Here is a 55,335-nt window from a genome sequence, read left to right as displayed (position 1 = left end):
CTGGGGCCAGCAACCCTACCTCGCCATGGCGGCGAGCGTCCTGTTGCTGGTGCCGGGGTTTCCCCTCATCAATGCGGTCTCCGACATGGTCAAGGGCTACTTCAATATGGGGCTGGCCCGCTGGGGGACCGCGACCCTGCTCACCATCAGTGCCGCTGTCGGCATAGTGCTTGCCATGTCGGTTACCGGGATCTGGGGGTGGAAAGTATGATGCCATTACAGCTGGTGGTTGTTTCGAGGGGCTCGGATAGAAGTCTCAGTCTCGTTACCCGACTGGTCACATCGTCAGACCGCGGGATCTGGGGGGGGCGGCCATGATGGAGCTGTTCTGGCTGCTGGCCAGGGATGGCTTCTGGTCGGCTATCCCGGCGGTGGGCTTTGCCATGCTGTTCAATGTGCCGCCCCGCATGCTTAAGTATTGCGCCATGGGCGGCGCCCTGGCCCATAGCCTGCGAACCTTGTTGATGCATGAGGGGATGCCCATCGAGTGGGCAACTCTGGCGGCGGCGACCACGGTCGGCTTTGTCTGTGTCCATTGGTCGCGGCGGCTGCTGGCCCCGCGTCCCGTGTTCAGCGTGGCCTCCATCATCCCCATGATCCCCGGCAGCTATGCCTTCAAGACGATGATTGCCATTGTCGAACTCAATATTCACGGGGTGACCCTGGAGCTTATCCAGAGCGCCCTGGAGAATGGGTTGAAGGCTATCTTTATCGTCGGCGCCCTGAGCTTCGGGCTGGCGATACCCTCGCTGGTCGTGTACCGTAACCGGCCCATTGTGTGAGAGATGCTGTGAGAGTGACGCCATGAAGATTTCCATGATTGCCGCCATGGCCCGTGATCGCGTGATTGGCAAGGACAACCAGATGCCCTGGCATCTGCCCGCCGATCTGGCCCATTTCAAGCGGGTGACCTTGGGTAAACCTATCCTGATGGGGCGTCGCACGTTCGAGTCCATCGGTCGTCCCCTTCCGGGAAGGCGTAATCTGGTGATCAGCCGCAATGCGGACTATGCCCCCGAGGGTGTCGAGGTGTTCTCTTCCCTGGAGGCCGTGCTGAGCAGCCTTGATGAGGGAGGAGAGGTGGAGGAGCTGATGGTGATTGGCGGCGGCAATCTTTATCGTCAGTTGCTGAACCAGGCCGACACCCTCTATCTCACCCAGATTGACCTGAATGTGGAGGGTGACACCCGCTTCCCGGCCTATGAGGCGCAGGAGTGGCATTGTGTGGCGAGCGAGGCTCATCAGCCGGATGAGAAGAACCCCCACGCTTATCGCTTCGAGACCCTGGTGCGCCACGGCCCATCGGCGGTGTCGCCCTAGGGGTAGGGTGTTGACAATAAAAAGGCCCCGTGAGGGGCCTTTTTATTGGTCTGTGCTTCTGCGGATCGCCGCTGGGCCCATATCTCAGCGAGCATGCGCGGGGCAGGGGGTGCTGATCAGGGCATCATCTTCCAGGCGCCACAGGGTGAGGCTGTTGCCCCAGACGCAGCCGGTATCGAGGGCCTTGATATGGCTGCGGCCAGTGCTGCCCATCAAGGCCGCCCAGTGACCGAATACCAGGGTGGGATCGTCGCTATGACGTTCCCGCAGTTCGAACCAGGGGTGCAGTCCGGGCGTCGACTCATCAGGCCCCAGCTTGCACTTGAAGTCGAGCCGACCATCGGCGTGGCAAAAGCGCATCCGGGTGAAGCTGTTGATGATGTAGCGATAGCGATCTATGCCGAGCAGGCCTTCATCCCAGCTGTCGGGATGATCGCCATACATGTGATGCAGCAGCCATTGATACTGGTCGCTTCGCAGCAGGCTCTCCACCTCCCTGGCACAGCGGCGGGCGGTATCGGCATCCCACGCCGGAGAGAGACCTGCATGGACCATCATCACAGGGTTGGTCGGGTGGCTGCACTCGGCCAGCAGTGGTCGATGACGCAGCCATTCCAGCAGGGTATCCCTGTCCGGCGCCTCCATCAGGGTCTGCAGTCTGTCTTTTTTCTTGAGGGGCGCCACCCCTTCGGCGACCGCCAGCAGATGCAGATCATGATTGCCGAGTATGCAGACGGCGCTATCCCCAAGAGACTTGGCAAAGCGCAGCACAGAGAGAGAGTCCGGTCCCCGTGCCACCAGATCCCCCGCCAGCCAGAGTCTGTCCTTTACGGGATCAAAATCAGCCAGCTCGAGCAGGCGGCGCAGGTCGTCATAGCAACCCTGTATATCACCGACAAAACAGTTTGCCATGAAACCTCAATTGATAATGTGGGGAACGGCCAGGGTGAAGGGGGCTATGGGGGCATCGAACTCATTGCCCGCGTCATCCCGCATCCGATAACTCCCCTCCATGACCCCGAGGGGGGTATCGAGGGGAACACCACTCTGGTAACGGAAGGTCTCACCGGGGGGGATGACGGGTTGTTCACCGACCACGCCAGGCCCCTCGACCTCCACTATCTTGCCGTTGGCATCGGTGATGATCCAGCGCCGGGCGAGCAGTTGTGCCGAGCCAGGTCCCAGATTCTGGATCTCGATGAGATAGAGAAACTGGTAGGGATCCTGGCTGTCCTCGATATAGCTGGGATGAGGGCGGATATGAATGGTCGGTGTCGCCATGATGTCAGGCCTGTTGCTGGTCAGCCAACCAGTTGGCGATGGTCACAAACTGTTCCAGGGAGAGATTCTCCGGGCGCAGGGTGCTGTCTATGCCAAGCTCGGTGAGCTGGTCCACGGTGATGAAGTTCGCAAAACTGTTGCGAATGGTCTTGCGGCGCTGGCCGAAGCCCTCGGTACAGACCCGGCTCAGGCAGCGCAGATCCTTGGCGACTATGGTCGGATTTTTGTGAGGCACCAGGCGCACCACGGCAGAGTCCACTTTCGGAGCTGGCTTGAAGGCGCCGGGACCCACTTCCAGTACCGGGATCACCTGACAGTAGTATTGAACCATGACGCTCAGGCGGCCATAAGCCTTGCTGCCGGGGCCGGCACACATCCGCAATACCACTTCTTTTTGCAACATGAAGTGCATGTCTGCTACCCGGTCGGCAAACTCGCACAGGTGGAAGATAAGCGGGGTAGAGATGTTGTAGGGCAGGTTGCCGAAGATGCGCAGCGGCCCCTTGCCTTCGCCCATCAGGGTCCCAAAGTCGAAACGCATGGCATCGGCTTCGATCACGGTCAGCTTCTCTTTCAGGGTGGGGTGCTCGCGCAGACGCGCGGCCAAGTCCCTGTCCAGCTCGACCACTGTCATCTTGTCCATCTGGGAGGCGACCGGTTCGGTCAGTGCTGCCAGACCCGGGCCTATCTCCACCAGGTTCTGACCCGGCTGTGGATTGATGGCGGCCACTATCTGATCGATCACATAGCTGTCGTGCAAGAAGTTCTGACCGAAACGCTTACGGGCCGTGTGGCCCATGTGCATCTTACTGCTCATATTTTTTTCTCTACCATCAGAATGGCGTGGTTAAGCGCGGTGATCAGGCTGCCAGAATCTGCCAGGCCCTTGCCTGCCAAGTCCAGCGCAGTGCCGTGATCCACCGAGGTACGGATAAAGGGGAGTCCGAGGGTGATATTGACCGAGCGCCCGAAGCCCTTGTACTTGAGCACGGGCAACCCCTGGTCGTGGTACATGGTCAGTACCGCGTCCGCATCCTTGAGGTACTTCTCCTGGAACAGGGTATCGGCTGGCAGGGGGCCAACCAGATCGATCCCTTCCTGGCGCAGGGCGTTCAGAGCGGGTTCGATCACGTCTATTTCTTCCCGGCCCAGGTGACCCCCTTCCCCGGCGTGGGGATTGAGGCCGCAGACGTAAATCCTGGGACTCGCAATGCCAAACTTGCTTTTCAGATCCGCATTGAGAATGCGGATCACCTTGCCCAGACGCTCCGCCGTGATGGCTCGAGCGACATTGGCGAGGGGAATGTGGGTGGTGGCCAGCGCCACCCTCAGGCCGTCGGTGGCGAGCAGCATGACCACATCGCCGACCCCGGCCTGCTGGGCAAAGAACTCGGTGTGGCCGCTGAACGAGACCCCAGCCTGGTTGATGATGCCCTTGTGCACCGGGCCTGTGACCACAGCGGCAAACTCGCCGCTCAGGTTGCCATCACAGGCGCGCTGCAAGGTAGCCAGCACATAGGCACCATTGGCCTCGTCGAGCTCGCCCGCCACCTCGGTTGTCCCCAGGGTGACCGGACAGAGGGTCAGGCTACCTGCCCGCTGGGGGGTGGCGGGCAGGGCGGGATCGTAGGGGACGAGTTCGATATCGAGTCCCAGAATGGCGGCTCGGCGGCGCATCAGCGCAGGATCGGCCACCACCACTAGCTGATGAGGCCAATCGCGCTGGGCGATCTCGAGCACCAGATCCGGCCCAATGCCTGCTGGCTCACCTGGCGTTATTGCGAGACGTTGGCAAATCATCAACTACTGGCGCCTTCGATGCGGATATAGGCTTCATCGCGCAGCTCATCCAGCCAGGCCTGGGACTCTTCCACGAAGCGGCGATTGTAGATCAGCTGGTAAGCGCGCTGTTCCTGAGCCTTGTCGGTGGCATCCTGGCTGCGTCTCTCTTCCAGCTGAACCAGGTGCCAGCCGTGGCTGGTACGGAACGGTTCGCTGTACTGACCGGGTTGCAGGCGATTGACCATGTCGCGGAACTCAGGGACATAGACGTTGGGATCGGACCAGCCGAGCTCGCCGCCTTGTACCGCAGAACCCGGATCTTCGGAGTACTTCTCTGCCAGGGCGGCGAAGTCAGCTTTGCCGCTCTTGATATCGTGGAGGAAGCCATCGAGCATGCCCTTGGCCTTCTCTTCGCTCAGGATGATCGAGGGTTTGATCAGGATGTGGCGGGCTTTGACCTCGGTCTGCACCACTTGTTGTATCCCCTTGGCATCGAACACCTTGACGATGTGCAGGCCAGCACCGGAACGCAGCGGGCCAACGATGTCACCCTTCTTGGCACCCTGTACCGCATCGGCCATCAGGGTTGGCATCTCTTGTGGGCTCATCCAGCCCCAGTCGCCGCCTTCCAGGGCCTTGGGGCCATTGCTCTCGGCGATGGCCAGCTCGCGGAAGTCTGCGCCGTTACGCAGGCGCTTGAGCAGGCTGTCGATCTTGGCTTTGGCTGCATTGAGCTGCTCGGCACTCGGGTTGTCCGGCAGGGCTATCTGGATGTGACCGACATGAAACTCCTGCTGTTGCTGGCCCTGTTTCTGCAACGCCTGCACCACCTGCTTGACCTCTTGATCCGAGATGTTGATGCGGCGGCGGATCTGGTTGCGGCGCACCTCGTTCATCAGGATCTCGCGACGCACTTCTTCCCGGTACTGGGCATAACTGATGCCCTCCCGATCAAGCTGGGCACGCAATTGTTCCAGGTTCATCTTGTTGTCGGCAGCGATGCTGTTGATGGCCTGTTCGAGCTGGGTGTCGCTTATCTTCAGACCTTGCCGGTCCGCCAGCTGCAATTGCAGACTCTCCTGGATCAGGCGATCCAGCGCCTGTTTGCGCAGGGTGACGTCATCGGGCAGCGCCTGGCCGCTCTCCTTGGCAGAGAACTTGATCTTGTTGACCAGGGCCTCTTGCTGGCTGGCGAGTACCACGTCTTTGTTGACCACCGCCAGCACCTTGTCGATGAGCTCGGGGGAGGCAAGGGCACTCTGGCTCATGACACCTAACAGGCCTGCGGTCAGCAGGGAAATCCACGTCTTCTTCATATCCATCTCTCAAGGCGTTTTGCGATGACTCACTTGTCCCGCAGGTTAAACGGACGAATGTAAGGCAGGGCATCTGTATCCAGACTGGTGCCCTTGGCCCCTGTACCCACACTACCCAATCCTTTCATTTCAAACTGGATGCCGAAACTACGCTCCGAAGTGGGCTGGTAGGTGACGTTATCCGGGCTGTTGACCCACTCCAGGTTGAAGTTGATGCTCCAGCAACAGGAGTCATATTTGACGCCTATTTTGCGGTCGACTTTGACGTTCTGATCCAGGTCGTAGTAATAGCCGCCATACATGTGCCACTGGTCATTGATGGGCGAGCCCACCACCATGCCGACCTGATTGATGTTGGCCGTCTCACCGCTGCGGGTGAGGTCATAGTTGGCATCACGCACGAAGCGGTAGTTGACCTGGCTGACCAGCTTCTCATGGCGGTATTCCAGGGCACTGTTGGCGGAGCTGAACTCTTTTTCCTGCACGTCATACTGGGCGCCGGCATGGGCGAACCACTGTTCGCTTATCTTGGCATCCCCCTCGAACGACAGGGGAGAGCGGGTGTTGGTGCTCGCCTCATCGCTGGGATAGAGGGTGACCCTGGGGGCGACAAAATCGAATGCCTGGGCCACTGCCAGACGGAGGCGCTCATCCCCTACGGCATCATAGACCCGGCTGGTCAGGCCTACCGAGACCCGGTTGGAGTCACTTATTCTGTCCAGACCGGCGAAACGGCGATCGCTGAACAGGCTGTAGTAGTCCTGGCGCATGCTGGTCGAGTCATAGATGCCTATGTTGTCCTGATCCTTGTAGGGGACATAAAGGTACTGAAACTCGGGTTCTAGGGTCTGGTTGGCATTTTCACCAAACCAATCCTGCTGGCGATCGAAGGTCATGCCACCTTTGAGGCGGAACGAGGGCAACACCCGGGTGACGTTGTCATCAAGATTGGTCAACCCCTTGTTACGGTAATAGGCCGTGAGCTTGCTGCTGTCAGGGACATCCTGATTGTACTGGGTGTACATCAGCTTGTACTGGCTATCCATATAGTAGCCAGCAGCGTCGATGAGCGGCACCGTCAGGGTCGGCGCACTATAGAGGCGGGTACCGGTGTAGGCTTCCCCTATGGTGGACTGATCGTTGTCATAGCCGAACTTGGTCAGTTCGGTATTCCAGGCAAGATCGAACCAATTGCCCTGACGGTAATAGTTGTGATTGATGCGCGGCAGCATGGAGTGGGGCTGCTGGGCACCGGCCAGCAATATCTGGTAGGTCCGAGCCTCTGTGGTCAGGTTCCAGTCCTGCTGGTAATAACCGGCCTTGAAGGATTGCTGCAACTGGTTGTCGACCTGAGTGCCGACCGGCGGCGAGAAGTCGTTGAAATAGTTGTAATCCTTATCACGCACCTTGGTGTAATCGAGGGACATCACCAGGGCGTTGTCGAGGAAACGTGATGTATGGCGGGCACTGAGCAGATAGCGGTGACCATCGGCGAGATAGTCATTGAGGCTATCCGTCTCGTCATACTGCTTGTCGTCGGCCAGGTTCTCGAAATAGAGGCTGCCGGTATGGGACGGGTTCGGCATATAGCGGAACTCGAGCTGTTCCATCAGACCGCGCCTGTCCATGAAGCGGGAGCTGATCGTCGCGTCGTAGTTGGGAGCTATGTTCCAGTAGAAGGGCTGGTTGATGTCCATGCCGTTCTTGGAGCTCTGCTCATAACTGGGGTAGAGCAGACCCGTCTTGCGCTGATCCTTGATCGGGAAATTGATATAGGGGAAATAGAACACCGGGTAGTCATAAAGCCAGAGGCTGGCGTTCCAGGCTTCGCCGAACACCTCGTTCTGATCGATGTCGATGCTTCCCGCCTTCAGGGTCCAGGCTTCCTGGCCTGGTGGGCAAGTGGTGTACTGCGCCCCCTCCAGAGTGATGTTCTGGTTGTTATTGGTCATGATGACCCGCTCGGCCGAGCCGCGCACCGGCGAGCCATGAACCTGATAGACACCCTCTTCCAGCTCGGAATCTTTGGTGTTTAGGTTGGACTTCAGGGTCTTGTCACTGGTCACAGTGATTTGGCCATCGTTGTAGTAGATGTTGCCGATGGCGATCACATCCCGGCTCTTCTGATCAACCTGGGCATAGTCAGAATCAAACTTGCGGACACCCTGGCGAACTTTTACGTCGCCCTGATAGACGGCAGTACCGCCTTGCTTGGCCTCGAGACGATCAGCATCCACCTCCACCGGCAGGGCGTTGGCATCCTGATTGGCGGGGGCTTTTTCTATCTTGGGAACATAGTCATAGCAGAGACCGTCCAGCAGACCAGTGGCGGCGGGTACGCCCAATGGCGCAGCCTGGATATATGCCGGGCTGGCAAGGCCAATGGTCAGGGCGATGGGACAGGCACGCCCCAGTGTCCATTTTGTCATTTAGAAGACTCGCGCAATCCGTATCGAAACGGCTGATTCAAGAGCATGCATAATACGCCAGGACTCATCGAGTTGACATTGCATCTCATTGCTTTATGTTAGCCAGCAATGATAAAGCATTATTGCGGCCAGGGCTAACAGCCTAGCGCTGCTTTCCTCCTTCAGCGGTCCTTCACTCATGTCCAATCGTTTCGATGCCCTGCTCCAGTTCGCTCGTCAGTACACCGGCGACCCCCAGCTGACGCTGACCCTTATCTCTGGTGATGCCAGTTTCCGTCGTTACTATCGGGGGGCAGATCTTGTCTGGGTGGATGCCAATCCCCACACCGAAAAGAATCACGAATTCGTCCGCAATGCGGCCGCCTTGCATGCCTGTGGTCTGCTGGCACCCGAGGTGCGAGCGGTCGATTACCGTCTTGGTCTGCTGGCGGTGACGGATCTTGGCGACATCCAGCTGATTAACTGCCTGGACGAGACCAGCGTGCTGGCCTGGTATGAGAAAGCCATCGCCCTGCTGCCTCAGCTTGGGGATGTGGCGTTGGCTCTGGAGCCTTTCGATGAGTTCTTCATGGCCCGGGAGAATGCCATCTTCCCGGAATGGCTGCTCGGCAAGCATCTGCAGCTGCTGCTCAGCGACGCAGAGCAGCGTCTGCTCGATGACACCTTCGCCTGCCTGACCGCCAACAACCTTGCCCAGCCACAAGGGGTGATGCACCGGGATTTTCATAGTCGCAATCTGATGGTGTGCAGTGTGACGGAAGGGGCCCCCGTTCCTGCCCTGAGCGAGTTGGCCATCATCGATTTTCAAGACATGGTCATGGGCCCCCTCAGTTATGATCTCGTCTCCCTGTTGAAAGACTGCTACGTGCGCTGGCCGGACGCGGTGATCGAGCAGGGCATGCAGCTTGGCTTTGAACAGCTGAGTCAAACTGGGCTGCTTGGTGAGCTTGATTATGCCAGCTTCCGTCGTCATGCCGACCTGACCGGTATGCAGCGTCATCTGAAGGCGGCGGGTCTATTCACCCGTCTCTACCACAGAGATGGCAAATCAGGTTATCTCAAGGACATTCCTCGCACTCTGGGTTATGTGGTGGATAGCTGCCAGTTACATGGCGCCACCTATCCTGTACTGGCCGAGTTTGGTGACTGGCTGGTGCGCCGGGTCCTGCCCGGTTTTGCTGGCGCGGCAGTTGAGGGCAAGGGCCAATGAAAGCCATGATTCTGGCGGCCGGTCGCGGTGAGCGGATGCGCCCGCTCACCGACAGCCTGCCCAAGCCGCTGCTGATGGTCGGGGGCAAGCCGCTTATCGTCCATCATATCGAGAAGCTAAAAGCTGCCGGAGTACGCGAGCTGGTCATCAACCATGCCTGGCTCGGTGATAAACTGGTGGCGGCCCTTGGCGATGGCAGCCAGTTCGGGGTGCAGATAGCCTGGTCTGCGGAGGCGACGGCCCTCGAGACGGCGGGAGGCATAGTACAGGCGCTGCCTCTGCTGGGGGATGCCCCTTTTTTGGTGATCAACGGTGATACCTGGCTGGGGCTGGATTACACGCCTCTGGTATCTCAGGAGCTGGGGGGGGATCTCGCCCATCTCTGGTTGGTCACCAATCCTCCCCAGCATCCGGACGGGGATTTTTCCCTTGAGGGGGATAGAGTCTGGGATCGCCCCGGCCTGACGTTTAGCGGCGTTGGTCTCTATCAAGCCGAGGCCTTCAGTGCCCTCACTCCGGGCAGTCGTAAACTTGCCCCGCTGCTGCGGGACTGGATGGCGCAAGGACGGGTGGGCGGTTCGCTTCTTACTGGAGACTGGCGCGATATCGGCACTGTGGCACGGCTGCGTGCCCTGGACGATGAGCTGGTAAGCTCCACTAATTAATATGAGGTTTTGAGTCATGCGTATTTGGGGCAAGGTGCTTGGCGCCTTCTTCGGTTTTCTGCTCGGCAATATTTTTGGATTGCTGATAGGCCTCTGGCTCGGTCACAGATTCGACCGTGGTATCGGCATCCAGGGGGCCTTTCGTCGCACCCCGACCGCCGAGCAACAGGCTATTTTCTTCCATGCCACCTTCGCGGTCATGGGCCACATTGCCAAGGCGGGGGGGCAGGTCACCGAGCAGGAGATCCGGGTCGCTGCGGCACTGATGGAGCGGATGCGCCTCTCCCCCGAGCAGCGCAGCAACGCCCAGCGCTCGTTTCGCGAGGGTAAAGAGGCTGATTTTCCCCTGCGCCAGACCTTGGCGGGGTTTCGCAGTGCGAGCCAGGGCCAGCGCGACATCTTGCGCTTCTTCCTTGAGGTGCAACTGCAGGCGGCATTTGCCGATGGTCAGGTCGAGGCGGCCGAGCGCGCCATCTTGCAGACCATTGCCGAGGAGCTGGGCTTCAGCCAGATAGAACTGGCGCGGATCCTTGCCATGGCCGAAGCGCAGATGAACTTCTTCCGCCATGGCGGCCAGGGTCAGTATCAAGGGGGTCATCACTCTGCGGGTCAGCAACCGCCTAGCCAGGACAGGCTCAAGGATGCCTACCAGTTGTTGGGGGTGAGCGAAGAGATGTCGGATGCCGAGGTGAAGAAAGCCTATCGCAAGGAGATGAGCAAGCATCACCCGGACAAGCTTGCCGCCAAGGGCTTGCCGCCTGAGATGATGGAGATGGCCAAGGAGAAGGCCCAGGAGATCCAGCAAGCCTGGGAGTGGATCCGCGAGGCCCGCGGCATCCGCTAGCCCCACGTCACCGACACCAACAAAAATGCCAGTCGAGAGACTGGCATTTTTGTTGGTGTCGGTGGCGCTTAGTGGGCGTCGACCCAGACGAACTTGATCACGAACAGCAGGGCGACGACCAGCACGCAGGGGTTGATCTCGCGCCAGCGGCCGGTACCTGCCTTCATCACGCAGTAGGAGATGAAGCCGACGGCTATCCCCTCGGTGATGGAGAAGCTGAACGGCATCATGACGGCCGTCATGAAGGCCGGTACCGCTTCGGTCAAATCTTCCCATTTTACTTTGGTCAGCTCGGAGCACATCAGCACGCCCACGTAGATGAGGGCGCCGGCGGCGGCATAGGCGGGCACCATGGCGGCGATGGGGGAGAAGAAGATGGCCAGCAGGAACAGGAGGCCAACCACGATGGCGGTCAGGCCGGTACGACCACCGACGGCAACCCCTGAGCTGCTCTCGATATAGGCGGTCACCGAGGATGTGCCCATGAAGGCACCGCCCACTGAACTTACGCTGTCGACCATCAACGCCTGTTTCATGCGCGGGAAACGGCCCTTGTCATCCGCCAGCTTGGCACGGCTGGTTACTCCGATCAGGGTGCCTGAGGAGTCGAACAGGTTGACCAGCATGAAGGAGAAGATGATGCCTGCCAGGCTGATGTCGAGTGACCCCATCAGATCCAGCTGGCCGAATACCGGCGCTATGCTGGGCGGCATGGAGACGAAGCCCTTGAAGGTCACATCGCCAAACAACCAGCCCAGGGTGGTGGTGACCACGATGGCAATCAATACGGCGGAGTGCACGCCACGAGCGGAGAAGATACAGATCAGGAAGAACCCTAGCAGCCCCAGCAGGCAGGGCAGAGAGGTGAGATTGCCCACAGTCACCATAGTTGCGGGGCTGGCCACGACGATACCGGCGTTGTGCAGGCCAAGCAGAGCGATGAGCAGGCCGATACCGGCGGTGATGCCGACTCGCAAGGTGAGCGGTATGTTGGCGATGAGCCAGTAGCGCACCCGCAGCAGGGTGAGGATGAGCAGACCCAGGGCGCCCCAGAAGATGGTGCCCATGCCGACCTGCCAGGAGTAGCCCATGCCGGCGACGACCACGAAGGCGAAGAAGGCGTTGAGCCCCATGGCAGGGGCCAGCGCGATAGGCAGGTTGGCCAAGAGTCCCATCAAGATGCTGCCGATACCGGCGATGAGGCAGGTGGTGACGAACACCGCCTGGGTGTCCATACCTGCATTGGAGAGGATCTGCGGGTTGACGAAGACGATATAGACCATGGTCAGGAAGGTGGTGATCCCGGCGATGACCTCGGTGCGGGCCGTGGTGCCATGGCCTTGCAGGGCAAACAGGCGTTCGAGCAATCCTTGCCCGGCAGCCTGGTTGGCGGCCTTGTGGTCGGCTTGATGTGGTTGATTCATGTTGTATTCCAATAGGTGACGTGAAATAGGCGGCAGGCTCGCAGCCAGACCCATCCATGAGGGGCCGTGACTGGCGTCGTTGGCTAACGAATAGCCGGACTCGTCCTGATACCGTGACAGCGCGCACATTTTCACACAGGCGGCGTCGTTTACAAACCCCGGATCTGCGAAGCGGATCAATGAATAGAGTAAAAATTCAAACGTTTGTCATCTATCGGATAAAGAGGGGGGCGTGCGAGGCTCAGTTGTCGTCCTGGGGAGGTTCAGAGGGTCTTGAAGTAGCGTTCGACCAGCAGTGCCAGCATGGCATCGCTGCGTTCCTGCAAGGTGGCAAGGACCAGCCCCATGCGCGCAATCAGTTGCGTGGCTTGCTCCTCGCTCAACTTGCGATCGTCGATGAAGAACTCCTGCTCCGGCAACTGCTTGTCATGGCGTGGCAGCAGGACCCAGTGCAGCCGTTCGGGCTCGATGGCCGCAAAAATCCGGGTGGCGGCGGCACAGAAGGTATCTATGTGCGCCTTGCCATCGGGGCCCAGGCAACCGGGTTCGAGCCGGATCTGGATGGTGAGTCTCTTGGCGGTGACAGTCATCTGAGTCATCGGTGGGCATCTGTAGGGAAGACGGGGAGATTGTAAGTCAAAAGGCAGTAAAAAGGGGAGCCTGAGCTCCCCTTGTCATGCCATCACCCTTATTTGGTGATGCGTTTGTACTTGGCTCTGTGTGGCTGGACCGACTCGGCGCCGTAGGTTTTCTTCTTCCACTCTTCATATTCGGTGAAGTTACCCTCGAAGAAGGCGATGTTGCCCTCGTCCTGGTAATCCAGAATGTGGGTGGCGATGCGGTCGAGGAACCAGCGATCGTGAGAGATGACCATGGCACAGCCCGGGAACTCCAGCAGGGCGTTCTCCAGGGCACGCAGGGTTTCGATGTCCAGATCGTTGGTCGGTTCATCGAGGAGCAAGACGTTGCCGCCGGTTTGCAACAGTTTGGCCAGGTGCAGACGGCCACGTTCACCCCCGGAGAGCTCGCCGACCCGCTTCTGCTGATCCGCCCCCTTGAAGTTGAAGCGGCCGATATAGGCGCGGCTCGGGAACTCATGGTTGCCGATGCGCAGTATATCCTGGCCATCCGCCACTTCCTGGAACACCGTCTTCTTGTCGTCCATGCTGTCGCGGAATTGATCCACCGAGGCCAGCACCACTGTGTCGCCCAAGCTGATGGTGCCGGAATCCGGTTGCTCCTGGCCCGACATCATGCGGAACAGAGTTGATTTACCTGCACCGTTCGGGCCAATGATACCGACGATGGCCCCCTTCGGAATGGCGAAGGAGAGATCGTCGATCAACACGCGGTCCCCATAGGATTTACGCAGGTTGCTCACTTCCAGCACCTTGTCGCCGAGGCGGGGTCCGGGCGGAATGAACAGCTCGTTGGTCTCGTTGCGCTTCTGGTAGTCGTTGTTGTTGAGCTCCTCGAAGCGCGCCATCCGGGCCTTGGACTTGGCCTGACGGCCTTTGGGATTCTGACGAACCCACTCGAGCTCTTTCTCGATGGACTTGCGACGAGCCGCCTCGGAGCTGGCCTCTTGCGCAAGACGGGCATCTTTTTGCTCCAGCCAGGAGGAGTAGTTGCCTTCCCACGGAATGCCTTCGCCGCGGTCCAGCTCCAGGATCCAGCCAGCCACGTTGTCGAGGAAGTAGCGATCGTGGGTGATGGCGACCACAGTGCCCTCGTAGTCGTGCAGGAAGCGCTCCAGCCAGGCTACGGATTCCGCATCCAGGTGGTTGGTCGGTTCATCCAGCAGCAGCATGTCCGGCTTTTCCAGCAGCAGGCGGCAAAGGGCCACACGGCGGCGCTCACCACCGGAGAGGTGCTGGATCTTGGCATCCCAGGCGGGCAGACGCAGGGCATCGGCGGCGCGCTCCAGCTGGTTTTCCATGTTGTGGCCACCTTGGGATTCGATGATGGCCTCCAGCTCACCCTGTTCGCGGGCCAGCTTGTCAAAATCGGCATCCGGATCGGCATAGGCGGCATAGACCTCGTCCAGACGAGCCATGGCACGTTTGACTTCGCCTACCGCCTCTTCCACGGCTTCGCGAACGGTCTGTTCCGGATCCAGCTTCGGCTCCTGGGGCAGGTAGCCAATCTTGATGCCGGGCTGCGGGCGGGCTTCCCCTTCGATCTCGGTGTCCAGCCCTGCCATGATGCGCAGCAGGGTGGATTTACCGGCGCCATTCAGACCCAGCACGCCGATCTTGGCGCCGGGGAAGAAGGAGAGGGAGATATTCTTGAGAATATGACGCTTGGGCGGTACGACTTTACCGACCCGGTTCATGGTGTAAATAAATTGAGCCATTGGCTAATTCTCTTTCCTTTTCATCAGGTTAACTTTCTTGTGTCAACAGGCTGATGTCGTGGTGGGGCCAACTGGCGACAGGGGCCAGCCGGTTCCGAATAACGGTGCGATTGTAAACCAATGGCCGACGGGGGGAAAGTCGATGCCGGTGTGGAAATATCGGCCGATAATGGCAGGCGATGGGGGGGAGGAGTGAGGTGCCGCACAAGGTTCTGTGCGGACTCAGCGGTGGGCTGGCGGCCTGATGGTTCGGCTGCTGACCTGATTGGGGGCGGGATCCTTGCCCGCGAAGTAGAGCACCTTGCGCACATACTGCTGGGTCTCGGCATAGGGGGGGATGCCGCCGTATTGATCCACTGATTTTTCCCCGGCGTTGTAGGCCGCCGACATCAATACCCAGTCACCGTCGAAGCGGCGATGCAGCCACTTGAGATAGGCCATGGCGCCACGGATGTTCTGCTCGGGATCGAAAGGGCGAGTAACACCAAAGCGGACCTGGGTGGCGGGGATGAGTTGCATCACGCCCTGGGCATTCTTGGGGGAGATGGCGCCAGCTTCTAGATTGGATTCGGCGATGGCGATGGCCAACACCAGGCGTGGGTCTATGTCGTGGCGATTGGCTGCCTGGCGCAACTGGTTGGCGAGCTTGCGCTTGGCGGGGGATTGTCGTGCCAGATAGGCGTCGAGGTTGAAAGGGGTTGTGGGAACGGCGAAGTAGCCGCCGCCGCCACTGACTCCGGCGCCGCAGTTGTCCCCCATGGGGACATTGCCGACCCGGCTGTTGTAGTAGCGGGCGGCTTGCTGGTTGCCCAGGCGCATCGCCATTGAGAGATAGCCGTTGGCCAGTTTAGGGTTGCGGGGGGCAAGCAGACGGCCAATACGATAATAACCTTCAGGATTGCCCGTGCTGGCGGCGACGCAATAGAGCCGTATCGCCTGGCTGATGTTGCCCCGACTTTGAGCCGCCTGGCCCTGCTGGAGGGCGTTGATGGCTCGGGGTGCCTGACGAAAGGGTTCCTTGGTGGCTGCCTCTGCTATCCCTGTACTGATCAACAGCAGGGGCAATAGCATAAACAACAGCGTATTGGGCCAGTTCACCATGATATCTCTCCCATCAATGACCAGTACCTATAGGGGAAACGGGGAGTAAGTGCCAGCCAGAGGGTGGACTCTGTGGTTATGGTATGGCGAGGTTCAAGAACGAAATGGTCTGGAACTTATCCTCAGGCGCCATGACGCCGAAGTAAACCGCAGCAATGGCCATCTATTGATGAATTAAGGTGATGTCAAATACAGTGTTAATAACTATTTTATTATTAATATTCTGTGGCTTCCTCGGGACGAGGAGCGAGGATGGCTAAGGATTGTCTATGACCTTTGATGAGATCGATCTGGTACAGCGGGCCTGGAGTCGTATTTCTCTGTTTAGCAATACATTCGTTTGAGAGATTTATCAGGAGTTGTTTCGCCTCGATGAGCGGCTGGAGCCGATGTTTTCCCTGACGGATGACCGTTTGATCGACAAGATGGCCCAGACCCTCAACACCGTCCTGACCAGCCTGGAGCAACTTGACTCCCTGCGCTTCATCATTCGCCACCTTGGCGAGCGGCATCGGCAGTATGGCGTGCTGCCCGTCCATTTCGATCTGGTCAAGGAGGCCATGACCCGGGTGATGGCATGCCGACTGGGGGAACACTTCACGCCAGCCCTGGCACTTGCCTGGTCAGGTGCTTATGACGAGATTGCTGCCATCATGATTGAAGGGTTGCAGGCCGAGGAGCCTTGCACTGAAGGGGCTGACATGGATATTTCCCAATAAGGCCCGCTGTAGCCGGGTGTCCAGCTTGTTCTTGTTTCCTGTCACTGAAGAGCCAGCCCCTGGTGGATGGTTCCCCGCGTTCTTTGCCTGAGTTGGACATCAATTGGCTCATGGTATCAATAAAGCTGCGGATCACTGGTGCAGGCCCGGGTTGGCATATAACGGGCCAAGATCCGCGCCCCAGCCGCACACGGGGCTGAGCTTCTTCCTGTTCCTGAGAGGGGGGCGCTGCAATCCAAACAGGTGTCGGCCCATACCTTTCTCATTCCCATTCGGGTTCTGCTGAGCCGTGCCCTGATGGGACAGTAACCGGCGGCTTTCCAGTGAATGGCGTGTTGTTGATCATGAGCGTTGCGTCTATGCCCGCTTGGTGAATATCTGCTACTGGCTGAGTTCTGCCTGTTGAAAACAGAGGTATCGATTGGCGATCCCGGACCCGGGTGTCAGGTAGCATCGCTTTATATTGGTGCAACCGCTGTCAAGGTGAGGTGACAGAAGCCAAGTTGGTGCATGCCGGTACGCTATTGTGATCTTGTTCACAGAAAATAGACTGGTGTGAATCAAGAAGGCCCTGGACAGAGGGCCCGCACTCGCCTCGCTCAATGAAGGCGCACCCCTTCGCAAACGGATATGACTTATGGACAAGACCCCCCATCCCCGTACGCATCCTCTCTATGAGGATGTGCTGGCTTTGCTGATCGCCGCAGGCTTCGTCTCTCTTGGTATTTTTCTGTTTCATCAGGTGGGACTGCTCACCGGCGGGACCGCTGGCCTGGCGTTGCTGCTGCAACAGTTGACGGGGCTCAGTTTTGGCCTGCTGTTCTTCGGCATCAACCTGCCGTTTTATGCATTGGCCTGGCTCAGGATGGGGCCCCGTTTTACCCTCAACACCTTCGTTTCGGTCGCCGCGGTATCTTTCATGACGGATCACCTCAATGGCGTCTTGCAGATAGGCAAGATTGAGCCCATTTATGCGGCGCTGATTGGCGGTACCTTGATTGGCATGGGACTGCTCATCATGTTTCGCCATAAATCGAGTCTGGGGGGCTTCAATATCCTGGCGCTATTTATCCAGGACAGATTCGGCATCCGGGCTGGCAAGCTACAGATGGGGCTTGATTGCGCCATCGTCATCACCTCTTTCTTCGTGGTATCCCCTTGGCTGCTGGCTCTTTCCGTGGTGGCGGCCATCATCTGTAACCTGATGTTGACACTCAACCACAAGCCGGGCCGTTATCAGATAGCCTGAATCCAGAACGACGACCCCATTGAAAAGAGCGCCTCAGGGCGCTCTTTTCGCTGTTTCACTCTGCCTAGCTGACGATGGGAAGGCCGCTCTGGGGGTGAAGCATGACCTCGGCAGGGTAATCATAGAGAGACTGGATAAGGGCCGGAGTCAGCACCTCGGCGGGCGAGCCGTCGGCCATCAGCTTGCCATCGGCCAGCATCAGCAGGCGATCGGCGTAACGGGCGGCGAGATTGAGATCGTGCAACACCACCAGTACCGCGGTATCACGGGCCGCCAAGGCACGTGCCAGGGTGAGCAGCTGATGCTGGTATTTGAGATCCAGTGCCGAGGTGGGCTCATCGAGCAGCAGCAGCCTGGGGCAGCTCAATGCATTGGGCGCCTGCCAGATTTGTGCCAGTACCCGGGCGAACTGCACCCGCTGACGCTCACCTCCCGATAGCCCGGGGTAGAGACGATTGGCCAGATGTTCGACCCCGCAATGCGCCATGGCGGCTCTGACTATCTCGCCCTGGCGCGCCGTCGGCTCGCTATGAGGCAAGCGGCCCATGGTCACCACCTCTTTACACAGAAACGGAAAGTTCAAGGATGAGCTTTGGGGCAGCACTCCCAGTCGATGGGCCAGGATATTGGCCTGCCATTGCGCGCGGGGCTGGCCGAATAGCCGTATCTCTCCTCCATAATCGAGCTCGCCGGTGAGGCACTTGAGCAGGCTGCTCTTGCCCGCGCCATTGGGGCCGAGCAGAGCGGTGAGAGTGCCGCCACTCAGGGTCAGGTTCAGATCGCGCAGTATATGTTTGTCACCGCGGCGCAGGTTGACGGCCTGGCAACTGAGCAGTGGCTGGGCCGGATTGTGTTGGGGGGCGAGGGACATGGATGCCTAGAGTGTGCGGCGGCCGCGCAGCAGCAGCCAGAGGAAGAAAGGGGCACCGAGCAGGGCCGTGATGATACCGACGGGCAATTCGGCTGGCGCCAGCAGCGTTCGGGCCAGCATGTCGGCCCCCAGCAGCAAGGCCGCGCCGATCAGGGCTGACAGTGGTAACAGCCGGACATGGTTGGGCCCGCACAGCAGCCGCACCAGGTGCGGCACGACCAGGCCGACGAAACCTATCATGCCCGCGATCGCCACGGCGACACCGACTCCGGCAGCGGTGAGCAGGATCAGCCGCCGCTTCAGGGACTGCACATTGACACCGAGATGACGGGCTTCGGGCTCCCCCAGCAGCAGGGCATTGAGCGGACCGGCATCCCGGACAAATAGCAGCAGGAGTATAGCCAGGGTCGCGAGGGCAAGCAGCATGTCGGCGGGCTTCCCTGCCGCGAGTGTCCCCATCTGCCACAGGCTGAGATCCCTCAGCATCTGATCGTCAGCCAGATAACTGAGCAGCCCCATCGCGGCGCCCGATAACGCGGTGATGGCCACCCCGGCCAGCAGCATGACGGTGACGGACGTGCCCCCCTGGCGGCTGCCGAGCAGATAGACCAGGGTCGTGGTGAGAGCGCCGCCGAGAAAGGCAAGCAGGGGCAGCAGGCCGAGGCCAAGCTTGGCTTGCAGCTGCTGATCCAGAGGCGCCAGCAGCACTATGGCCAGGGCGGCTCCCAAGGCTGCGCCCCCGGAGACCCCTATGATGCCGGGATCGGCAAGGGGGTTGCGAAACAGCCCCTGCATCACGGCGCCGCACAGGCCGAGTATGCCGCCCACTGCCAGACAGAGCAGGGTACGTGGTAAACGGATCTCCTGTACTACCAGCAACTTGTGAGGTGCAAGCTGACTGGTCTCGCCAGCCAGCAGCGCCTGCAGACTCTCAGTCAAAGAGAGAGGCAGCGGCCCTGTCGCCAGGGAGCCGAGCAAGAGCCCGGTTAGCAGCAGACTGAGGCCAAGCAGTAGCCAGGAAAGCGGCAGTCGCATCATGAACCCTGTTTGATCCAGCCAGCGACCTTGCTGGCCTGTGCCAGGGTCATCAGGCTAAGCCCGCCCTGCAGGGCGTGACCATCAATGGCATGAATGGCGAGGCGCTTGCCAGCCGGTGTCGCACGAAGGGAGGAGACTTGCTGCAACACGGCTTGGGGATGTTGATATTGCTGCCAGTCTCGGCCACTGACCAGTACCAGATCGGGCTGCATCTCGATCAATGACTCGGTCGAGACGGGTTTGTAACCGCGCAAAGTGGCGACTGGATTGACACCGCCAGCGAGGGTGATCAGGGCGCTGGCCGTGGTATCGCCACCGGCAATGCTGGTGGGTTGTCCCTTGTGCAGCAGCAGGAAGACCACTGTGAGCGGCTTGTTCTGTTTCGCGTCAGTGGCGAGGCGGGCTGCCTCTTGAGTGACGCGCTCGTTCAATCTCTCACCGGCTTGCTTATCGCCGAGCAGCTTGGCAAGTGTGGTTATGCGCAGTTGCAGGTTGGCCAGGGTAGGTGCGGTGGCTTGCACCTCCACTTTGACGCCAGCACGGCCGAGCTGCTCCAGTGTGGCTTTGGGCCCCATCTCATCGCTGCCAACCACCAGGGTAGGGGAGAGGCTCAATATCCCCTCCGCCGCCAGGGCCCGGTGATAACCAACCCGGGGTAACCCCTTGGGATCCTGACTGCTGATGTCGGTCGCAACGAGTTGTTTTTCGCCACCCAGCGCCAGGATCAGCTCAGTGGTGGCGGGGCCTACGCTGATGATGCGTTCTGCCGCCATGATGGAGCCGGACAGGGGGATGCAACTCAGCCAAAGGGCGAGGGCAAGGCGTGGGGCCATGCTAATCTCCAGAAGATAGATAGGGGTGAGCAGGATTGGTTGCTAGAATTTAATTATGAACATAAATGCAAATAATTATCAATTGTGTTTTTGGGCTTCTTTTATTAGAGTGCCACCACGATTTGCAGAGGGGATGTGAGTCCCGAGGGAGAAAACAGATGAGCATTGCACTGCGCATTCATGAACTGCTGGAACAGGATCCCGGCGCTCACCCATCGAGCATAGCGAGCCAGCTGGCAGTCAGTGAATGGGAAGTGGTTCGCCATCTGCCAGCCGAGCTCGTGACGCTAGTGGCGGGGGAGCAGGCCGAGGGGCTGCTGGCGGATCTGGCCGATTGGGGGCAGGTGACCACCATTGTGGAATCTGAGGGATCCATCTTCGAAGTGAAGGCGCCTTTCCCCAAGGGTAAGAATGCCCGGGGTTATTACAACCTGATGGGGCGTGATGGCGAGATGCACGGCCATCTCAAACTCGACAACGTCATGCACGTGGTCCTGGTCAGCAAGCTGTTCATGGGCAAGGAGGGTCACTCCTTCCAGTTCTTTGGCCACACTGGCCGCTGCATCTTCAAGGTCTATCTGGGGCGGGATGAGAAGCGCCAGCTGCTCCCCGCCCAAGTCGAGCGTTTCATGGCCCTGCGCCATCAGCATCAAGAGGAAGTCAAAGCATGAGTGAACGTCAGGAGCGTCTTCAGAATCGGTTGCAGCCGGAAATCCGTGAGTTTCGTGACGCTTGCCGCACCCTGCAGTTGGCAACGGTCGACAGCGAGGGCCGACCCAATGCCAGCTATGCCCCCTTTGTACTGCAATCCGATGGTTACTACGTGCTTATCTCCGAGATAGCGCGTCATGCCCGTAACTTGCAACAGGTGCCTCAGGTCTCACTGATGTTGATCGAAGATGAAAGCGGTGCTCGTGAGCTGTTTGCTCGCAAACGCCTCACCTTCGATGCCAGTGCCGAGGTGGTGGCGCGGGACGATGGCCGTTGGCAAGTCGCGGTGACTGCCCTGCAGGAGCGTTTCGGCGATATCATTGCCGGTCTGTCCAGATTGGAAGACTTCAAGCTGTTTTGCCTCAAGCCTCAGCAAGGTCTGTTCGTCAAAGGGTTCGGCCAGGCATTCCAGGTCTCGAGTGATGAGCTGATAGATGTGGTTCATCTGGTCGAGGGCCACAAGCGCCTCGATAGCAGCGAAGAGATCGCCAGTACCGATCAGGTACTTTAAGCGCCGCTTCGATATAAAAACGGACAGCCTTGGCTGTCCGTTTTTATATCGGGTATTTCAACCTTCATCAACCCTGCCAGTCAACCCGGTTGGGGAAGGCCTGGCGATCCCTGTCATTGGCAGTCTCATTGCATTCGCCCCTGATGCGCCAGGAGGTCTGGCTCAGCACTATGAAACCCTGATGGCAGTAGCCCCGCTCCTCCAGCGTTTGTTGGAGCTGGGTATCCTGCAGGGCGGTGCGCCGTTCGAGCAGGCTCTGCTGGCGCTGCAACTTGCTACCATCGTCATCCTGCAGCCGGGTGGGCAATGTCTCCAGCGGTGCCGCTTCGAACAGGAAGCGTTTGCTGCCCTCCTCATTGATATGAGTGCTGAACAGAGGGGGAGGCTGATCCGATGGCTGAGTAAAGCCACAGGCAACCAGGCCCGGCAGCATGACGATTAGCAGAGCTGGGTAGGGGCGCACGGAAAATTTCATCAAATAATCTGTTCGGTGGGTTGAACCAGGACGAGACGGTCTCCCGGCAGGGCCAGGTTTTCCCACATCCAGTTATGGTGCTTGATGATGGCATCGGCCTTCAGGTGAGCCCGGTCGGCTGTGGTATGGGCATCTTGGGCCACGGTGACGTCGAAGCCGTGGGAGGCGGCGCTGCGCACTGTGGTATCGACACAGAAGTCGGTCGCGCAGCCACACAATATCAATCTGTCCACGCTCTGCTCCGCCAGCAGGAAGCCGAGCTCGGTGTCGAGAAAGCTGTCACAGGCGGCCTTGCGTACCCGGCTGTCCGTGGGTCTTGGGGAGAGGGCGGCATGGATCTGCCAAGCCGGACTGCCAGGATGGAGTTCACCGCCCGGTTCGTCATGTTGCACATAGATGACTCGGCCACCGCCCTGACGCACACCGTCGGTCAGGCGATTGATATTGGAGAACACCTGTGTGTCCTCATGGCGTGGGTGATCAAACAGCCCTTGTTGCACATCGATAACCAATAACACGTCCATATGCACTCCTCAAAGAGGCTGGGGGAGTCCCCCATCTCGGCTGTGTTGCAGGGCGCCAGAGATCCTGGTGCCCCGTCATCTTGCTCTGATCTACCCTCGGGCCTGGTGCCCTTGTCAGGGCTGTAACCACTGGTTGCAGTCCCGTTGCCGGGATTGATGCAGTGCGCCCATATCTTGCTTCATTTCCCCCTCGCTTTGCCAGCGTTTGGGTAAAGCTTCTATGTTGACGCCCACTTCGGGCTGGCGTCCAGCAACCTGACTGGCGCCGCTATAGGGAACCACCAGCGCGACCTTGAGTGCCGGATTTCGACTGGCAATGCGACTGGCAAGACCCAATCCGCCCTCTACATGGAAATTGCCGGCAATGTGCATGATGCGCCTGCCCGGATGGGCTCTGAGGTAGTCCACCATGGTTTCGGCCATGGTGTCATCCCAGCCGGTCTGGGCGGCGAAGCGGCGGCTATTGGTATCGGCATCGCCATGATGCATGGAGGCCATGAACTTGCGGCGATAGGGATCATCTTCCAGGGTCAGTTCCCGGGCCAGCTGGCTGCGGCGGGTGGCAGGCAGCTTGTCCAGCCAGGCGGGGCCTTCCTGGCCGATGCAGCTGATCAGGGGCTTGGGTGCATTGGCGGCGAGCACCGTGAGCCGTTGCGACTTGGCAAACTCAACCAGCGGACGGTAGTCGCTCGCATAGTTGGGCCAGGCATCGCTATCGCGGATCAGTTTGGCTTCCCCAATCCGGCCAGCCAGATAGGCATCTAAGGTGGGTTGGGAGCCTCGACTGAACTGTTCCATGGAGAGCACCAGGGCGCGGCCATCGCCTTGAGCGCGCAGCTGCAAGCCCGCCAGAAACTCGGTTTCCAGCAGATGCAGTGCCGGATGGGTATGCAATTCCCCGACGAGCACAATATCGGCGTCCTGCACCTTATCCAGTGCCTGGGTCAGGGTGATTGCCGAGCCAGCACCATCGTCAAGTCGATAGTCATACAAGGTCGCGGCTGCCCGGTGATGGAGGCTGGTCGAGTGGTTTGTACAGGCGCTGAGTAGCAGGGATAGTGTGCCGAAGGCAATAATTCGCAACATGATTTCTCGCATTCAGAGGTTGGGTGATACCGCTTCGCCGGGTTGGCTGGTGCGCGGTCACAGTCGAGTAAAGGGTTGCTAGTGTAAACCCCATTCAAATAAAAATGATAGCGATTATCATTGATCTTTATCGATGGTTGGCTAAGATGCTCGTGTTGATAATTATTCTCAATAAAGGACATGCAGTGGCTTATACCAACCCCCCCTCTTTGATCGCAATTGCGGTCATGACAGCACTCACTTCCCCGCTTCACGCCGCCCAGAACCAGACTGCCAAGCACAACGCCGACGAGGTGGTCGTGGTCAGTGCCTCGCGCATGCCGCAGAAACTGGAAGATGTCGCCAGTTCGGTCAGCGTCATCACCGCGACCGAGATAGAAGAGCAGATGGTCACCAATGCGGCTGATCTATTCCGTTATGAACCGGGCGTCAAGGCGGTTGGCGGCGTGGGCAGCGCCCAGACCTTCATCATACGTGGTATGGGTGAAAACCGGGTCAAGGTCGTGGTGGACGGGGTGCGCCAGAATGATGCCTACAGCAAGGGGGGGGTTGGCCAGAGTTATTTCGATACCGACATGATCAAGCAGGTAGAGGTTGCCAAGGGCCCCGCCTCTGCCGCCTATGGTTCCGACGCCCTGGGCGGTGTCATCGCCATCACCACCAAGGATGCCAGCGATTTCCTTGGCAGCAAGGATCACTACCTGGATGCGACCAGTGGTTATGCGTCCGATAGCCATCAACGCATGCTGGGTTTTACCGGTGCATTGCGCAGCGGGGATGTCGAGAGCCTGATCCGTTACACCTGGCGCGATAGCGGCGTGACTCAAAATTACGATTCCACCAAGACAGACTTCGATATCGGCACCCATGCCGTGCTGCTCAAGAGCCAATGGGATATCGATGAGGATCAATACCTCAAGCTGACCGTCGACTACCTCAGCGAGAATCAGGACCCAGACTCACTCGATCTCTCCAAGACCGCGAGCGTCTTCAATCAGCCCATCACCGACAAAGAGACGGATAATCTCTCAGTGGTGCTGGATCACGGCATTGCCCTCGGGGCCAACTGGGCGGATCGTATCGATAGCAAACTCTACTACGCCCGTACCAAGCAGACCCTGGATCAGTACGCCTCCTCCAAGTACCCGGTCAATCCGCGCAACCCTTATGTGACCAAGAACTCGCTCGATCACAATGGCTTCGAGCAGGAGAGTCTGGGCGCCCAGGTGCAGTTCAGCAAGGCCCTCGCCAGCCAGCGACTGGCCTGGGGCCTGGAGTACGAGCATACGGATAACGAGCGGACTCGCATCAAGAATCCGACCGTGCCCGGAGATTTCGACGCTTACAGCGAGTTGAGCTTCCCCTCGACCACCAGCCAGCGTGCCGCCCTCTGGGCCTTTGACGAGATCAAGTTTGGCGATCGTTGGGTACTGACCCCGGGGGCCCGCTACGAGTATTACCATATGAAACCGGCTGATGATCCTGCCTATACCGGAGATAATCTCAAGACCATTTCCGAGGGCGAGTTCTCCCCGAAACTGGGCCTGGTGTACAAGGCGCACGAACTGGCAAATCTGTTTGCCCAATACAGCCATGGCTTCAAGGCGCCTATGTATGACAGTGCCTTCTCTACTCTGAATCACCAGGCTTACGGCTATCGCATCGAACCCAATCCCAATCTGAAGTCCGAGAGCAGTGACGGCATAGATGCAGGGGTGCGTGGCAGCCAGGGGGGCTTCAGCTATGAAGTGACCGCCTTCTACAACAAGTTTGAAGACTTCATCGAGCTGCAATCCATCGGTACTTCCGGTCGGACCGCACTCTATCAGTATCAGAACCTGGATGAAGCTACCACCAAGGGGGTCGAAGCCAAGGCCGACTACTGGCTCAATGATCTGGTCAATGTCTGGGGTAACCTGGCTTATATCGATGGCGAAGATGGCGAAGGCAACTACATCAATAGCCTGAGCCCCCTCAACGGTTCAGTGGGGGTCCGCCTCGAACAGCCAAATTGGAACATCAATACCGCGCTGCGCTTTGCCGATGACATGAACAAGGTCAGCAAGGACTCCCGTGGCAATGACAACATTCAGAGTGCCGGCTGGGGCGTGGTGGATCTCTATGCCCAGTTCAAGCCGCTGACCGATCTGCAACTCAACGTTGGCGTCTTCAACCTGTTCGACAAAGAGTATGTCAGCTACGAGCGGGTGGCGGGCCAGGCTGCCGGCACCGATACCCAGTACATGACGGAGCCGGGCCGCAACCTGAGCGCCAGGGTCAAGTACATCTTCTGATAGCCGGATATATGCAGGTGAAGAGAGGGGCTGCGGCCCCTCTTTTTATGGGCGCTTGCCAAGAGTGCCCTGTCAGCTGGTGTTATTGAGGCGTTGCCCCTGGCACCTTCCTCAGCCAATGGGCCAAAAAAGAAACCCGCCGGAGGCGGGTAGAAGGATTGCAACACTAACCAGGAGAGGTGTGTTACTCAATAGACAGCGGCCTTTTACCAATAGTTCAATTTTATTGATATTTTTCATGATTATCCGGGCGGGGTCGCTCGGGATCCTGCCCGGGAAATGGGTTATCATCTGCGTCCCGATCCGGCCCTGTGAGGTCCTATGCCTGCGTTCTCCTGGTTAGCCCTGTTTTTTGGCGCCTTCTATTTTGTCTATGGCGCCTATTTGCCGTTCTGGTCGCTCTGGCTGGAGGGGATAGGGGTCAGTGCCGAGGCTATCGGCATGCTGCTCGGTGCAGGCATGGCGATCCGTTTCGCGGGCAACTTGATGGTGATGGGACGTATCAAGGGGGCGGCCCAGCTGCTGCCGGTCACCCGGCTGCTCTGTCTGCTCTCCCTGCTCGCCTTCCTTGGTTTCTATCTCAGCCACCAGTTATGGTGGCTGGTGGCATTGACCCTGGTAGCCAACTTCATCTATCCGACCCTGATGCCCATGGGGGAGGCGCTGGCCACCCGCATGGTGCTGCAGACTCAACTCGATTATGGCAAAGTGCGACTCTGCGGCTCGGCGGCCTTCATCCTGGCTTCGACCCTGGTCGGGGCGCTCATCACCGACTGGGGCAGCCAGTGGGTGCTGCACATCATGGTGCTGGGCTTGGGGCTCATGCTGCTGCTCAGCTGGTTGCCACTCAGGCCAGCCCCGCAGAATGTAAAAGGGGAGCGAGCCCACGCTTCCCTGCGTGATACCCTCAAGAGCGCCGCGGTGCGCCGCTTCTTGCTGGTGACTGCGCTATTGCAGGGCAGTCATGCCGCCTATTACGGCTTTAGCGCCATTCACTGGAAAGCAGCCGGCTACAGCGGCACTACCATAGGTTATTTATGGGCCCTGGGAGTGGTGGCCGAGATAGCCATGTTCGCCGCCGACAAGCGCTATTTCAGCCGGTTTGGCGCCCAGCGTCTGTTCCTGATTGGTGCCATTGGTTGTCTGCTGCGCTGGGGTCTGCTCGGGGCAACCACCGAGTTTGGTGTGTTGCTGTTTGCCCAGTTGTTGCATGGGGTGACTTTTTGCATCAGCCACCTTGGGGCCGTCCGCTTCATGACCCGGGGGTTGGCACCCGAGCAGCTGATCCCCACCCAGGCGCTCTATGCCGCGCTCTCTCTCGGGATCACGGTGGCGGCGCTGATGACACTCTCTGGCCTGCTGTTTGAGCCTCTGGGCGGCGGCATCTTCTTCATCATGGCCCTAGTGGTGCTGCCGGTCTTTGTCTTGCGCCTCAAGCCAGAGCATCCATCGTCCGCCTGACTTGAGTTTTGTTACAAGGGGCCGATGCTGCGGTACGCCGGGCCCCGCTGCACACAGTTGATCACAAGGAGTGAGTCATGCACCAGGGATGGTTGCTCATAGGGTTGTCCCTCGCCTATCTGGGGCTGCTGTTTCTGATCGCCTTCGTGGCGGACAAAAACAAGCGCCGCCGCCTCAAGGGGCAACCCCTGCTCTACAGCCTGTCGCTGGCCGTCTATTGCACCTCCTGGACCTTTTTTGGCACCGTCGGTCAGGCGAGCGAGTCCCCTTGGTCGCCCTTGCCCATCTACCTCGGCCCCATGCTGGTGTTCCTGTTTGGCTGGCGGTTGCTGGCCCGACTTATCCTGGTCGCCAAGCGCGAGCACATCACCTCCATCGCCGACTTTATCGCCGCCCGCTACGGCAAATCCCAACGTCTCGCCATGCTGATAAGCCTGGTGGCCATCATAGGGGTGCTGCCTTATCTGGTGTTGCAGCTCAAGGCGATAGTGACCGGGCTGGATCTGCTGATGGCGGGGGATACCCTGGTCGGCAACACCGGTAATACCGGCCAGCTGGCCCTGGGAGTCACCCTGCTGCTGGCCCTGTTCAGCATACTGTTTGGGGCCCGCAACCTGGATGCGACCGAACACCACAGGGGCATGGTGGTGGCCATCGCCTTCGAATCTGTGGTCAAGCTGCTGGCCTTCATGGTGGTGGGAGGTTTTGCACTCTGGCTCATCCTGGGGCAGTCCAGCGAGAGCCGGGATCTGGTCACCCAGGCGTTCTTCGCCTCTGTGGTCGATGTCAGCCCAGGCAACTTGCTCGAACTCGCCATCTATACCCTGCTGACCATGTGTGCGGTGATCTGCTTGCCGCGCCAGTTCCATGTGACTGTCGTGGAGAACAATCAGGGCCAGGATCTGCACTGGGCGCGCTGGCTTTTCCCCGTTTATCTGTTCCTGATGGGGCTCTTTATCTGGCCATTGGCATTGGCGGGAAAACAGTGGGTCGGTGCCGGCATGGCTTCGGATACCTATGTGATCAGCTTGCCCATGGCGCTTGGCAATCAAGGGATGGCCATGCTGGCCTTCCTTGGCGGCACCTCGGCCGCGACCGGCATGGTCATCGTCTCCACCATCGCCCTGGCCATCATGGTCAGCAACGATCTGGTGTTGCCTGTGCTGCTGCGCCGCTTCTGGCAACAGGGCCGGGATGAGCGACTGGTTCATCTGTTGCTGCAGGTACGGCGTGGCGCCATCTTGCTGATCCTGCTGGCGGCCTGGGCGCTCTATCTCTGGCTCGGCGATCTCACTAGCCTGTCGCGCATCGGCTACCTCTCATTTGGCGCCGTGGCCCAGTTTGCCCCGGCGCTGTTGCTCGGCCTCTATTGGCGCCATGGCAACCGCAAGGGGGTCTATCTCGGCCTGGGGCTTGGGATCAGCCTCTGGTTCATCACCCTGCTGGCCGAGAGCGGCCTGCTGGCGGGCTCGCCTCTGGAGGCCATGCTGGCCCCCCCCGACTGGCCCGCATTTCGCGAGCTGAGTCTGGGGGCCTGGTGCCTCTTCCTCAGCCTGGTGCTCAACCTGTTCGGCTACGTGGCGGGCTCCCTGCTGACCCGGGCGGCGGTGAGCGAGCGGCTGCAGGCGGCCAACTTCGTCGGTCAGCCCAGTCGTGATCAGGCGGCACTCTATCAGGCCAAGGTGAGCGTCAAGGAGCTGGAGATGCTGGCGGCCCGCTTCGTCGGCCCGAGCCGGGTCAAGCGCTCCTTCGGGCGCTTCGCCGGTGAGTCCGGTGGCACCTTGGCACCGCACATGCAGGCCAGCGCCGCCCTGATCGCACATACGGAGCGGTTGCTGGCCGGGGTGTTTGGCACCTCGTCGGCCAGGCTGGTACTCGCCTCCGCCCTGCAGGGCCGCAACATGCAGCTCGAGGAGATAGCCACCATAGTGGACGAGGCTTCGGATGTGCTGCGCTTCAACCGTGGCCTGTTGCAAGGGGCGATCGAGCACATAGGGCTGGGTATTTCTGTGGTGGACAGGGAGCTGCGGCTGGTTGCCTGGAATCAACGTTACATCGAGTTGTTCCAGTATCCGGCCGGACTTATCCAGGTGGGACGCCCCATAGAGGAGATCATCCGTCATAACGCCGTCAAGGGGCTGTGCGGCCAAGGAGAGGTCGAGGCCCACGTGGCCCGGCGGGTCGGTTTCATGAAGCGCGGCAGCGCCCACCTCTCTTCCCGGGAGCGCCCGGATGGCCGGGTTATCGAGCTGCAAGGCAATCCCATGCCCGGGGGGGGCTTCGTCATGACCTTCGCCGACATCACCCCCTTTCGCGATGCGGAACGGGTGCTGCGTGAGGCCAATGAACATCTGGAGGCGCGGGTGGCCGAACGAACCCGTGAGCTCTCGGCCCTCAACAGCCAGCTGCGCACCGTCAACGAGCAGGTTGAGCGGGCCAATCACTCCAAGAGCCGTTTCCTCGCGGCGGTGAGCCATGATCTGACTCAACCGCTCAATGCTGCCAAGCTGTTTACCTCCTCCTTGATTGAGACCTTGCCCGATGAGGGAGAAGCGGCCCGTCTCGCCCGTCACATCGATGATGCCCTGGGGGCGACCGAGGATCTCATCACCGACTTGCTCGACATCTCCCGGTTGGAGGCGGGCAAATTCAAGGCCAAGAAGCTCGATTTTGCCCTGGCGGATGTCTTTGACAACCTCAAGGCCGAGTTCGGGGTACTGGCCCAGGCAGGAGAGATAGAGTTTGCCGTGGTCGATACCCGGCTGGCCGTACACAGCGACGTGCGCTTGTTACGCCGTGTGCTGCAAAACTTCCTCACCAATGCATTTCGTTACAATCCCGGTGGACGGGTCTTGCTCGGTTGTCGCCGCCAGGGTCAGCAGCTGCGCATCGAGGTATGGGACACCGGGCCGGGCATCCCCCTGGACAAGCAGGAAGCCATCTTCGAAGAGTTCCAACGTCTGGATCACTCCCGCACTGCCCGTGAGCAGGGACTGGGGTTGGGTCTGGCCATCGCCCGCGGTATTTCGCAGGTGTTGGGACATCAGCTGACACTGCGCAGCTGGCCCGGGGCCGGCTCTGTGTTTGCCATCAGTCTCAACCTCGCCAGCCGCCCCTTGGTTGCCAGAACAGCCCTGAGCCCTGAGCCTCGGCGGGATAGCCAGCTGGCCGGGGTGCGGGTGCTCTGTCTCGATAATGAACCCGAGATACTGGTTGCCATGGCCTCCCTGCTGGGGCGGTGGGGCTGTGAGGTACGCTGCGTGCAGGACTTGGCCCAGGCCCTGACACTGGTGGAGACCTTCAAACCGGATCTGGTGCTGTCCGATTACCACCTCGACGATGGCAAGACGGGGTTGCAGGCGTTGCATATGCTGCGTCTTGCCCTCGGTACCGGCGTGGGGGGCATCATCATCAGTGCGGATCGAAAAGGCGAACTGCAGGCCCAGATCCGTGAGCATGGTTATGGCTATATCAGCAAGCCGGTCAAGCCACTCAAGCTCAGGGCGCTGATGAACAGCATGAGCGGGACCTGCAAACTTGATGATGATCACGAATTAACACATTAGTCTTCTGTTTGCAGGTAAACCACTTGGCAGAGGATCGTCGCATAAATGGCCTTTTAAGCCGATAAATTGCGTATTTTTGTGCTATTTGAATCCCTGCGACAAGGGGTGACTCACCTGGGGGGTTTGCTGCCTGCTCGGTTGGACCTTATATTTCCTTGGCGATTATTTTGATCGCGAATCAAGTTGTGCCAAAGGGCAAACCGGTCGAAAGGCCGGGACGCAAAACTTCCGGTCTAAGGGTCTGTTGTACCTAAGATAGCGGGGTCACCACAGGACTGTGTTTCCAGCTGGACGCCAAGCCAGCCTGGAATGTTGTCTGCTGTACCTGTCTGACATGCGTTGCCTTTTTCGTAAATAAAATGATAAACGAATAAGGAAATTCAACATGTTAAGTCCGAAACCCTCCTTGCTGGCCTTGATGGTGGCCGGGCTCTTTGCCTCCTCCGCCTATGCCGCAGCCCCAGGAAAGCCGACCATCGGATGGGGTGAAACCAAATTTGCCATCGTCGAAGTGGATCAGGCGGCGACCGCCTACAACAAGCTGGTGACCGTCCATGCCGACGGCGCCCCGGTCAGCGTGAGCTGGAACCTCTGGTCCGGCGATGTGGGTCAGACCGCCAAGGTGCTGCTGGACGGCGTCGAGGTGTGGAGCGGCCCGTCCGGTGCCTCCGGCACCGCCAACTTCAAGGTGACCAAGGGCGGTCGCTACCAGATGCAGATCGAGCTATGCAACGCCGGTGGCTGTACCCGATCCGATGCCAAGGAGATAGTGGTCGCCGACACCGACGGCAGTCATCTGTTGCCCCTCAATACGCCGCTCCAAGAGAACAACAAACCCTACACCAACAAGTCCGGCAAAGTAGTCGGTACCTATTACGTGGAGTGGGGCGTCTATGGCCGCAAGTTCACGGTCGACAAGATCCCGGCCCAGAACCTGACCCACATCCTCTATGGCTTTACCCCCATCTGCGGTGGCAATGGCATCAATGACAGCCTCAAGGAGATCGAAGGCAGCTTCGAGGCGCTGCAACGAGCCTGTGCCGGGCGTGCCGACTTCAAGGTGGCCATGCATGACCCCTGGGCCGCCATCCAGATGCCCCAGGGCAACCTCAAGGATTTCGATGAGCCGTATAAAGGCAACTTCGGTAACCTGATGGCCCTGAAACAAGCGCATCCCGACCTCAAGATATTGCCATCGGTCGGTGGCTGGACCCTCTCCGACCCCTTCTATTTCCTCGATGACAAGAGCAAGCGCGACACCTTCGTCGCCTCGGTCAAAGAGTTCCTGCAGACCTGGAAGTTCTTCGACGGGGTAGATATCGACTGGGAGTTCCCGGGGGGGCAGGGAGCCAATCCCAGCCTGGGTGGCCCCAATGATGGTGCCACTTATGTGACCCTGATGAAGGAGCTGCGCGCCATGCTCGACGAGCTGGAGGCCACCACAGGTCGCCAGTACGAGCTGACCTCGGCGATCAGTGCCGGTGGCGACAAGATTGCCAAAGTCGATTATCAGGCGGCGCAGCAGTACATGGATCACATCTTCCTGATGAGTTACGACTTCAACGGAGCCTGGACCAATACCGAACTGGGTCATCAGACCAACCTGTTTGAAGCGAGTTGGGATGCCAACACCAAGTACACCACCGACAAGGGGGTCAGGACGCTGCTCGGCCAGGGTGTGACCCCGGGCAAGATAGTGGTCGGGGCGGCCATGTATGGCCGCGGCTGGACCGGGGTGAATGGCTACCAGGCTGGCAACCCCTTCACCGGCACCGCCACAGGGCCGGTCAAGGGCACCTGGGAGAATGGTGTGGTGGATTACCGCCAGATCGTGAATGACTACATGGGGGCTGGCTGGGAACAGGGTTATGACGAGGTGGCAGAGGCACCTTATGTGTTCAAGGCCAGCACCGGGGATCTCATCACCTTCGACAACGATCGTTCGGTCAAGGCCAAGGGGCAGTATGTGCTGGCAAACCAGCTCGGCGGCCTCTTCTCCTGGGAGATTGACTCGGATAATGGTGACATTCTCAACGCCATGCATGAGGGGTTGGGAAATGGCAGTGGCACCTCCCCCGTCAACAAGCCGCCCATTGCCAACGCGGGCAAGGATCTCGGCGTAACAGGCCCGGCGAGCGTGACCCTGGACGGTTCGGCCTCCCGAGATCCCGAAGGCTCGGCCATAGGCTACGGCTGGATGCAGGTATCAGGTCCGGCCGTCCAGTTGGCGGGAGCCAATCAGGCGCAAGCCAGCTTCAACCTGGATGAGGTGTCTCAGGACGTCAATCTGGTGTTCGAATTGACGGTGACCGATGCCGATGGACTCACAGCCAAGGATCAGGTCGTGGTGACCAACAAGGCACCTCAGCCCAATCTTGCGCCAGTCGTGGTGCTTCCTGCCACCGCCAAGGTCGAGTCTGGCAAGCAGGTGAGTATCCAGGCGCAGGCCACTGATCCCAACGGGGATACCCTCAGTTACCAGTGGACGGTACCGGCCGGCTTGACCGCCACCGGGCAGAGCAGCGCGACCTTGGTCGTGACGGGGCCGAGCGTCACTGCCGAAACCGGTTATGACCTGAGTGTGACCGTCACCGACGGCGCCCTGGATGCCCAGGCCAGCACCCGGCTGACGGTCACGCCGGTGAGTGGTGGTGGCGATTGTGGCGCCACCGATCCGGATGCTGCCAATTGGCCTGCCTGGAGCGCCACGACCACTTACAACGGTGGCGAGAAGGTGAGTCATGGCGGCCTGGTCTGGCAGGCCAAATACTGGACCCAGGGCAATGAACCGAGTCGCAGCAGCGATCAGTGGAAGCTGATAAGCCAGGTGCAACTGGGTTGGGATGCCGCCGTGGCCTACAACGCGGGCGAGCTGACCACTCACAATGGCCACAACTGGAAGGCCCAGTACTGGACGAAAGGGGAGGAGCCCGGCGTTGCCGTTGTCTGGCAAGATATGGGCGCCGCTAGCTGCCCTTGATACGCGAAGATATGTGATAAAGAGCAAGCTGAAGGAGAGGGGCGCTTAATGGCGCCCCTTGTTATTTTTGCAGATCCAGGGTCGTCCGCAGGGACAGAGCCTGGCGGCTGGTGTCGGCGGCGCAGCATTAAGAAAGGCTGTGTGAAACACCATACCCGTACCGGCGTTCCACCTTGCTTTCTGGCGGGAGACTGCGGGTAGCCAAGAGGCATCCCTGGCGAGTGGAAACAACAAAGACCCCTCGGGGGCCTCTATTGTTTAGCTGATGAGCGGCTTTTGCCACAGGCTCAGCAACAGATCCTGTTCCAGCTCATCCGGACCTTGCTGGGTAAACAGATGGCGCTGTTCGGCGTCGGCGCGCCAGCCAAGACGGCTGGTCTCGAGCACGAAGCCGCGCAGGCTCTGATCCAGATTCAGGGAGAACTGACTGCGCTGCTGAGCGATCTGGCTGAGGCCGGTCAAGGTCGGCCAGCTCAGGGGATGTTCCATGCTGACCGGATTGAGGCTGACTCTCAGCTGCCACTGATGGCGCGGACCGGGCTGCAGATAAAGCAGATAGCCCCCCGGTGCCAGCCAGTCACACAGTTGCTCCGTCTTGACCTTGAGATCGTTGACCAGCAGCAAATCGGCTTTGCCCGATTGCAGTGGCGCCCGGGCCGGATCGGCGATGATGAAGCTGGCATCCGGTTGTGCCTTGCTGGCGGCGAAGATGGCATTCTTGGCCAGATCGACCCCACCGAAGCGCCAGCCGGGCAGACGCTCAGCCAGAGCACGGCAGTAGTAACCTTCGCCGCAACCGAGGTGGACAAGCTCCCGTTCACCCAAGGGGGCGAGTAGTGTGGCCATGGCCTCGACCAGGGGCTGCATGTGGCCCTGTTCCAGAAAGTTGCGCTTGGCGCGCATCAGGGAGCGGCTGTCACTATCTTTGGGGTTTTTCTTGCCCGGGATGAGATCCAGATAACCTTCCGGTTCAGGATCGAAGTGATGTTTGTTATCGCAATAGCGACCGTTGGAGGCCTGATGAAGGTGCAGTGGGCTGCGGCAGCGGGGACATTGCAGGTGCATGGGATTCTCGCTTCGGATCTAGAGTGCTTGCAGGCCGAGCCTGATGCTGAGACTGCTGATAGGGGGGCATTATAGGGGGATTGCGGCGAAAAGGGCGGCTCAGATGCGTTTTATCTTGGCGTGCGGCGCTTTTTACAGGAGCGGGATCGAAAAAGGCTGCCTGGGCAGCCTTTGTCTTGGGTGAGGATGCCGTTATCAGCGGGTACCAAATACCACTATGGTCTTGCCGTGGGCCGAGATGAGCTCTTGCTCTTCCAGCATCTTGAGAATGCGGCCGACGGTTTCACGAGAGCAGCCGACAATCTGGCCTATCTCCTGACGGGTGATCTTGATCTGCATGCCATCCGGGTGAGTCATGGCATCTGGCTGTTTGGCGAGATTGAGCAGGGTCTGAGCGATCCGGCCCGTCACATCCAGGAAGGCCAGGTTACCTACTTTCTGGCTGGTGTGCTGCAAACGCAGCGCCATCTGGCCGGAGAGGCGCATCAGTATCTCGGGGTTGACCTGGATCAGTTGACGAAACTTCTTGTAGGAGATCTCGGCAACTTCACAGGGACCCTTGGCGCGAACCCAAGCACTGCGCTCCGGGTTATCGTTCTCTTCGAACATGCCCATCTCGCCGAGGAAGTCCCCCTGGTTGAGATAGGAGAGGATCATCTCTTTCCCCTCATCGTCCTTGATGAGGACAGCCACTGTACCCTTGACGATGTAATACAGGGTCTCCGCTTTTTCACCCGCATGGATCAGGGTGCTCTTGGCGGGATACTTATGAATGTGGCAGTGCGACAAGAACCATTCCAGGGTGGGATCGCTTTGCGGTTTGCCAATGACCATGAGATTTCCTCTGTAGTGTCTTTACGGGACGTTATGCGTCCAGACAAGTTGCCAGTCTTGCCCTTCCTTGTGTCAGTGGCAGTAGGATAAGAGCCTTTGTCTGTGCTGACAAGGCTTAGGGCTTCCTTTGGACGCCAGCTACTGCACTGGGGAGGCATTCTAGGGAAGATAAATGCCGTAAACGTTGATTTTGATCCGGTTAGCCACAGGTTCTCTGTGCCGCTAGGGGCAATCAGGAAAGAGAGAGGGGGGTGGGCGCGGTGAGATAAGCCGCTTCCATGGCGCTTTTTCTCACGTTGCGTTGGTTGCCAGGGTCTCTGGGGGACTCGGCTGGCTGAGGTCAGATGCAGGAGGGTGGCTGGCTGAGGTATGCTATGGCATCGCGTCCGCCCGGACCGCACTATCGAACAATGAGGTGAGTGAAGATGAAAGCCAAGGTCAGTTGGGTTGAAGGCATGAAGTTTGTGGGGCAGAGTGAGTCTGGCCATCAAGTTACCCTCGATGGCGCCAACCCGGGAGAGGGGGCCAGCCCGATGGAACTGATCCTGCTGGCAGTCGGCGGTTGCAGCTCCATCGACGTGGTGTCCATCCTGGAGAAGGCGCGTCAGACCGTGACCGCCTGCCATGTGGAGTTATCGGGTGAACGGGTCGATACTGTGCCTCGGGTGTTTGAGAAGATTCACTTGAACTTCGTTGTGACCGGCAAAGGGCTAGTTGAAAAGCAGGTGGCCCGCGCCGTGGATCTCTCCATGGAGAAGTACTGTTCAGTCTCCCTAATGCTGGAAAAAGCGGTCGAAATTACCCATAGTTATCAAATCATTGAGGCCTGAACCCCAGCTTCGCTCGTCATCACATAAGGAAAGTGCAATGAATAAACTAGTCGTTCTGATCCCCGTACTGGGGCTGGCCGCCTGCAGCTCACCGCAGCCGACCCAGTATCAATACAACCAGTACCAGTGTGGTGAAGAGATGTTGGCGGTGACCTATGATCCCCAGGCCGACATGGTGCAATTCCCCCTGAACGGGGTGTATCAGAAACTGGGGCGTGTCGAGTCCGAGAAAGAGAGTGCCCGCTACTCAGATGGCGTTACCATGTTCTGGATCCAGGGCGACAAGCTGACCCTGACTCAGAAAGGGGTCACCCTGATGAACTGCACGCTGAAATAAGCGCGCCGCATCGTTAAAGCCAGAGGCCTGCATCCTGCAGGCCTCTGTCGTTTCTAGCCTGTGCTGCTTGCGGGATCAGGGCAGCTTGTCCAGCATCTTGGTGGCCAGCTCCTGGCTGAAGGTCGCCCGCTCGGACTCAGGAATGGCACTGTCCGTCGTGAGCTGGATGGCGCTGCTCCAGACGGCCTGTTGCTTCTGTCTGTCGAGCAAGATGATGGCGAGGGTTCCTTTGCGCTCTCCGGCCTTGGCCTGCACGCCCGGATTCATGCCGAGGCGGGCAAACAACTCGTCATCGCTGATATCCTGGGCACCGGCGACGCCGATTGCGACCCAAACATCGGCCTCGTCCAGGGGGGCGCTGCGCCAGCCCTTGGCATCCAGCTCCCGGCTGACGGCTTGTTGTATTGGCTCTAGCCAGCCTTCGGTACTGGCTCCCGAGTATTGATATTGCTCGGCCAGGGCATAGCGTGGCTGGGCCGGGAAAGGCCAGTGGCTGGCCGGGCGGATCACCTGAGTACCCATGTCGACCACGGGGGCCTGGTGGCCGCTGCTGCAGCCACCAAGCACGCCAAGCAGCATGAGTGCGGATAGTTTTTTCAGGGCTTTCGGCATAGTTTGCTCCTTACTATCAGGTGATTTTGCCGGTTTCGATCAGCTGCTGGATGAGGGGGCGCAGGATCAGCTCCATGGCAAAACCCATCTTGCCGCCTGGCACCACTATGGTATTCATGCGCGACATGAAGGCGCCATCGATCATCGATAACAGGTAGGGGAAGTCGACGTTTTTGATACCGCGAAAACGGATGACCAGCATGCTTTCATCGAGGCTGGGTATGATCTTGGCGCTGAAGGGGTTTGAGGTATCGACGGTCGGTACTCGCTGGAAGTTGATGTGGGTGCGCGAGAATTGGGGGGTGATGAAGTTGATGTAGTCATCCATGGAGCGGACGATGGAGTCGGCCACCGCCTCCCGGGAGTGGCCGCGCTCCGAGGTGTCACGAATGAGCTTCTGGATCCACTCCAGGTTGACGATGGGGACCACGCCAATCAGGAAGTCGACATGGCGAGCCACATTGTGATCCTCGGTGACGACGCCCCCATGCAAGCCTTCGTAAAACATCAGGTCAGTTTCGCTGGCCACATCCTGCCAGGGGGTAAAGGTGCCCGGCATCTGATTGAAGGGCACAGCCTCGTCGAAGGAGTGCAGATAGCGTCTGTACTGGCCGCTGCCATCCTGGCCATATTGCTGGAAGAAGGATTCCAGCAGGGCGAAGTCGTTCGCCTCGGGTCCGAAGTAACTGATGTGGCGACCCTGTTCCCGCGCCTTGCGGATGGCGACATCCATCTCGGGGCGAGTGTAGCGATGAAAGCTGTCGCCCTCGATCACCGCCGCCTGATAGCCGAGTTGGTGGAACATGGAGCGGAAGGCATTGGTCGAGGTGGAGGTGCCAGCGCCGGAGGAACCGGTCACCGCTATGATGGGATGCTTGGCCGACATAAGCGTCTGTTTCCTTGCTGTTATCCCTGCAATGAAGAGGGGTTGTCCATGAGAATGAGCCGAACGGGGGCGGCGGATATGCGCTTGTCCTAGGGGGTTTCTGCCTTGGATGAGTCGAAGCGATCGGTCGGTACTATGTTCACGCTCTCGTGCAGCTCACTGTACACTATCACCGCCGTTCCTTGGCGTAACTGCGTTTTCACGGACTCAACTTTGTCCGCCAAACTGGACTCTTGTTCACCGTAATCAGTGCCCTCCATCAATACGAACTGTTCAATCAGTCGTAGCAGGGTATCGGGTTCCAGGGTTTGCCAGGGGATGATCATAAACTCGGCTCATTGATTTGCATGGCCTCATTGTCGATCAGGGCGTCCTCGCTGCAAACTGTTTTTCTTTCATCATGGGGGGGCGATGTCCTCATTATCCAACCGGCGTGAATCGCCGCAGCGTCAGCATCTGCTGGCACAAGCCACCCGTCAGGCGCTGATCAAGGGAGCCCGCTGGGCTTGGGGCATACAGCTGATGATCGCCGCCTTCATGTGGTTCCATGTCCAGGCGATGCACGATGCCCATTTGGTGGTGGAGGGAGCACTGCCTTGGCAGCTGGGCATCCATGTCGAACTGCTCTTGCTGGTACTGCTCCTGCAACCGCTGCTCTGGTATTGGCTGGAGCGATGGCCGCTGGCACGCTGGCGCAAGGCAGTCTTCATTCTGGCGCTGCTATGGGGATGCCTCTGGGCCAGTGTCATCTATGCCTTGCTCAAGACAGAGCTGCCCGGCAGGGGAACCATGGAGCCTGCCATAGCGGCTACCCTGTTGCTGGTTGGGCTCATTTCGTTTTATCCGATGAGCCAGGTCCTGTATGGCTTCTGCTTGCCTATTCTGGCGAGCCTAATTAGCCAGATTCTGATCAACGTTGTGGCGTTTCCCTGGCTCTTCGGGTCCGGTATGTTGATCCTGCTTATTTTGTTGGAGACGGGGCGACGCATGCTCACCAGCTGGTTTGTCCTGGCGGTCGACCGTGAATATGAACAGGAGTTGATGCTAAAGCGGCTCGATGCCATGGCGCACCAGGATCCTCTTACCGGGATAGCCAATCGGCGTCATTTCGATATCGCCAGCAAAGAGGCCATCGCGCAAGGGGCCAGATTGAACGTTCCCTTGACGGTGATCCTGCTCGATGTGGATTTTTTCAAGCCATATAACGATCACTACGGCCATCAGGCCGGGGATGAGTGCCTGATCCTGGTGGCCGAGTGCCTGGAGGAGAGTGTGCGGGAGCCGGGGGATCTGGTGGCTCGCTATGGCGGAGAGGAGTTTGTGGTGCTCTTGCCCGAAACGGACTGTCGCGGTGCCATCAAAGTGGCAGAGCGTATTCGGGCCACCCTGGCCGCACGCGCCTTGCCCCATGCTGGCTCAACGGTGGCCCCCCACCTCACCCTGAGTCAGGGCATCGCCCAGTGGCAGCAGGGGCAGACGCTCATCGACTTGCTTGAGCGGGCGGACAGCGCCCTCTACCGGGTCAAGGAGCAGGGGCGCAATCATCATGCGGTCGCGCCGTAACCCTGTTCATCCAGCCACTGGCTGATGCGCTCTTCCAGCCAGAAGCGGGGTCGCCAGGGGGAGCCATAGACGAAGCCCACGTGCCCGCCCTGCTGGCTCAGCTCATAGCGCACCTGGGGCGAGAGCTGCTCGGGCTGGGGGATCACCGCGTGGGTCATGAAGGGGTCGTCGGCGGCGTGCAATATCAGGGTCGGTACTGAAATCTGGCCTAGCAGTGGCAGGCCGGAGCAGCATTGATAGTAGTGATCCGCGCTGTCGAACCCATGGAGCGGCGCCGTGACCTGCTGATCGAACTGGTAGAGGGTGCGAATGCGTTTGATGTCTGTGGCCCGAAAATGCGCGGCCGCCTGGGGATGAACCGTCAGCTTGCGCAGCAGGTGGGCGCGCATTGTGCCCAGCAGGTAGCGTTGATAGACCTTGGAAAATCCTTGATTGACCCGCGCAGAGCAGGCGTCTAGCCGCATGGGCGCCGAGACCACGGCCGCCGCCTTGAGGGCTGGCGGACAGGCTCGGGCCAGCAGGTTGACCAGCATGTTGCCACCGAGGGAGTAACCCACCGCCAGCAGTGGCTTGCCAGGAAAACGGCGCGCCAGCTCGGCGAGCAGTGCCAGGGCATCATCGATGGCCCCAGAGTGATAGGCCCCCAGCATGCGATTTGGCTCGCCGCTGCAGCCGCGAAAGTGCATCAGCACCGCCTCTTCGCCCCGTTGCTGCACGTGTTGCAGTATGCCGCGGGCATAGTGGGACTCTACACTGCCCTCCAAACCATGAAACAGCACCAGCAATGGCCGGTTATCGGCACTGATGGCGCCACTCCAGGCCAGATCGACAAAATCGCCGTCCGGCAGCTCGAAGCGCTCGGCCACATAGCGGATTGGCTGGCGCCGCAGCCACTTGGGCAATATGGTTTGCAGATGGGGATTTCGGGCCCACCAGGGGGCGCGAAAATGACTCTCGGTCAGCATGCTGGCGTCAATCCAATATGAGGGCGCGTGTGGCTCGATTGTTGTGATACGTGCTGCTGCGTAGCCATGATCATCGGCTCAGCTCCTCCTTGGGTGAAGGTGGTCAGCACAACAGCTCAGTTAGCTTACCAGACTGTCATGGTGCTCGGCACCGCGTAGCATGGCCTGGATCAGCTCATTGGCCTCGAACTTGGTGAGAGCCTCATGGGCACCGACCTGATGAGCGCGCTCGACGCTGATCTCACTCGACAGTGACGTGTGCAATATGATGTAGGCACCGGCCAACTGCGCATCGCTCTGGGCTTCGAACGCCAGCTCGTAACCATCCAGCCCCGGCATCTCGATGTCACTGACCAGTATGTCGATGGGCATCCCCTTGCTGGCCCTGTCCTGCATCAGCGCCAGGGCATCTTTGCCGTTGGTGCAGACATCGTAGGGAATGTTGATGTAGTCGAGGGCCGCGGTCAGTTGCTTGCGAGCCACAGAGGAGTCATCGACCAGCAGGATGCGCATCGGCTTGATGCGCTCCCGCTGCACATCGGTCAGCACAGGATAGAGATGGCTGGGATCGTCCGGGTAGACCCGCGACAGGATCAACTCCACGTCCAGTAGCTGGATCAACTGATCATTGACCCGGGTCACCCCGGTGACGAATACATTGCTGCCAAGGGCCGGGGGCGGCGACTCGATATCGCGCCAGTTGCATTCGGTTATCTTGTCGATGCCACGCACCAGAAAACCGACCAGGGTCCGGCGGCAGTCGGTAATGATGATGAAGCAGTTTGCCATCTCCTCTTCGCTGATCCGCCGATACCCCACCGCCATGGCCATGTCGATGACGGGAATAGTGGTGCCACGCATGTTGGCGGCGCCAAGCACGGTCGGATGGGAGTGGGGCAGGGCGGTCAATCGGGTATAGGGCACTATCTCCTTCACCTTGAGGGTGCCGATGGCAAATGACTGGCGAGCGGCGAGGTGAAACAGCAACATTCCCTGAGATTGGTTGGCCTTGCTTTTCATGGCAAAAATCCTGTGTTCGAGAGAAGAGGGGCTAAGCGAGCAGCGTTGATGCACTGGCATGCGTAGGTTCTGTTCTGTTAGCGACCGCCAAGGGGAAATCTGTAATCCTCCCTGGCGGTGAGTGTCTGCATTGGACCTGGCATCCGAGATGTTGGCGCCGGATTAGCGGCCTGCGGCCTCGGCCAGGGGGCAGCCAAGCCACTGTTGGCAGGCTTGCTCCAGCTCCCCCTCTTTATAGTGGAGCTTGGCCTCGAGGGCCGTTTGTTTGCTTCCCCCCTTGAGCAGGCGCAGCGCTTGCACCAGACGCCATTGACTGGCGAGTGCAGCACCATCAAGCCACTGCCCCCCGATGCTGTTCCAGCTGGCCTGCGCCTCTTCTTTGCCACTGGCCAGATCCTGCCAGGCCTGTTGCAAGGCGCCATGAGCCTGAGGGATAAGTGGACTGTGCTGTAGCTCATCGTGAATCACCCGCAGCCGCTCGCCATAGGAACCTTGCCAATCACGGGGGCGATCCCAGTGGTGCAGAGAGGCCAGCAAGGCGTCGAGCAGAGGGGAAGGTGTCAGCCAGCCAGACTGGCCTGATTGGGACAGGCGCATGGAACAGCTTAACAAGGCGTACTCGCAGCCCGCCAGAGGCGTAAACGCGGCCAGCGCTTCGGCGGGCAGCCAGAAGCTGCTACCTGCGGGGATCAGTAGCTCATGTTGACCAAGGCGCAGCAGAGCCACGCCTTTGATCAGGTGCAGCAACTGGCCCATGGGGGCGCGCTTGCGGGCTCCGACCTGCAGGTAGCGGGGAGAAAAATGCTGGCATTCGAGGGCGTGATGCATGGGAAAATCCTGATATGATGCTGCCTGGAGGTAACAAAAATGGAAACCAGACGTAAAAAACGCTTCATTGCCGGGGCCAAATGCCCGGCGTGCGGCAAAATTGACACCATGATGCTGTATATGGAGCATGGAGTCGAGAAGGTGACCTGTGTCGAGTGCGGTGATACCCAGGTGCAGACTCAGGAAGCGGTGACCGAGGCGGGCCGTCAGGCGGAGCAGGTCATAGGGGTATTCCGTCCTGAATAAGGGCGGGGGCTCCTGAGCCCTCTGTGGCGCTCGCCATATGCTTGCCCTGCTTTTTAGGGTATTCTGGGGCGGTTTTTTCTCTCTATTCGCAGGATCACTGACATGAAAGTAGCTCCCCTGAGCGTAGTCACGCTGGAATACACGGTCACCGACGAACACGGTGAAGTCATCGACACCACAGTCGGCAAAGAGCCGCTGATCTATCTGCACGGCACTCGTTACCTGGTCTCCGGCCTCGAAGCCGAGCTGGAAGGTCGCAGTGTGGGCGATGCCTTCGAAGTGACCCTGGCCCCGGCCCAGGCTTACGGTGAATTTGACGAGACCCTGGTACAAGAAGTGCCGGGCGAGCTGTTTGATGGCATGGAAGTGTCCGAAGGGGATACTTTTGTGGCAGAGACTGACGATGGTCACCGTCCCGTGACCGTGGTGGAGGTTTCCGAGACCTTCGTCAAGGTAGATGGCAACCATCCCCTGGCCGGTGTGACCCTGGCCTTCAAGGTGGAAGTGAAGGACGTGCGCGCCGCCACCGCCGAAGAGCTGGCTCACGGCCACGTACACGGTGCCGGTGGCTGCGGCCATGACCACGGCCATGATCACGACCACGGCCACGACCATGATCACGACCATGGCGGTGGTTGCTGTGGCGGTGGCCATCATGCTCACAGCCATGATGAAGCCGAAGAGAAGAGCGGTTGCTGCGGTGGCGGCAGCTGCGGCAGCAAGGATCACCAACACTGATCCCCGGCCTTCTTCCATAAAAAAACCCGCGCCAGGCGCGGGTTTTTTTATGGGCGACACATTATCTGCGACGACTCAGTAATGGGGAGGGGGGGTCTCTTCCGCCATGCTGGCGATCTGGCTCGGCTCTACACCCTGCAGCTTGTCGATCAGTAACTGGATCTGATGCTTGAGCCTGTCGAGTTCGCGGCCCTGGGTAGTCACCTCGTCATTGAGCTGCTCTATGGTGTACTCGGCATAGGCGAGACGGGTTTCCAGGAGTTCGATGCGTTCGCGTTCTTGCTGGCTCATGGGCCTTGGGTCCTCACTTGATGGTCCAGATTTCTGCCAGGCCGCTGGAGCTGGCGCTGACGAGGTGGCTATTGTCGCGCAAAGCGGCGGCGTACACCACAGCGCTCGGTGGCTTGACCCCGGGACGAGGTGCTACCTCCCAGTTTGCCAGCGCCTTGCCATCTTTCACCTGCCACAGAGTCAGCTTGCGCGAAGGGGCCCCCGTGACTAGCCATTGGCCCTGATTGACGAAGCGGGCGCTGGTGTACACCTCGAAGCGGGCCTGCTTGTCGAGTCGGCTCAACTCCTTGCCGCTGACCAGATCCCAGATGCGGCCGCTGCGACTGTCGGCGGTGAAGGCATAGCGGCCGGACTCATCGAGACGCACCATCACCACTCGCCCTTCATGGTTGAAGCGGTGCAGCACTTGGCCGCTTTGGGTATCCCACAGATAGGCGCTGTAGTCATTGCCACCGGTCAGGGCATAGCGGCCATTGGGGGAGAGATCCACGCTGTTGACCTGCTCGGTATGGCCGAGAAACTGCAAGCGCCGGCCGGAGCGGGTATCTATCCATTCCGCTTTGCCATCTTCACGCCCGACCAGCACTGCCCGACCATCGCTCGAGATGGCGATGTCGCGCAGTTTGGATTCGGGCAGGGAGTAGTAGCCTTCTGCCTGACCATTATCCAGTCGCCAGATGGCAAAGGTATCCAGGCTTGCTATCACGGCATGGCTGTCGCCCGGTCCGAAACGAGTGATGAACACCTGCTCCTTGGGGTCGTCGGAGAGGCGCCAGCGCCATAGCTGTTTGTTCTGTTCCAGATCCCAGACGAGGGTGCCCTGTTCGATGCTGGTGACCAGGGCCAGCTTGCCATCAGTGCTCAAATCTGCGCTCACGGCTCCGACGCTGGAGAGGGGGATTTGGCGGTCGGAAGGAGGCTCCGAATGACAGCCAGTCAGTATCAGACAAATACCGATAAGATAAATGGCACTTTTTATCATTTTTCCTGTCTCATGCTTTCGTTACCTGCGATCACGGCGTTAGTATAAGGCGCTTATCACGATAAACCTCTCATTTCACGAAGGAACCGAGAGCGGTATTTAGAGTTTTGGAGAAACTGATGAACAATTTTCTGAAGGTGTCCCTGTTGGCCGCGGCCGTTGCCGTAGGTCTGACTGCTTGCCAAAAAGATGAAGCCCCTGCCGCCAAGAATGCAGAGGTAAAGGCAGAAGCCAGCAAGCCGGCAGAGGCCCCTAAGGCTGATGCCAAGAGCTTCGAAGAACAGTCTGGTTATGCTATTGGCCTCTCCATGGGTCGTTATATCGCCAATACCCTCGAGCGCCAGCAAGAACTCGGTATCAAGCTGGATAACGCCGTTATTCTCAAAGGGGTAACCGACGGCCTGGACAAGAAGGCAGACATGAAGGATGAAGAGATCCAGAAAGTGCTGCAGGCTTATGATGCCAAGATCAACGAACTGACCAAGTCCAAGGCTGATCAGGATGCGCAGGACAACCTGAAAAAGGGTGAAGAGTTCCTGGCGACCAACCTGAAAAAAGAGGGCATCAAGAGCACCGAATCCGGCCTGCAGTATCAGGTCGAGAAGATGGGTGATGGCGCCAAACCCAAAGCCACCGATGTGGTCAAGGTTCACTACACCGGCACCCTGATTGACGGCACCAAGTTCGACAGCTCCGTCGATCGCGGTGAGCCGGCAACCTTCCCGCTCAATCAGGTTATCCCGGGCTGGACCGAAGGCGTGCAACTGATGCCGGTTGGCTCCAAGTTCAAATTCTTCCTGCCTTCCAAGCTGGCCTATGGTGAGCACGGCGCAGGCTCCATCCCGGCGAATGCCGTACTGGAGTTTGATGTTGAGCTGCTCGCCATCGAGAAGCCGGCCGCCGAAGGCGATGCCGCCAAAGCGGACGCCGCTGCCAAGCAGTAAGGCGACTCTGTGATAAAAAACGGCTCCCTCGGGAGCCGTTTTTACTGGTGCCAACCCCCTTTTGGGGGAAGAAAGAAACCATCGCAGGCTTGAGTCCGTGGCGATAGCCCATCAAAATAGACAAGCAAATCAATTGCAAGGATGAGTCACTGTGGCGGAAAACAAACCTCGAGTGCTGTTGGTGGAAGACACCCGCAGTCTGGCTGTGGTCTACGAGCAGTACCTGCGGCAGGAGGGCTATGAGGTCACGTCGGCCGACTGTGGCCTGCGTGCCATCGAGTTGCTGCTGACTCAGCCGCCGACGGTGGTGTTGCTCGATCTCGAGCTGCCGGACATGTCGGGAATGGACATATTACAGCAGATCACCGAGCAGCAGTTGCCCAGCGCCGTGGTGGTGATCACCGCCCATGGCTCGGTGGATGTGGCGGTGGAGGCGATGCGTCTGGGGGCCTTTGACTTCCTGACCAAGCCGTTCGATGGCAAACGGTTGTGCGCCACGGTGCGCAATGCCGTCAATCATCAGCAACTCAGCTCCCTGGTGGCCCAATACCGGGAGAACTTCGAGCGCAGCTCCTTCGCCGGTTTCATCGGCTCCTCCATGCCGATGCAGGCCGTATATCGCATCATAGAGAGCGCGGCGCCAAGCAAGGCGACCGTCTTCATCACGGGGGAGAGCGGCACCGGCAAGGAGGTGTGCGCCGAAGCCATTCATCAGTGCAGTCCGCGTCGGGATCAGCCCTTCATTGCACTCAACTGCGCCGCCATTCCCCATGATCTGATGGAGAGCGAGATCTTCGGCCACGTGAAGGGCTCCTTCACCGGCGCGCAGGGGGATCGCAAGGGGGCGGCCAGCCTGGCCGATGGTGGCACCCTGTTTCTGGATGAGGTCTGCGAGATGGATCTCGACTTGCAGAGCAAGCTGCTGCGTTTCATTCAGACCGGCACCTTGCAGCGGGTCGGCAGCGGCAAGCTGGAGACGGTGGATGTGCGCTTCGTCTGCGCCACCAACCGGGATCCTCTGACCGAGGTGAAGGCGGGGCGTTTTCGTGAGGATCTCTACTACCGGCTGCACGTGATCCCCCTCACTCTTCCCCCCTTGCGCGAGCGCGGCGAAGACATACTGTTGCTGGCCCGTAATCTGCTCCAGAGCTATGCCAAGGAGGAGAACAAACGCTTCAAGGAGTTCGATGCAGGCGCCGTGCGGGTGCTGCTCGATTACCCTTGGCCCGGCAACGTACGCGAGCTGCAAAACGTGGTGCGCAACATCGTCGTGCTCAACGACTGCGACGTAGTGAGCCCGGATATTCTGCCGCCTCCGCTCAACGGCAGCCACGCCAGCCTGCTGGCGGCGACCCCCGCATCGGCTACGACCGACAGTGCGGCCGCGGTGGCGGAAAATGCCCCGATCCGCCCGCTCTGGCAGGTGGAAAAGGAGACCATAGAGCGGGCCATCGCCAGCTGCGACGGCAACATCCCCAAGGCGGCAGCCCTGCTTGAAATCAGCCCCTCCACCATCTATCGCAAGAAGCAGAGCTGGGAAGAGGCGGCTCTCGGCTGAGCCTGGGGAAGATGAGATGACCAAAGAACCCGGCCATCAGCCAGATCAACACCTGATGCCAGGTTGCACCGGGGCTGGCCTATGGGGGATTGACCGGCGCCGGACCAGGTCATGACTCAGAGCCGGGCCAGTTGTTTGAGTCTGGCCAACCGCTCTCCCTCGTTGATCCGGCACCAGGCATCCTGAGAGAGCAGGAACCAGGCGCGGGCGAAAGGCTCGGCAGCCAGCGTCTCATCGATGACCAGATAGTTCTCCCCCAGCTCCTCATAGAGATAACCATCCTCTTGCTCCCCCGCATCTTGCATCTCGGTCTGCAAGGCCAGCAGGGCGTTCAATGCCTCTTGGTGCTGGCCCTGGGCACGCTGGATGCGCGCCAGGCTCCAGCGAGCGATGAATGTCTTGCCCTGATGACCCTGAGCCTGATGCCAGGCGAGACACTTTTGCTGGCAGATCAGGGCCTGGTCGAAGCGACCCTGCTCGAACAGAGTCCAGCCCTGATTGTTGTAGAGGCTGGCCAGCCAGCCCCGAGCCAGGGGATCCGGGCTGCGCTCTGCCAGGGTGATGGCGAGCTCATGCCAGCGACTCTGCTCAGGCAGGGGAGCGACGATGGCGACCATGTGGGCGGCATCGATGGCGAGGTAATCCTCGTTCAGGGCGAGAGCCAACTGCCAGGCCTGTTCGAACAGCGGACGGGCGGCCTCCTTGTCGGCTGCGCTGTTGAAACAGCGTCCCCGTTCGAGCAGCCACCTGAGCCTGGCCCGTTCCGTGTGGGCGGTGAGGCGGGGTGTCATGGCATCGAGCAACTGATGAGCCTCATCGAACTGGTGGCGCAGGGTGTGGGTACGTGCCAGCTGGGTAATCAGCTCGAGTTCGAGGGGGAGATCGCCGCTGGCGACCGCCTCGGCGAGTTGAGTTTGAAAGCGCGTGGCGCTGGTGACGGGATCCTGATAATCCCAGAGGGTCATGAAGTCGATCTGCATCTGGCCTCCGTGCCATTCGTCCTGATGACACCATGCCTCTTGACCACTCTTCATACAAGAGGGCCCCGTCACAGCCTGATCATGTGCAGACAGACTGGCGGGGCTCCAGCAACAGGGCCTGTAGCCCCGCTCCTTTTACCGGCTAGATCAGTAGACCATGGCCAGACTCATCATCATCAACCCCAGGGCCGCGAAGGCACCCTCCTTGATGGCCAGACGCGGCACCAGCGCTTTGGGCAGAGCAGGGAACAGGCACAGGGCAAAGCCCAGCCCCGGCATCAGCCAATGGAAACCCGGACTGCGCATGGATGGGTTGGCGGCCGAGTTGATGACGATAAGCAGGATGAACAGGGTGAAAGCGGGCAGGATGAACCAGCGGGCGCTGCCCGACGCCACGGCGCGCAGCGGCGAGATACGATAGAACACCAGGGTGACGATAAAGAGCACCAAAGGGGCGAGCAGGTATAAAGAGGCCGGATTCATGATGCTGTCCTGTGAATGGCGAATTAAGTGACATGGGCTGGGGGGCGGATTTAACCAGTGTGCCGTCCCCTTGACCAGTCTGACGGATCCGCCCTGTGAGGGAGATCCCAGGCAAAGGTTTGCGAATGGGCACGCAGTTGCAGCCCGATTAGCTGCGACTCAGCCAGTACCAGGCGGCAAAGCCTATCCAGCTTAGGGCCAGCAGCAGCCAGGGCAGGGGGTGTTGACGGCTCACCTCGACCAACTCGATGGCGGACTCTTCTTCTGGCTGATGCGGCGTTGGCGCGCTGCAGCGACTCTGCTGCTTCTTCTGACGACTGGCCTCACGGGCGCGAGCCTTCATCTGCTTCTTGTACTCTTCAATTCCTTTTTGAATGCCCATGGCGATGAGCTGAGTCTGCTCCTTGGTCTGGCCAGGCTTTTGATTGGCGCGAGCCACACTCAAGGCAGCCTGCTGGGTCTCAGGGGAAATCTTGTCGTACTTGGCCATCTAGATGCTCCATGTGGGCGAGGGCACATTATTGCACAGCCACTCCGTTGGCGGCAGAGGCGTTGACCCTCTTCATCCCAGGGAGTTGGCCTTCGCCGAAAGAAAAACGTTTGCCTATCTCATTGAGACAATTGGAAATAAGCCGTGATCACACTTATGTCATTTTTTCCGGGCAGGATGCCGATTGAATATCAATCGTTGATATATTGCCCCTGACCAAGATCGGAATGGTCAGACTAAAAACTAACAAAATCAAGGTGTGAAGGAATGAAGCATAATTTGATCAAGGGTACTTTGGCACTGGCCGTGCTAGCCGCTCTGGCAGGCTGCAATAGTTCGAAAAATGAGAGCAAGCCCTGCGTCGAGGATGTGTGCAAGCTGACCGTGCTGCATACCAACGATACCCATGGCCGCTTCTGGCACAACGAAGATGGCGAATATGGCATGGCGGCCCAGAAGACCTTGGTCGATCGGCTGAGAGCCGAGGCCAAGGCCGCCAACAGCGAGGTGCTGGTGCTCTCGGGTGGTGATGTCAACACCGGGGTGCCCGAATCGGATCTGCAAAATGCCGAACCCGATTTCATCGCCATGAACCACATCGGCTATGACGCCATGGCGGTTGGCAACCACGAATTCGACAATCCCCTGGATATCCTCGAGCTGCAGCGCCAGTGGGCCAAGTTCCCCATGGTCTCGGCCAACATCTATGACAAGGATACCGGCAAGCGCTACTTCGACCCCTACAAGATCTTCAAGCTGAAGAACGGTCTGCGGATCGCCGTCATCGGCCTGACCACGGAAGATACCGCCCAGCTGGTCGATCCCAATCATGTGCTCAATCTGGAGTTCCGCGATCCCAAGGTGGAAGTCGAGCAGGTGATCGACGGCATCAAGAAAGCCAACTCGGCGGATGTCATCTTCGCCATCACCCACATGGGCCACTATGCCGATGGTGTCCATGGCAGCAATGCGCCGGGGGATGTCGAGATGGCCCGCCAGCTGCCCGCTGGCAAGCTCGATGCCATCATTGGTGGCCACTCCCAGAATCCGGTCTGCATGGAGCCGGGGGTTGCGAACCAGTACGCCGACTTCAAGCCGGGCGACGATTGCCAGCCGGATCAGCAAAATGGCACCTGGATCATGCAGGCCCACGAGTGGGGCAAGTATGTGGGGCGCGCCCAGTTCGACTACCAGGATGGCAAGTTCACCCTCACCAGCTATGAGCTGATCCCGGTCAACTTGAAAGACGAGGACGGCGCCTTCATTCAGGAGGAGATAGTGCGGGATCCGGCCCTGGAAGGGGTGTTGCAGGTCTATCAGGACAAGGGTTCCCAGGAGCTGGGGGTGGTCATCGCATCCACCGATGGTCTGCTCGATGGGGAGCGCGCCAATGTGCGCAACAGGCAGACCAACCTGGGCCGTCTCATCACCACGGCCACCGCAGAGACCCTGCGCACCGACTTTGGCATAGTCAACTCGGGCGGGGTGCGTGCCTCCATCAAGACCGGCGACATCTCCTATCGCGACGTGCTGACCGTGCATCCGTTCGGCAACACGGTCAACAAGGCGATGATGCCGGGCAGCGAGCTGGTGACCTATCTGGGTCAGGTGGCTACCAAAACCGGCAACACCGGCGGTTATGCCCAGTTTGGCGGCATAGAGATGGCGGTGGATTGCCAGGCCAAGTCGGTCAACATCACCAGCATTGGCGGCAAGCCGTTTGATGCGGGCAACCAGTACAGCTTCACCATTCCGAGCTTCAGCGCCGCCGGGGGCGATGGTTATCCCAAGATAGACACCGTCAATGCCGGTCTGGTCGATGCCGCCGTGCTCAAGGACTACCTGGCCGCCAAACAAGTGATCCATGTCGCCGACTACGCCCCCAAGGGTGAGGTGAGCTACCTCAACTCGGCCTCCAGCGAGTCGTGCAAATAAGCAGGCACCCAGTGCCGGACAACAAAAAACCGCAAGCCTTGGCTTGCGGTTTTTTGTTGGGTGCCAGGCTCCGGGAGGGCGATTCAGGCGAGGAAGGGCAGCGCCATAAACAGCTTGATCACCATGGCGTTGATGATGTCGATGAAGAAGGCCCCGACCATGGGCACTACCAGGAAGGCAAGATGCGAGGGACCAAAGCGCATGGTGACCGCCTGCATGTTGGCAATCGCGGTCGGGGTGGCGCCGAGGCCGAAACCACAGTGACCAGCGGCCAGCACGGCCGCATCATAGTTGCTGCCCATGACCCGGAAGGTGACGAACACGGCATAGAGCGCCATGGCCAGGGTCTGGGCCGCCAGCAGCACGAAAATAGGCAGGGCAAGGCTTGCCAGATCCCAGAGTTTGAGGCTCATCAGTGCCATGGCGAGGAAGAGCGACAGGCTGACGTTGCCAAGCAGGGAGACCTCGCGATCGCTCACCTCGTGCCAGTTGAACAGGGTCAGCAGGTTGCGCAGCAAGACGCCGACGAAGAGCACGCAGACGAACACCGGCAGCTCAAACGCGCTGCCGAGCATGGCGTGGGAGAGCAGCTCGCCGCCCTTGAGGCTGATGGCGATCAGCGCCAGGGTCTCGATCACGCTGAAGGTAGTGATGCGTCGCTCAGTTTCTGGCATCTCGAAGCCTTGGGGCACTTCGTCCAGATTATGTTCCTCGCCCGGCACTTGCACTTTCTTGACCAGATAGCGGGCGACGGGACCGCCAATCAATCCCCCCAGCACCAGGCCGAAGGTGGCACAGGCGATGGCCAGCTCCGCCGCTGATTTGACGCCGTATTTATCGGCAAAAGTCGCGCTCCAGGCCGCCCCTGTCCCATGTCCACCGGACAGGGTGATGGAGCCGGCCAGCAGTCCCATGTGGGGATCCAATCCCATCAGGCTGGCCAGTGCGACCCCCAGGCCGTTTTGCATCAAGAGCAAACCGGTTACCACACCGAGGAAGGTGAAGACGGCGCGTCCGCCGCGCTTGAGGCTGGCGAGATCGGCGGAGAGACCGATGGAGGCGAAAAAGGCCAGCATCAAGGGCGTTTGCAGGCTGGTGTCGAACTTGATTTCGACCCCGGCAGTGAGGCGCAGGGTCAGCAGCACCAAGGCAACCAGCAGGCCGCCAGCGACCGGCTTGGGGATGTTGAAGGTGCGCAGCCGTTCGACCCGGTTAACCAGCAGACGCCCGAGCAGGAGGACCAAGGTGGCGGCAACTAACGTGGCATAAGCATCGAGTTGTAACATTGAGTACTCCCATGGTGATTGGCTGTGTCCCCGTTTGCGAAGACGCGCAGATTCAGCCGGGATTGAAACAGTGTGGCGCAAGGGCATGGATAAGAACCATACGAATATGACGCCATGAAAATGAGGGGCAAATATGCCCGGCCTGGCTGTGATATGCCTGGCCTGTCGGGCCCAGTAGGGTGGGAGCCGCGGATGTGGACTTTGCTATAACGGCGGCGATATTAGCAAAAAGTACTGATAACATCCAAATTTCTTAGAAATGAAACCTGTCAATTACCTTTTTTTGACATTTATATCTAATTTGCGATGGTGTCATTTCGGTGACTTGGCCTTGATTTCCAACGGTTCGGGCTGTCATTGTCGTCGGTAAACTCTATAATTCGGCGGTTTCCAGCCCAGATGAGGAGAGGGTGTGAAGAAGTCCATCTATATAGCCTATACAGGCGGTACCATAGGGATGCAGCGTTCCGACCACGGCTATGTGCCGATGGCGGGCTTCATGGAAGATTGTCTGGCGCGGATGCCCGAGTTTCACCGGCCCGAGATGCCGGATTACCATATTCACGAATACGCGCCCCTCATCGACTCCTCCGATATGACCCCGGCGGATTGGCAACGTATCGCCGAAGACATTCGTGACAACTACGAAAAATACGATGGTTTCGTGATCCTGCATGGTACAGATACCATGTCGTTCACTGCCTCGGCGCTCTCGTTCATGCTGGAGGACTTGCACAAGCCGGTGATCATCACAGGCTCCCAGATCCCCCTCGCCGAGCTGCGCTCGGACGGTCAGCAGAACCTGCTCAATGCGCTTTATATTGCCGCCAACTACCCGATCCACGAGGTGACGCTGTTTTTCAACAATCAGCTCTATCGCGGCAACCGCAGCAAGAAGGTTCATGCGGATGGCTTCCACGCCTTCGACTCCCCCAACTATCCGCCCCTGCTCAATGCAGGTATTGCCATCTCCCTGGATGCGGGTGAGCTTGGCAGACCTTGCCAGGCACCGCTGGTGCTCCATGACATCACCCCCCAGCCCATCGGCGTGGTGACCCTCTATCCGGGGATCTCGAGCGAGGTGATCGCCAATATCTTGCAGCAACCGGTACGGGCACTGATCCTGCTGTCGTTTGGGGTAGGCAATGCGCCCCAGAACCCGGCCATGCTGGCGCTGCTCTCCGAGGCCTCGGCCCGGGGGGTCATTATCGTCAACCTGAGCCAGTGCCTGCACGGCAAGGTCAATATGGGCGGCTATGCCACCGGCAATGCCCTCTCCCGGGCCGGGGTCATCTCCGGCTTTGACATGACCGCCGAGGCGGCACTGACCAAGCTGCACTTCCTGCTCAGCCAGGATCTGCCTGCGCCACGCATTCGCGAACTGATGCAGCAATCCTTGCGGGGCGAACTGACTCCCTGAGGGGATGAGCGGATTATCGCAGTCGACCTAATAAAGAGGGGAGCCATAATGGCTCCCCTCTTTTCTGTCATGCTCTCGTGGCGCTGGAGCTTGCCCTCTGGGCCTGCGTTCAGTGATTGAGGTCGACGCGAATGATCTCTTCCTCGTCTCGATATTGACGCTTGAGTTCACTCTTGCTCTTCATCACTATTTCGCCATCGGCCCCGATATTCATGTGTTCCGGGTTGGTGAGGTGCATCGCCTGCCAGGCCATCACGGCCTGGAGCGAGGTGGCTTTCTGCTCCTCGGAGAGAGGCTGGCCGTCCGGCCATTTGCCGAGTTCAACCGCGGTCTTGAGCCGCTCGTATACTTCCTCGGGCATCTGCCCTATGACCTGTTGAAATGACATGCGTCTCTCCTTGAAAACCCAAAATCATGAATACCTGGTTCAGGCGGGCAGATCCTGACGGATCACGCCGGCCATTTTTTCCATCACCCGCACCACCTGGCAGCTGTAACCGAACTCGTTGTCATACCAGACGTAGAGCACGCAGTGATCTTCCTCGGCGATGGTCGCCTGGGAGTCCACTATACCGGCAAAACGGGAACCCACCATGTCGGAGGAGACCAGTTCAGTGCTGGCGCTGAAATCAATCTGGCGGTGGAGGGAGGAACTCAAGGAGGCCTGCTGCAGGTAAGCGTTCAGGCTCTCCCGGTCTGTGCCCTGTTCCAGTGACAAGTTGATGATGGCCAGGGATACGTTGGGGGTCGGCACCCGGATGGCGTTGCCGGTCAGTTTGCCCTTGAGCTCGGGCAGCGCTTTGGCGACCGCTTTGGCGGCGCCGGTGCTGGTCATCACCATATTGAGCACAGCGCTGCGCCCGCGCCGCTCGCCACTGTGGTAGTTGTCGATCAGGTTCTGGTCGTTGGTGTAGGAGTGCACTGTCTCCACATGGCCATGACGAATACCGTATCTGTCCTGCATCACCTTGAGCACCGGGGTGATGGCGTTGGTGG

General features: G+C 59.4%; 55 protein-coding genes and 1 riboswitch (2 of these 56 running past the window's edge). Of the genes, 23 read left to right on the top strand and 32 right to left on the bottom strand.

Annotation, left to right across the window (positions count from 1 at the left end; genetic code table 11):
• From ACSMDR_RS06745 to folA, 3 genes are all read left to right on the top strand, one after another.
• Window positions 1-211: the final stretch of a threonine/serine exporter family protein gene (locus ACSMDR_RS06745; RefSeq protein ID WP_436467708.1), read on the top strand. Its footprint begins 587 nt before the window's first position; the window shows 211 of its 798 coding nt (coding positions 588-798); the start codon falls outside the window, past its left edge; it ends in the stop codon at window positions 209-211.
• Window positions 212-314: 103 nt separating this feature from the next.
• A complete protein-coding gene (locus ACSMDR_RS06740; RefSeq protein WP_436467707.1) occupies window positions 315-782 on the top strand; it encodes a threonine/serine exporter family protein in 468 nt (155 codons plus the stop codon).
• Window positions 783-804: 22 nt separating this feature from the next.
• Window positions 805-1,320: a type 3 dihydrofolate reductase gene (gene folA, locus ACSMDR_RS06735; protein ID WP_436467706.1), complete on the top strand. Its 516-nt coding sequence runs from the start codon at window positions 805-807 to the stop codon at window positions 1,318-1,320.
• A gap of 84 nt (window positions 1,321-1,404) precedes the next feature.
• On the opposite strand, the gene ACSMDR_RS06730 is transcribed toward folA, so the two are convergent.
• From ACSMDR_RS06730 to lptD, 6 genes are read right to left on the bottom strand one after another with little or no spacing between them, the layout of a single operon-like run.
• Window positions 1,405-2,232, bottom strand: a complete 828-nt coding sequence (locus ACSMDR_RS06730) for a symmetrical bis(5'-nucleosyl)-tetraphosphatase (protein WP_436467705.1) — start codon at window positions 2,230-2,232, stop codon at window positions 1,405-1,407.
• 6 nt (window positions 2,233-2,238) lie between these two features.
• The gene (gene apaG / locus ACSMDR_RS06725; protein ID WP_005893778.1) at window positions 2,239-2,601 is read right to left on the bottom strand and encodes a Co2+/Mg2+ efflux facilitator ApaG/CorD; all 363 of its coding nucleotides are present in this window, start codon (window positions 2,599-2,601) and stop codon (window positions 2,239-2,241) included.
• A gap of 4 nt (window positions 2,602-2,605) precedes the next feature.
• Entirely contained in the window at window positions 2,606-3,418 is an 813-nt protein-coding gene (gene rsmA, locus ACSMDR_RS06720) for a 16S rRNA (adenine(1518)-N(6)/adenine(1519)-N(6))-dimethyltransferase RsmA (RefSeq protein ID WP_005893776.1), read from the bottom strand.
• Window positions 3,415-4,401 (bottom strand): 4-hydroxythreonine-4-phosphate dehydrogenase PdxA, encoded by a 987-nt coding sequence (gene pdxA / locus ACSMDR_RS06715; protein ID WP_436468210.1) that lies wholly within the window; start codon window positions 4,399-4,401, stop codon window positions 3,415-3,417. The genes rsmA and pdxA overlap by 4 nt, the downstream gene beginning before the upstream one ends.
• A complete protein-coding gene (surA, locus tag ACSMDR_RS06710) occupies window positions 4,401-5,699 on the bottom strand; it encodes a peptidylprolyl isomerase SurA (RefSeq protein ID WP_436467704.1) in 1,299 nt (432 codons plus the stop codon). The genes pdxA and surA overlap by 1 nt, the downstream gene beginning before the upstream one ends.
• A gap of 29 nt (window positions 5,700-5,728) precedes the next feature.
• Window positions 5,729-8,128, bottom strand: coding sequence for an LPS assembly protein LptD (gene lptD / locus ACSMDR_RS06705; RefSeq protein ID WP_436467703.1), 2,400 nt, complete (start codon window positions 8,126-8,128; stop codon window positions 5,729-5,731).
• Between the two features lie 178 nt (window positions 8,129-8,306).
• Between lptD and ACSMDR_RS06700 the strand changes: the two genes are divergently transcribed.
• From ACSMDR_RS06700 to djlA, 3 genes are read left to right on the top strand one after another with little or no spacing between them, the layout of a single operon-like run.
• The gene (locus tag ACSMDR_RS06700; RefSeq protein ID WP_436467702.1) at window positions 8,307-9,338 is read left to right on the top strand and encodes an aminoglycoside phosphotransferase family protein; all 1,032 of its coding nucleotides are present in this window, start codon (window positions 8,307-8,309) and stop codon (window positions 9,336-9,338) included.
• Window positions 9,335-10,003 carry an N-acetylmuramate alpha-1-phosphate uridylyltransferase MurU gene (murU, locus tag ACSMDR_RS06695; protein ID WP_436467701.1) on the top strand — a complete coding sequence of 223 codons (669 nt, stop codon included), beginning with the start codon at window positions 9,335-9,337 and terminating at the stop codon, window positions 10,001-10,003. Before ACSMDR_RS06700 ends, murU begins: the two co-directional genes overlap by 4 nt.
• Window positions 10,004-10,019: 16 nt before the next feature.
• On the top strand, window positions 10,020-10,847 hold the full coding sequence (gene djlA, locus ACSMDR_RS06690) for a co-chaperone DjlA (protein ID WP_436467700.1): 828 nt from the start codon (window positions 10,020-10,022) through the stop codon (window positions 10,845-10,847).
• A 68-nt stretch (window positions 10,848-10,915) separates the two neighbouring features.
• Here djlA and ACSMDR_RS06685 read toward each other — a convergent pair whose 3' ends face one another.
• The 4 genes from ACSMDR_RS06685 to ACSMDR_RS06670 form a co-directional block, all read right to left on the bottom strand.
• Window positions 10,916-12,271, bottom strand: a complete 1,356-nt coding sequence (locus ACSMDR_RS06685) for an NCS2 family permease (RefSeq protein ID WP_436467699.1) — start codon at window positions 12,269-12,271, stop codon at window positions 10,916-10,918.
• Window positions 12,272-12,534: 263 nt separating this feature from the next.
• Window positions 12,535-12,870 carry a hypothetical protein gene (locus ACSMDR_RS06680; protein ID WP_005893765.1) on the bottom strand — a complete coding sequence of 112 codons (336 nt, stop codon included), beginning with the start codon at window positions 12,868-12,870 and terminating at the stop codon, window positions 12,535-12,537.
• A gap of 89 nt (window positions 12,871-12,959) precedes the next feature.
• The gene (gene ettA / locus ACSMDR_RS06675; RefSeq protein WP_005893764.1) at window positions 12,960-14,627 is read right to left on the bottom strand and encodes an energy-dependent translational throttle protein EttA; all 1,668 of its coding nucleotides are present in this window, start codon (window positions 14,625-14,627) and stop codon (window positions 12,960-12,962) included.
• Window positions 14,628-14,849: 222 nt separating this feature from the next.
• On the bottom strand, window positions 14,850-15,728 hold the full coding sequence (locus tag ACSMDR_RS06670; protein ID WP_436467698.1) for a lytic transglycosylase domain-containing protein: 879 nt from the start codon (window positions 15,726-15,728) through the stop codon (window positions 14,850-14,852).
• A gap of 359 nt (window positions 15,729-16,087) precedes the next feature.
• Between ACSMDR_RS06670 and ACSMDR_RS06665 the strand changes: the two genes are divergently transcribed.
• Window positions 16,088-16,447 (top strand): globin domain-containing protein, encoded by a 360-nt coding sequence (locus ACSMDR_RS06665; RefSeq protein WP_436467697.1) that lies wholly within the window; start codon window positions 16,088-16,090, stop codon window positions 16,445-16,447.
• Between the two features lie 637 nt (window positions 16,448-17,084).
• On the top strand, window positions 17,085-17,696 hold the full coding sequence (locus ACSMDR_RS06660; protein WP_005893760.1) for a DUF6198 family protein: 612 nt from the start codon (window positions 17,085-17,087) through the stop codon (window positions 17,694-17,696).
• A 64-nt stretch (window positions 17,697-17,760) separates the two neighbouring features.
• Here ACSMDR_RS06660 and ACSMDR_RS06655 read toward each other — a convergent pair whose 3' ends face one another.
• The 3 genes from ACSMDR_RS06655 to ACSMDR_RS06645 are packed head-to-tail and all read right to left on the bottom strand — an operon-like array spanning window position 17,761 to window position 20,438.
• A complete protein-coding gene (locus ACSMDR_RS06655) occupies window positions 17,761-18,567 on the bottom strand; it encodes a heme ABC transporter ATP-binding protein (protein ID WP_436467696.1) in 807 nt (268 codons plus the stop codon).
• A gap of 6 nt (window positions 18,568-18,573) precedes the next feature.
• Complete coding sequence (locus tag ACSMDR_RS06650; protein WP_436467695.1) at window positions 18,574-19,605, bottom strand: FecCD family ABC transporter permease; 1,032 nt, start codon at window positions 19,603-19,605, stop codon at window positions 18,574-18,576.
• Window positions 19,602-20,438: a heme/hemin ABC transporter substrate-binding protein gene (locus tag ACSMDR_RS06645; protein WP_436467694.1), complete on the bottom strand. Its 837-nt coding sequence runs from the start codon at window positions 20,436-20,438 to the stop codon at window positions 19,602-19,604. Before ACSMDR_RS06645 ends, ACSMDR_RS06650 begins: the two co-directional genes overlap by 4 nt.
• A gap of 158 nt (window positions 20,439-20,596) precedes the next feature.
• Here ACSMDR_RS06645 and hutX point away from each other — a divergent pair, with 158 nt between their 5' ends.
• Together hutX and hutZ are read left to right on the top strand one after the other, a co-directional pair.
• Window positions 20,597-21,109 carry a heme utilization cystosolic carrier protein HutX gene (gene hutX, locus ACSMDR_RS06640; RefSeq protein WP_436467693.1) on the top strand — a complete coding sequence of 171 codons (513 nt, stop codon included), beginning with the start codon at window positions 20,597-20,599 and terminating at the stop codon, window positions 21,107-21,109.
• Entirely contained in the window at window positions 21,106-21,660 is a 555-nt protein-coding gene (gene hutZ, locus ACSMDR_RS06635) for a heme utilization protein HutZ (RefSeq protein WP_436467692.1), read from the top strand. Before hutX ends, hutZ begins: the two co-directional genes overlap by 4 nt.
• Window positions 21,661-21,727: 67 nt before the next feature.
• On the opposite strand, the gene ACSMDR_RS06630 is transcribed toward hutZ, so the two are convergent.
• The 3 genes from ACSMDR_RS06630 to ACSMDR_RS06620 form a co-directional block, all read right to left on the bottom strand.
• Complete coding sequence (locus ACSMDR_RS06630; RefSeq protein WP_005896757.1) at window positions 21,728-22,135, bottom strand: hypothetical protein; 408 nt, start codon at window positions 22,133-22,135, stop codon at window positions 21,728-21,730.
• On the bottom strand, window positions 22,135-22,659 hold the full coding sequence (locus ACSMDR_RS06625) for a cysteine hydrolase family protein (protein ID WP_005896754.1): 525 nt from the start codon (window positions 22,657-22,659) through the stop codon (window positions 22,135-22,137). Before ACSMDR_RS06625 ends, ACSMDR_RS06630 begins: the two co-directional genes overlap by 1 nt.
• 114 nt (window positions 22,660-22,773) lie before the next feature.
• A complete protein-coding gene (locus ACSMDR_RS06620) occupies window positions 22,774-23,745 on the bottom strand; it encodes a ChaN family lipoprotein (RefSeq protein WP_436467691.1) in 972 nt (323 codons plus the stop codon).
• Window positions 23,746-23,891: 146 nt separating this feature from the next.
• Here ACSMDR_RS06620 and ACSMDR_RS06615 point away from each other — a divergent pair, with 146 nt between their 5' ends.
• From ACSMDR_RS06615 to ACSMDR_RS06600, 4 genes are all read left to right on the top strand, one after another.
• Window positions 23,892-26,039: a TonB-dependent hemoglobin/transferrin/lactoferrin family receptor gene (locus tag ACSMDR_RS06615; protein ID WP_005896748.1), complete on the top strand. Its 2,148-nt coding sequence runs from the start codon at window positions 23,892-23,894 to the stop codon at window positions 26,037-26,039.
• A 321-nt stretch (window positions 26,040-26,360) separates the two neighbouring features.
• On the top strand, window positions 26,361-27,500 hold the full coding sequence (locus ACSMDR_RS06610) for a 3-phenylpropionate MFS transporter (protein WP_436467690.1): 1,140 nt from the start codon (window positions 26,361-26,363) through the stop codon (window positions 27,498-27,500).
• A gap of 77 nt (window positions 27,501-27,577) precedes the next feature.
• Window positions 27,578-31,066, top strand: a complete 3,489-nt coding sequence (locus ACSMDR_RS06605) for a hybrid sensor histidine kinase/response regulator (protein ID WP_436467689.1) — start codon at window positions 27,578-27,580, stop codon at window positions 31,064-31,066.
• Between the two features lie 184 nt (window positions 31,067-31,250).
• Window positions 31,251-31,338, top strand: a riboswitch (cyclic di-GMP riboswitch).
• Between the two features lie 113 nt (window positions 31,339-31,451).
• Window positions 31,452-34,046: a glycosyl hydrolase family 18 protein gene (locus ACSMDR_RS06600; RefSeq protein WP_436467688.1), complete on the top strand. Its 2,595-nt coding sequence runs from the start codon at window positions 31,452-31,454 to the stop codon at window positions 34,044-34,046.
• A gap of 258 nt (window positions 34,047-34,304) precedes the next feature.
• Here the strand turns inward: ACSMDR_RS06600 and ACSMDR_RS06595 are convergent, their stop codons facing one another.
• Window positions 34,305-35,111 (bottom strand): putative RNA methyltransferase, encoded by an 807-nt coding sequence (locus ACSMDR_RS06595; protein ID WP_436467687.1) that lies wholly within the window; start codon window positions 35,109-35,111, stop codon window positions 34,305-34,307.
• A 195-nt stretch (window positions 35,112-35,306) separates the two neighbouring features.
• Window positions 35,307-35,945: a cAMP-activated global transcriptional regulator CRP gene (gene crp, locus ACSMDR_RS06590; protein ID WP_005896734.1), complete on the bottom strand. Its 639-nt coding sequence runs from the start codon at window positions 35,943-35,945 to the stop codon at window positions 35,307-35,309.
• 425 nt (window positions 35,946-36,370) lie between these two features.
• Here crp and ACSMDR_RS06585 point away from each other — a divergent pair, with 425 nt between their 5' ends.
• Window positions 36,371-36,775, top strand: a complete 405-nt coding sequence (locus ACSMDR_RS06585) for an OsmC family protein (protein WP_005896732.1) — start codon at window positions 36,371-36,373, stop codon at window positions 36,773-36,775.
• A 37-nt stretch (window positions 36,776-36,812) separates the two neighbouring features.
• Complete coding sequence (locus ACSMDR_RS06580) at window positions 36,813-37,112, top strand: MliC family protein (RefSeq protein WP_436467686.1); 300 nt, start codon at window positions 36,813-36,815, stop codon at window positions 37,110-37,112.
• 75 nt (window positions 37,113-37,187) lie between these two features.
• Here ACSMDR_RS06580 and ACSMDR_RS06575 read toward each other — a convergent pair whose 3' ends face one another.
• The 3 genes from ACSMDR_RS06575 to ACSMDR_RS06565 all read right to left on the bottom strand — a co-directional run bounded on the left by ACSMDR_RS06575 (window position 37,188) and on the right by ACSMDR_RS06565 (window position 38,936).
• The gene (locus ACSMDR_RS06575) at window positions 37,188-37,724 is read right to left on the bottom strand and encodes a DUF4136 domain-containing protein (RefSeq protein ID WP_436467685.1); all 537 of its coding nucleotides are present in this window, start codon (window positions 37,722-37,724) and stop codon (window positions 37,188-37,190) included.
• A 16-nt stretch (window positions 37,725-37,740) separates the two neighbouring features.
• Window positions 37,741-38,610, bottom strand: coding sequence for a phosphoribulokinase (locus ACSMDR_RS06570; RefSeq protein ID WP_005896722.1), 870 nt, complete (start codon window positions 38,608-38,610; stop codon window positions 37,741-37,743).
• 89 nt (window positions 38,611-38,699) lie between these two features.
• Window positions 38,700-38,936, bottom strand: coding sequence for a YheU family protein (locus ACSMDR_RS06565; RefSeq protein WP_436467684.1), 237 nt, complete (start codon window positions 38,934-38,936; stop codon window positions 38,700-38,702).
• 85 nt (window positions 38,937-39,021) lie between these two features.
• Between ACSMDR_RS06565 and ACSMDR_RS06560 the strand changes: the two genes are divergently transcribed.
• Window positions 39,022-40,173: a GGDEF domain-containing protein gene (locus ACSMDR_RS06560; protein WP_436467683.1), complete on the top strand. Its 1,152-nt coding sequence runs from the start codon at window positions 39,022-39,024 to the stop codon at window positions 40,171-40,173.
• On the opposite strand, the gene ACSMDR_RS06555 is transcribed toward ACSMDR_RS06560, so the two are convergent.
• From ACSMDR_RS06555 to ACSMDR_RS06545, 3 genes are all read right to left on the bottom strand, one after another.
• Entirely contained in the window at window positions 40,155-41,138 is a 984-nt protein-coding gene (locus ACSMDR_RS06555) for a hydrolase (RefSeq protein ID WP_436467682.1), read from the bottom strand. The two genes, ACSMDR_RS06560 and ACSMDR_RS06555, sit on opposite strands and share 19 nt — an antisense overlap.
• Before the next feature lie 120 nt (window positions 41,139-41,258).
• Window positions 41,259-42,158: a chemotaxis protein gene (locus ACSMDR_RS06550; RefSeq protein WP_436467681.1), complete on the bottom strand. Its 900-nt coding sequence runs from the start codon at window positions 42,156-42,158 to the stop codon at window positions 41,259-41,261.
• 162 nt (window positions 42,159-42,320) lie between these two features.
• Window positions 42,321-42,986 (bottom strand): hypothetical protein, encoded by a 666-nt coding sequence (locus ACSMDR_RS06545; protein ID WP_436467680.1) that lies wholly within the window; start codon window positions 42,984-42,986, stop codon window positions 42,321-42,323.
• A 39-nt stretch (window positions 42,987-43,025) separates the two neighbouring features.
• On the opposite strand from ACSMDR_RS06545, the gene ACSMDR_RS06540 reads away from it, so the two are divergent.
• Window positions 43,026-43,232, top strand: coding sequence for a YheV family putative zinc ribbon protein (locus tag ACSMDR_RS06540; protein ID WP_005896704.1), 207 nt, complete (start codon window positions 43,026-43,028; stop codon window positions 43,230-43,232).
• A 102-nt stretch (window positions 43,233-43,334) separates the two neighbouring features.
• Complete coding sequence (locus ACSMDR_RS06535; RefSeq protein WP_436467679.1) at window positions 43,335-43,970, top strand: FKBP-type peptidyl-prolyl cis-trans isomerase; 636 nt, start codon at window positions 43,335-43,337, stop codon at window positions 43,968-43,970.
• 75 nt (window positions 43,971-44,045) lie between these two features.
• On the opposite strand, the gene ACSMDR_RS06530 is transcribed toward ACSMDR_RS06535, so the two are convergent.
• A complete protein-coding gene (locus ACSMDR_RS06530) occupies window positions 44,046-44,261 on the bottom strand; it encodes a SlyX family protein (RefSeq protein WP_005896700.1) in 216 nt (71 codons plus the stop codon).
• Window positions 44,262-44,274: 13 nt separating this feature from the next.
• Window positions 44,275-45,243 carry a WD40 repeat domain-containing protein gene (locus ACSMDR_RS06525; protein ID WP_436467678.1) on the bottom strand — a complete coding sequence of 323 codons (969 nt, stop codon included), beginning with the start codon at window positions 45,241-45,243 and terminating at the stop codon, window positions 44,275-44,277.
• A 119-nt stretch (window positions 45,244-45,362) separates the two neighbouring features.
• Here ACSMDR_RS06525 and fkpA point away from each other — a divergent pair, with 119 nt between their 5' ends.
• A complete protein-coding gene (gene fkpA, locus ACSMDR_RS06520) occupies window positions 45,363-46,187 on the top strand; it encodes an FKBP-type peptidyl-prolyl cis-trans isomerase (RefSeq protein ID WP_040318966.1) in 825 nt (274 codons plus the stop codon).
• A 151-nt stretch (window positions 46,188-46,338) separates the two neighbouring features.
• Complete coding sequence (locus ACSMDR_RS06515; protein WP_436467677.1) at window positions 46,339-47,745, top strand: sigma-54-dependent transcriptional regulator; 1,407 nt, start codon at window positions 46,339-46,341, stop codon at window positions 47,743-47,745.
• A 116-nt stretch (window positions 47,746-47,861) separates the two neighbouring features.
• On the opposite strand, the gene ACSMDR_RS06510 is transcribed toward ACSMDR_RS06515, so the two are convergent.
• From ACSMDR_RS06510 to ACSMDR_RS06500, 3 genes are all read right to left on the bottom strand, one after another.
• Window positions 47,862-48,725: a tetratricopeptide repeat protein gene (locus tag ACSMDR_RS06510; protein ID WP_436467676.1), complete on the bottom strand. Its 864-nt coding sequence runs from the start codon at window positions 48,723-48,725 to the stop codon at window positions 47,862-47,864.
• A gap of 147 nt (window positions 48,726-48,872) precedes the next feature.
• On the bottom strand, window positions 48,873-49,208 hold the full coding sequence (locus tag ACSMDR_RS06505; RefSeq protein WP_436467675.1) for a hypothetical protein: 336 nt from the start codon (window positions 49,206-49,208) through the stop codon (window positions 48,873-48,875).
• A 148-nt stretch (window positions 49,209-49,356) separates the two neighbouring features.
• Entirely contained in the window at window positions 49,357-49,698 is a 342-nt protein-coding gene (locus ACSMDR_RS06500; RefSeq protein ID WP_436467674.1) for a DUF2956 domain-containing protein, read from the bottom strand.
• A 267-nt stretch (window positions 49,699-49,965) separates the two neighbouring features.
• On the opposite strand from ACSMDR_RS06500, the gene ushA reads away from it, so the two are divergent.
• Window positions 49,966-51,633, top strand: coding sequence for a bifunctional UDP-sugar hydrolase/5'-nucleotidase UshA (gene ushA / locus ACSMDR_RS06495; protein ID WP_436467673.1), 1,668 nt, complete (start codon window positions 49,966-49,968; stop codon window positions 51,631-51,633).
• Between the two features lie 83 nt (window positions 51,634-51,716).
• Here ushA and gltS read toward each other — a convergent pair whose 3' ends face one another.
• Window positions 51,717-52,919: a sodium/glutamate symporter gene (gene gltS / locus ACSMDR_RS06490; protein WP_436467672.1), complete on the bottom strand. Its 1,203-nt coding sequence runs from the start codon at window positions 52,917-52,919 to the stop codon at window positions 51,717-51,719.
• A 412-nt stretch (window positions 52,920-53,331) separates the two neighbouring features.
• Here gltS and ansA point away from each other — a divergent pair, with 412 nt between their 5' ends.
• Complete coding sequence (ansA, locus tag ACSMDR_RS06485; RefSeq protein ID WP_005900310.1) at window positions 53,332-54,339, top strand: asparaginase; 1,008 nt, start codon at window positions 53,332-53,334, stop codon at window positions 54,337-54,339.
• 109 nt (window positions 54,340-54,448) lie between these two features.
• Here ansA and ACSMDR_RS06480 read toward each other — a convergent pair whose 3' ends face one another.
• Both ACSMDR_RS06480 and ACSMDR_RS06475 read right to left on the bottom strand, forming a co-directional pair.
• Window positions 54,449-54,727 (bottom strand): YeaC family protein, encoded by a 279-nt coding sequence (locus tag ACSMDR_RS06480; RefSeq protein ID WP_436467671.1) that lies wholly within the window; start codon window positions 54,725-54,727, stop codon window positions 54,449-54,451.
• A 39-nt stretch (window positions 54,728-54,766) separates the two neighbouring features.
• A protein-coding gene (locus tag ACSMDR_RS06475) for a glyceraldehyde-3-phosphate dehydrogenase (protein WP_005900314.1) crosses the window boundary here: on the bottom strand, window positions 54,767-55,335 show its end. The gene runs 865 nt beyond the window's last position; only the last 569 of its 1,434 coding nucleotides appear in the window; its start codon lies beyond the right edge, outside the window — the gene reads right to left on this strand; it ends in the stop codon at window positions 54,767-54,769.

The sequence above is a fragment of the Aeromonas molluscorum genome (genome assembly GCF_051376105.1).
Classification (GTDB): domain Bacteria; phylum Pseudomonadota; class Gammaproteobacteria; order Enterobacterales; family Aeromonadaceae; genus Aeromonas; species Aeromonas molluscorum.
The sequence above is the reverse complement of the archived record's forward strand: the minus strand, read 5'-3'. Positions and strand labels throughout refer to the sequence as shown.

Coding starts and splice junctions, on each gene's coding strand:
- ACSMDR_RS06650 (WP_436467695.1), bottom strand. CDS start 19,605: ATGATGCGACTGCCGCTTTCCTGGCTACTGCTTGGCCTCAGTCTGCTG.
- ACSMDR_RS06505 (WP_436467675.1), bottom strand. CDS start 49,208: ATGAATCCGGCCTCTTTATACCTGCTCGCCCCTTTGGTGCTCTTTATC.
- crp (WP_005896734.1), bottom strand. CDS start 35,945: ATGGTCATTGGCAAACCGCAAAGCGATCCCACCCTGGAATGGTTCTTG.
- ACSMDR_RS06625 (WP_005896754.1), bottom strand. CDS start 22,659: ATGGACGTGTTATTGGTTATCGATGTGCAACAAGGGCTGTTTGATCAC.
- pdxA (WP_436468210.1), bottom strand. CDS start 4,401: ATGATTTGCCAACGTCTCGCAATAACGCCAGGTGAGCCAGCAGGCATT.
- hutZ (WP_436467692.1), top strand. CDS start 21,106: ATGAGTGAACGTCAGGAGCGTCTTCAGAATCGGTTGCAGCCGGAAATC.
- lptD (WP_436467703.1), bottom strand. CDS start 8,128: ATGACAAAATGGACACTGGGGCGTGCCTGTCCCATCGCCCTGACCATT.
- ACSMDR_RS06545 (WP_436467680.1), bottom strand. CDS start 42,986: ATGCATCACGCCCTCGAATGCCAGCATTTTTCTCCCCGCTACCTGCAG.
- ACSMDR_RS06525 (WP_436467678.1), bottom strand. CDS start 45,243: ATGATAAAAAGTGCCATTTATCTTATCGGTATTTGTCTGATACTGACT.
- ACSMDR_RS06530 (WP_005896700.1), bottom strand. CDS start 44,261: ATGAGCCAGCAAGAACGCGAACGCATCGAACTCCTGGAAACCCGTCTC.
- ACSMDR_RS06670 (WP_436467698.1), bottom strand. CDS start 15,728: ATGGTGAACTGGCCCAATACGCTGTTGTTTATGCTATTGCCCCTGCTG.
- ACSMDR_RS06585 (WP_005896732.1), top strand. CDS start 36,371: ATGAAAGCCAAGGTCAGTTGGGTTGAAGGCATGAAGTTTGTGGGGCAG.
- ACSMDR_RS06580 (WP_436467686.1), top strand. CDS start 36,813: ATGAATAAACTAGTCGTTCTGATCCCCGTACTGGGGCTGGCCGCCTGC.
- ACSMDR_RS06605 (WP_436467689.1), top strand. CDS start 27,578: ATGCACCAGGGATGGTTGCTCATAGGGTTGTCCCTCGCCTATCTGGGG.
- fkpA (WP_040318966.1), top strand. CDS start 45,363: ATGAACAATTTTCTGAAGGTGTCCCTGTTGGCCGCGGCCGTTGCCGTA.
- ACSMDR_RS06685 (WP_436467699.1), bottom strand. CDS start 12,271: ATGAATCAACCACATCAAGCCGACCACAAGGCCGCCAACCAGGCTGCC.
- ACSMDR_RS06500 (WP_436467674.1), bottom strand. CDS start 49,698: ATGGCCAAGTACGACAAGATTTCCCCTGAGACCCAGCAGGCTGCCTTG.
- ACSMDR_RS06560 (WP_436467683.1), top strand. CDS start 39,022: ATGTCCTCATTATCCAACCGGCGTGAATCGCCGCAGCGTCAGCATCTG.
- ACSMDR_RS06680 (WP_005893765.1), bottom strand. CDS start 12,870: ATGACTCAGATGACTGTCACCGCCAAGAGACTCACCATCCAGATCCGG.
- ACSMDR_RS06730 (WP_436467705.1), bottom strand. CDS start 2,232: ATGGCAAACTGTTTTGTCGGTGATATACAGGGTTGCTATGACGACCTG.
- ACSMDR_RS06700 (WP_436467702.1), top strand. CDS start 8,307: ATGTCCAATCGTTTCGATGCCCTGCTCCAGTTCGCTCGTCAGTACACC.
- ACSMDR_RS06600 (WP_436467688.1), top strand. CDS start 31,452: ATGTTAAGTCCGAAACCCTCCTTGCTGGCCTTGATGGTGGCCGGGCTC.
- ACSMDR_RS06575 (WP_436467685.1), bottom strand. CDS start 37,724: ATGCCGAAAGCCCTGAAAAAACTATCCGCACTCATGCTGCTTGGCGTG.
- ACSMDR_RS06540 (WP_005896704.1), top strand. CDS start 43,026: ATGGAAACCAGACGTAAAAAACGCTTCATTGCCGGGGCCAAATGCCCG.
- ACSMDR_RS06555 (WP_436467682.1), bottom strand. CDS start 41,138: ATGCTGACCGAGAGTCATTTTCGCGCCCCCTGGTGGGCCCGAAATCCC.
- hutX (WP_436467693.1), top strand. CDS start 20,597: ATGAGCATTGCACTGCGCATTCATGAACTGCTGGAACAGGATCCCGGC.
- ACSMDR_RS06480 (WP_436467671.1), bottom strand. CDS start 54,727: ATGTCATTTCAACAGGTCATAGGGCAGATGCCCGAGGAAGTATACGAG.
- folA (WP_436467706.1), top strand. CDS start 805: ATGAAGATTTCCATGATTGCCGCCATGGCCCGTGATCGCGTGATTGGC.
- ACSMDR_RS06510 (WP_436467676.1), bottom strand. CDS start 48,725: ATGCAGATCGACTTCATGACCCTCTGGGATTATCAGGATCCCGTCACC.
- ACSMDR_RS06660 (WP_005893760.1), top strand. CDS start 17,085: ATGGACAAGACCCCCCATCCCCGTACGCATCCTCTCTATGAGGATGTG.
- ACSMDR_RS06595 (WP_436467687.1), bottom strand. CDS start 35,111: ATGCACCTGCAATGTCCCCGCTGCCGCAGCCCACTGCACCTTCATCAG.
- djlA (WP_436467700.1), top strand. CDS start 10,020: ATGCGTATTTGGGGCAAGGTGCTTGGCGCCTTCTTCGGTTTTCTGCTC.
- ushA (WP_436467673.1), top strand. CDS start 49,966: ATGAAGCATAATTTGATCAAGGGTACTTTGGCACTGGCCGTGCTAGCC.
- ACSMDR_RS06740 (WP_436467707.1), top strand. CDS start 315: ATGATGGAGCTGTTCTGGCTGCTGGCCAGGGATGGCTTCTGGTCGGCT.
- gltS (WP_436467672.1), bottom strand. CDS start 52,919: ATGTTACAACTCGATGCTTATGCCACGTTAGTTGCCGCCACCTTGGTC.
- ACSMDR_RS06610 (WP_436467690.1), top strand. CDS start 26,361: ATGCCTGCGTTCTCCTGGTTAGCCCTGTTTTTTGGCGCCTTCTATTTT.
- surA (WP_436467704.1), bottom strand. CDS start 5,699: ATGAAGAAGACGTGGATTTCCCTGCTGACCGCAGGCCTGTTAGGTGTC.
- ACSMDR_RS06615 (WP_005896748.1), top strand. CDS start 23,892: ATGCTCGTGTTGATAATTATTCTCAATAAAGGACATGCAGTGGCTTAT.
- ACSMDR_RS06630 (WP_005896757.1), bottom strand. CDS start 22,135: ATGAAATTTTCCGTGCGCCCCTACCCAGCTCTGCTAATCGTCATGCTG.
- ACSMDR_RS06570 (WP_005896722.1), bottom strand. CDS start 38,610: ATGTCGGCCAAGCATCCCATCATAGCGGTGACCGGTTCCTCCGGCGCT.
- ACSMDR_RS06550 (WP_436467681.1), bottom strand. CDS start 42,158: ATGAAAAGCAAGGCCAACCAATCTCAGGGAATGTTGCTGTTTCACCTC.
- ACSMDR_RS06565 (WP_436467684.1), bottom strand. CDS start 38,936: ATGATCATCCCCTGGCAAACCCTGGAACCCGATACCCTGCTACGACTG.
- apaG (WP_005893778.1), bottom strand. CDS start 2,601: ATGGCGACACCGACCATTCATATCCGCCCTCATCCCAGCTATATCGAG.
- ACSMDR_RS06645 (WP_436467694.1), bottom strand. CDS start 20,438: ATGGCCCCACGCCTTGCCCTCGCCCTTTGGCTGAGTTGCATCCCCCTG.
- ACSMDR_RS06655 (WP_436467696.1), bottom strand. CDS start 18,567: ATGTCCCTCGCCCCCCAACACAATCCGGCCCAGCCACTGCTCAGTTGC.
- rsmA (WP_005893776.1), bottom strand. CDS start 3,418: ATGAGCAGTAAGATGCACATGGGCCACACGGCCCGTAAGCGTTTCGGT.
- ettA (WP_005893764.1), bottom strand. CDS start 14,627: ATGGCTCAATTTATTTACACCATGAACCGGGTCGGTAAAGTCGTACCG.
- murU (WP_436467701.1), top strand. CDS start 9,335: ATGAAAGCCATGATTCTGGCGGCCGGTCGCGGTGAGCGGATGCGCCCG.
- ACSMDR_RS06620 (WP_436467691.1), bottom strand. CDS start 23,745: ATGTTGCGAATTATTGCCTTCGGCACACTATCCCTGCTACTCAGCGCC.
- ACSMDR_RS06535 (WP_436467679.1), top strand. CDS start 43,335: ATGAAAGTAGCTCCCCTGAGCGTAGTCACGCTGGAATACACGGTCACC.